At 71.6% G+C, this 47,736-nt stretch carries 48 protein-coding genes (1 of these 48 only partly in view); 27 read left to right on the top strand and 21 right to left on the bottom strand.

Features of this window, described 5'->3' with window-relative positions:
* Nucleotides 1-243 precede the first annotated feature (243 nt).
* The 5 genes from AB0B50_RS17565 (at nucleotide 244) to hutH (ending at nucleotide 6,266) form a co-directional block, all read left to right on the top strand.
* Nucleotides 244-1,335 carry an adenylate/guanylate cyclase domain-containing protein gene (locus AB0B50_RS17565; protein WP_362332781.1) on the top strand — a complete coding sequence of 364 codons (1,092 nt, stop codon included), beginning with the start codon at nucleotides 244-246 and terminating at the stop codon, nucleotides 1,333-1,335.
* Between the two features lie 88 nt (nucleotides 1,336-1,423).
* Nucleotides 1,424-2,221: an enoyl-CoA hydratase-related protein gene (locus AB0B50_RS17560; RefSeq protein ID WP_362331981.1), complete on the top strand. Its 798-nt coding sequence runs from the start codon at nucleotides 1,424-1,426 to the stop codon at nucleotides 2,219-2,221.
* A gap of 139 nt (nucleotides 2,222-2,360) precedes the next feature.
* Nucleotides 2,361-3,530, top strand: a complete 1,170-nt coding sequence (locus tag AB0B50_RS17555) for a GGDEF domain-containing protein (protein WP_362331978.1) — start codon at nucleotides 2,361-2,363, stop codon at nucleotides 3,528-3,530.
* 117 nt (nucleotides 3,531-3,647) lie between these two features.
* Complete coding sequence (locus tag AB0B50_RS17550) at nucleotides 3,648-4,631, top strand: hypothetical protein (protein ID WP_362331975.1); 984 nt, start codon at nucleotides 3,648-3,650, stop codon at nucleotides 4,629-4,631.
* 87 nt (nucleotides 4,632-4,718) lie between these two features.
* Nucleotides 4,719-6,266, top strand: coding sequence for a histidine ammonia-lyase (gene hutH, locus AB0B50_RS17545; protein WP_362332778.1), 1,548 nt, complete (start codon nucleotides 4,719-4,721; stop codon nucleotides 6,264-6,266).
* A gap of 34 nt (nucleotides 6,267-6,300) precedes the next feature.
* Here the strand turns inward: hutH and AB0B50_RS17540 are convergent, their stop codons facing one another.
* On the bottom strand, nucleotides 6,301-6,948 hold the full coding sequence (locus tag AB0B50_RS17540) for an AAA family ATPase (protein ID WP_362331972.1): 648 nt from the start codon (nucleotides 6,946-6,948) through the stop codon (nucleotides 6,301-6,303).
* Nucleotides 6,945-7,706 (bottom strand): TetR/AcrR family transcriptional regulator C-terminal domain-containing protein, encoded by a 762-nt coding sequence (locus tag AB0B50_RS17535; RefSeq protein ID WP_362331969.1) that lies wholly within the window; start codon nucleotides 7,704-7,706, stop codon nucleotides 6,945-6,947. The genes AB0B50_RS17540 and AB0B50_RS17535 overlap by 4 nt, the downstream gene beginning before the upstream one ends.
* A gap of 165 nt (nucleotides 7,707-7,871) precedes the next feature.
* On the opposite strand from AB0B50_RS17535, the gene AB0B50_RS17530 reads away from it, so the two are divergent.
* On the top strand, nucleotides 7,872-9,230 hold the full coding sequence (locus AB0B50_RS17530) for an MFS transporter (RefSeq protein ID WP_362331966.1): 1,359 nt from the start codon (nucleotides 7,872-7,874) through the stop codon (nucleotides 9,228-9,230).
* Here the strand turns inward: AB0B50_RS17530 and AB0B50_RS17525 are convergent.
* Nucleotides 9,224-9,523, bottom strand: coding sequence for an LPXTG cell wall anchor domain-containing protein (locus tag AB0B50_RS17525; protein WP_362331963.1), 300 nt, complete (start codon nucleotides 9,521-9,523; stop codon nucleotides 9,224-9,226). The genes AB0B50_RS17530 and AB0B50_RS17525 overlap by 7 nt on opposite strands.
* Nucleotides 9,524-9,633: 110 nt before the next feature.
* Here AB0B50_RS17525 and AB0B50_RS17520 point away from each other — a divergent pair, with 110 nt between their 5' ends.
* The 5 genes from AB0B50_RS17520 (at nucleotide 9,634) to AB0B50_RS17500 (ending at nucleotide 16,591) form a co-directional block, all read left to right on the top strand.
* Nucleotides 9,634-9,972 carry a hypothetical protein gene (locus AB0B50_RS17520; RefSeq protein WP_362331960.1) on the top strand — a complete coding sequence of 113 codons (339 nt, stop codon included), beginning with the start codon at nucleotides 9,634-9,636 and terminating at the stop codon, nucleotides 9,970-9,972.
* A 277-nt stretch (nucleotides 9,973-10,249) separates the two neighbouring features.
* Nucleotides 10,250-11,506, top strand: a complete 1,257-nt coding sequence (locus tag AB0B50_RS17515; RefSeq protein WP_362331957.1) for an Ig-like domain-containing protein — start codon at nucleotides 10,250-10,252, stop codon at nucleotides 11,504-11,506.
* A 131-nt stretch (nucleotides 11,507-11,637) separates the two neighbouring features.
* On the top strand, nucleotides 11,638-12,348 hold the full coding sequence (locus tag AB0B50_RS17510) for an ATP-binding cassette domain-containing protein (protein WP_362331954.1): 711 nt from the start codon (nucleotides 11,638-11,640) through the stop codon (nucleotides 12,346-12,348).
* A gap of 267 nt (nucleotides 12,349-12,615) precedes the next feature.
* Nucleotides 12,616-15,954, top strand: a complete 3,339-nt coding sequence (locus AB0B50_RS17505; protein ID WP_362331951.1) for a S8 family serine peptidase — start codon at nucleotides 12,616-12,618, stop codon at nucleotides 15,952-15,954.
* Nucleotides 15,955-16,156: 202 nt separating this feature from the next.
* Nucleotides 16,157-16,591: a hypothetical protein gene (locus tag AB0B50_RS17500; protein ID WP_362331948.1), complete on the top strand. Its 435-nt coding sequence runs from the start codon at nucleotides 16,157-16,159 to the stop codon at nucleotides 16,589-16,591.
* Here AB0B50_RS17500 and AB0B50_RS17495 read toward each other — a convergent pair.
* Entirely contained in the window at nucleotides 16,583-16,978 is a 396-nt protein-coding gene (locus AB0B50_RS17495; protein ID WP_362331945.1) for a nuclear transport factor 2 family protein, read from the bottom strand. The genes AB0B50_RS17500 and AB0B50_RS17495 overlap by 9 nt on opposite strands.
* A 24-nt stretch (nucleotides 16,979-17,002) precedes the next feature.
* Between AB0B50_RS17495 and AB0B50_RS17490 the strand changes: the two genes are divergently transcribed.
* Genes AB0B50_RS17490 through AB0B50_RS17480 form a run of 3 tightly spaced genes read left to right on the top strand, consistent with a single transcriptional unit; the run spans nucleotide 17,003 to nucleotide 18,684 of the window.
* Nucleotides 17,003-17,383 (top strand): helix-turn-helix domain-containing protein, encoded by a 381-nt coding sequence (locus tag AB0B50_RS17490; protein ID WP_362331942.1) that lies wholly within the window; start codon nucleotides 17,003-17,005, stop codon nucleotides 17,381-17,383.
* Nucleotides 17,384-17,421: 38 nt separating this feature from the next.
* The gene (locus AB0B50_RS17485) at nucleotides 17,422-17,871 is read left to right on the top strand and encodes an ASCH domain-containing protein (protein ID WP_362331939.1); all 450 of its coding nucleotides are present in this window, start codon (nucleotides 17,422-17,424) and stop codon (nucleotides 17,869-17,871) included.
* Nucleotides 17,872-17,877: 6 nt separating this feature from the next.
* Entirely contained in the window at nucleotides 17,878-18,684 is an 807-nt protein-coding gene (locus AB0B50_RS17480) for an alpha/beta fold hydrolase (RefSeq protein WP_362331936.1), read from the top strand.
* Here the strand turns inward: AB0B50_RS17480 and AB0B50_RS17475 are convergent.
* Together AB0B50_RS17475 and AB0B50_RS17470 are read right to left on the bottom strand one after the other, a co-directional pair.
* Nucleotides 18,666-19,052, bottom strand: coding sequence for a VOC family protein (locus AB0B50_RS17475; RefSeq protein WP_362331933.1), 387 nt, complete (start codon nucleotides 19,050-19,052; stop codon nucleotides 18,666-18,668). The genes AB0B50_RS17480 and AB0B50_RS17475 overlap by 19 nt on opposite strands.
* A gap of 168 nt (nucleotides 19,053-19,220) precedes the next feature.
* A complete protein-coding gene (locus AB0B50_RS17470) occupies nucleotides 19,221-20,273 on the bottom strand; it encodes an NAD(P)-dependent alcohol dehydrogenase (RefSeq protein ID WP_362331930.1) in 1,053 nt (350 codons plus the stop codon).
* Between the two features lie 117 nt (nucleotides 20,274-20,390).
* Here AB0B50_RS17470 and AB0B50_RS17465 point away from each other — a divergent pair, with 117 nt between their 5' ends.
* Together AB0B50_RS17465 and AB0B50_RS17460 are read left to right on the top strand one after the other, a co-directional pair.
* A complete protein-coding gene (locus tag AB0B50_RS17465; protein WP_362331927.1) occupies nucleotides 20,391-21,377 on the top strand; it encodes a helix-turn-helix transcriptional regulator in 987 nt (328 codons plus the stop codon).
* A 92-nt stretch (nucleotides 21,378-21,469) separates the two neighbouring features.
* Nucleotides 21,470-21,916: a helix-turn-helix transcriptional regulator gene (locus AB0B50_RS17460; protein ID WP_362331924.1), complete on the top strand. Its 447-nt coding sequence runs from the start codon at nucleotides 21,470-21,472 to the stop codon at nucleotides 21,914-21,916.
* A gap of 22 nt (nucleotides 21,917-21,938) precedes the next feature.
* Here AB0B50_RS17460 and AB0B50_RS17455 read toward each other — a convergent pair whose 3' ends face one another.
* The 5 genes from AB0B50_RS17455 to AB0B50_RS17435 all read right to left on the bottom strand — a co-directional run bounded on the left by AB0B50_RS17455 (nucleotide 21,939) and on the right by AB0B50_RS17435 (nucleotide 25,764).
* Complete coding sequence (locus AB0B50_RS17455) at nucleotides 21,939-22,547, bottom strand: ATP-dependent Clp protease proteolytic subunit (protein ID WP_362331921.1); 609 nt, start codon at nucleotides 22,545-22,547, stop codon at nucleotides 21,939-21,941.
* A gap of 22 nt (nucleotides 22,548-22,569) precedes the next feature.
* Nucleotides 22,570-23,229 (bottom strand): ATP-dependent Clp protease proteolytic subunit, encoded by a 660-nt coding sequence (locus AB0B50_RS17450; protein ID WP_362331919.1) that lies wholly within the window; start codon nucleotides 23,227-23,229, stop codon nucleotides 22,570-22,572.
* Between the two features lie 152 nt (nucleotides 23,230-23,381).
* Nucleotides 23,382-23,816 (bottom strand): hypothetical protein, encoded by a 435-nt coding sequence (locus AB0B50_RS17445; RefSeq protein WP_362331916.1) that lies wholly within the window; start codon nucleotides 23,814-23,816, stop codon nucleotides 23,382-23,384.
* A 5-nt stretch (nucleotides 23,817-23,821) separates the two neighbouring features.
* Nucleotides 23,822-24,484 (bottom strand): peptide-methionine (S)-S-oxide reductase MsrA, encoded by a 663-nt coding sequence (gene msrA, locus AB0B50_RS17440; RefSeq protein ID WP_362331913.1) that lies wholly within the window; start codon nucleotides 24,482-24,484, stop codon nucleotides 23,822-23,824.
* 110 nt (nucleotides 24,485-24,594) lie between these two features.
* Nucleotides 24,595-25,764, bottom strand: a complete 1,170-nt coding sequence (locus tag AB0B50_RS17435; RefSeq protein ID WP_362331911.1) for a hypothetical protein — start codon at nucleotides 25,762-25,764, stop codon at nucleotides 24,595-24,597.
* Nucleotides 25,765-25,865: 101 nt separating this feature from the next.
* Between AB0B50_RS17435 and AB0B50_RS17430 the strand changes: the two genes are divergently transcribed.
* Nucleotides 25,866-27,020: a cystathionine gamma-synthase gene (locus tag AB0B50_RS17430; protein ID WP_362331909.1), complete on the top strand. Its 1,155-nt coding sequence runs from the start codon at nucleotides 25,866-25,868 to the stop codon at nucleotides 27,018-27,020.
* A 36-nt stretch (nucleotides 27,021-27,056) separates the two neighbouring features.
* Here AB0B50_RS17430 and AB0B50_RS17425 read toward each other — a convergent pair whose 3' ends face one another.
* The 3 genes from AB0B50_RS17425 to AB0B50_RS17415 form a co-directional block, all read right to left on the bottom strand.
* On the bottom strand, nucleotides 27,057-27,308 hold the full coding sequence (locus AB0B50_RS17425) for a hypothetical protein (protein ID WP_362331906.1): 252 nt from the start codon (nucleotides 27,306-27,308) through the stop codon (nucleotides 27,057-27,059).
* Nucleotides 27,305-27,787: a sigma factor-like helix-turn-helix DNA-binding protein gene (locus AB0B50_RS17420; protein WP_362331903.1), complete on the bottom strand. Its 483-nt coding sequence runs from the start codon at nucleotides 27,785-27,787 to the stop codon at nucleotides 27,305-27,307. The genes AB0B50_RS17425 and AB0B50_RS17420 overlap by 4 nt, the downstream gene beginning before the upstream one ends.
* Nucleotides 27,788-27,851: 64 nt before the next feature.
* Nucleotides 27,852-28,370 (bottom strand): MarR family transcriptional regulator, encoded by a 519-nt coding sequence (locus AB0B50_RS17415; protein ID WP_362331900.1) that lies wholly within the window; start codon nucleotides 28,368-28,370, stop codon nucleotides 27,852-27,854.
* A gap of 157 nt (nucleotides 28,371-28,527) precedes the next feature.
* Between AB0B50_RS17415 and ilvA the strand changes: the two genes are divergently transcribed.
* The 3 genes from ilvA to AB0B50_RS17400 all read left to right on the top strand — a co-directional run bounded on the left by ilvA (nucleotide 28,528) and on the right by AB0B50_RS17400 (nucleotide 31,808).
* Nucleotides 28,528-29,757 (top strand): threonine ammonia-lyase, encoded by a 1,230-nt coding sequence (gene ilvA / locus AB0B50_RS17410; protein WP_362331897.1) that lies wholly within the window; start codon nucleotides 28,528-28,530, stop codon nucleotides 29,755-29,757.
* A gap of 168 nt (nucleotides 29,758-29,925) precedes the next feature.
* Entirely contained in the window at nucleotides 29,926-30,951 is a 1,026-nt protein-coding gene (locus tag AB0B50_RS17405) for an ATP-binding cassette domain-containing protein (protein ID WP_362331894.1), read from the top strand.
* Entirely contained in the window at nucleotides 30,948-31,808 is an 861-nt protein-coding gene (locus tag AB0B50_RS17400; RefSeq protein WP_362331891.1) for an ABC transporter permease, read from the top strand. The genes AB0B50_RS17405 and AB0B50_RS17400 overlap by 4 nt, the downstream gene beginning before the upstream one ends.
* Before the next feature lie 108 nt (nucleotides 31,809-31,916).
* On the opposite strand, the gene greA is transcribed toward AB0B50_RS17400, so the two are convergent.
* Nucleotides 31,917-32,414: a transcription elongation factor GreA gene (greA, locus tag AB0B50_RS17395; protein ID WP_362331888.1), complete on the bottom strand. Its 498-nt coding sequence runs from the start codon at nucleotides 32,412-32,414 to the stop codon at nucleotides 31,917-31,919.
* A 179-nt stretch (nucleotides 32,415-32,593) separates the two neighbouring features.
* Nucleotides 32,594-33,025 carry a DUF4307 domain-containing protein gene (locus AB0B50_RS17390; protein WP_362331885.1) on the bottom strand — a complete coding sequence of 144 codons (432 nt, stop codon included), beginning with the start codon at nucleotides 33,023-33,025 and terminating at the stop codon, nucleotides 32,594-32,596.
* 113 nt (nucleotides 33,026-33,138) lie between these two features.
* Here AB0B50_RS17390 and mca point away from each other — a divergent pair, with 113 nt between their 5' ends.
* Together mca and AB0B50_RS17380 are read left to right on the top strand one after the other, a co-directional pair.
* Nucleotides 33,139-34,020, top strand: coding sequence for a mycothiol conjugate amidase Mca (mca, locus tag AB0B50_RS17385; RefSeq protein WP_362331882.1), 882 nt, complete (start codon nucleotides 33,139-33,141; stop codon nucleotides 34,018-34,020).
* Between the two features lie 19 nt (nucleotides 34,021-34,039).
* Nucleotides 34,040-34,258: a hypothetical protein gene (locus AB0B50_RS17380; RefSeq protein ID WP_362332776.1), complete on the top strand. Its 219-nt coding sequence runs from the start codon at nucleotides 34,040-34,042 to the stop codon at nucleotides 34,256-34,258.
* A 35-nt stretch (nucleotides 34,259-34,293) separates the two neighbouring features.
* On the opposite strand, the gene AB0B50_RS17375 is transcribed toward AB0B50_RS17380, so the two are convergent.
* Complete coding sequence (locus tag AB0B50_RS17375) at nucleotides 34,294-37,512, bottom strand: tetratricopeptide repeat protein (protein WP_362331879.1); 3,219 nt, start codon at nucleotides 37,510-37,512, stop codon at nucleotides 34,294-34,296.
* A gap of 265 nt (nucleotides 37,513-37,777) precedes the next feature.
* Here AB0B50_RS17375 and AB0B50_RS17370 point away from each other — a divergent pair, with 265 nt between their 5' ends.
* The 4 genes from AB0B50_RS17370 to AB0B50_RS17355 all read left to right on the top strand — a co-directional run bounded on the left by AB0B50_RS17370 (nucleotide 37,778) and on the right by AB0B50_RS17355 (nucleotide 42,379).
* Nucleotides 37,778-38,410 carry an ATP-binding cassette domain-containing protein gene (locus tag AB0B50_RS17370; protein WP_362331876.1) on the top strand — a complete coding sequence of 211 codons (633 nt, stop codon included), beginning with the start codon at nucleotides 37,778-37,780 and terminating at the stop codon, nucleotides 38,408-38,410.
* Entirely contained in the window at nucleotides 38,407-39,960 is a 1,554-nt protein-coding gene (locus AB0B50_RS17365) for a hypothetical protein (RefSeq protein ID WP_362331873.1), read from the top strand. The genes AB0B50_RS17370 and AB0B50_RS17365 overlap by 4 nt, the downstream gene beginning before the upstream one ends.
* 64 nt (nucleotides 39,961-40,024) lie before the next feature.
* Nucleotides 40,025-42,052: a thioredoxin domain-containing protein gene (locus tag AB0B50_RS17360; RefSeq protein WP_362331870.1), complete on the top strand. Its 2,028-nt coding sequence runs from the start codon at nucleotides 40,025-40,027 to the stop codon at nucleotides 42,050-42,052.
* A gap of 9 nt (nucleotides 42,053-42,061) precedes the next feature.
* On the top strand, nucleotides 42,062-42,379 hold the full coding sequence (locus AB0B50_RS17355) for a hypothetical protein (protein ID WP_362331867.1): 318 nt from the start codon (nucleotides 42,062-42,064) through the stop codon (nucleotides 42,377-42,379).
* Here AB0B50_RS17355 and AB0B50_RS17350 read toward each other — a convergent pair.
* The 4 genes from AB0B50_RS17350 to AB0B50_RS17335 all read right to left on the bottom strand — a co-directional run bounded on the left by AB0B50_RS17350 (nucleotide 42,348) and on the right by AB0B50_RS17335 (nucleotide 46,113).
* Nucleotides 42,348-43,115 carry a Mut7-C RNAse domain-containing protein gene (locus AB0B50_RS17350; protein WP_362331864.1) on the bottom strand — a complete coding sequence of 256 codons (768 nt, stop codon included), beginning with the start codon at nucleotides 43,113-43,115 and terminating at the stop codon, nucleotides 42,348-42,350. The two genes, AB0B50_RS17355 and AB0B50_RS17350, sit on opposite strands and share 32 nt — an antisense overlap.
* A 30-nt stretch (nucleotides 43,116-43,145) precedes the next feature.
* Nucleotides 43,146-43,781, bottom strand: coding sequence for a TetR family transcriptional regulator (locus tag AB0B50_RS17345; protein ID WP_362331861.1), 636 nt, complete (start codon nucleotides 43,779-43,781; stop codon nucleotides 43,146-43,148).
* Between the two features lie 5 nt (nucleotides 43,782-43,786).
* Nucleotides 43,787-45,349 (bottom strand): MFS transporter, encoded by a 1,563-nt coding sequence (locus AB0B50_RS17340; RefSeq protein WP_362331858.1) that lies wholly within the window; start codon nucleotides 45,347-45,349, stop codon nucleotides 43,787-43,789.
* Nucleotides 45,350-45,492: 143 nt separating this feature from the next.
* The gene (locus AB0B50_RS17335; RefSeq protein WP_362332773.1) at nucleotides 45,493-46,113 is read right to left on the bottom strand and encodes a hemolysin III family protein; all 621 of its coding nucleotides are present in this window, start codon (nucleotides 46,111-46,113) and stop codon (nucleotides 45,493-45,495) included.
* A gap of 351 nt (nucleotides 46,114-46,464) precedes the next feature.
* Between AB0B50_RS17335 and AB0B50_RS17330 the strand changes: the two genes are divergently transcribed.
* On the top strand, nucleotides 46,465-47,736 hold the 5' portion of the coding sequence (locus tag AB0B50_RS17330; protein ID WP_362331855.1) for a phosphoenolpyruvate carboxykinase (GTP). 561 nt of this gene lie beyond the right edge of the window; 1,272 of the gene's 1,833 nt are visible here — the first part of the coding sequence; its start codon is at nucleotides 46,465-46,467; its stop codon lies off the right edge, out of view.

The following is a 47,736-nucleotide window of genomic DNA, read 5'->3' as shown; positions in this document are numbered from 1 at the left end:
GCACGCCTGCCGTGCTGTGTTTTCCCGGGGGGGCGACCCCCGGACCCCCAGCCGTCAAGCGGCGGGTCGCGGGAGTCGGGAGTGAGCTGCGGCACACCTGCCGTAAAGTTGACGCCGGTCGATACCTGACCGCGGCAGATCGGAAGGGCAGCAGGCGTGACCGTCGACGACACGGGCTCCGGCACGGGTGCACACCCCGCCCCCGACGGCGGACCCGGCCGTACCGCTGGGTCTGTCGGGGAAGTGCCCGAAGTTCCCGAAGTGGACGAGAAGCCGGACGACGACCCGGAGAAGGATCCGCTCGCCCTCCGCCTGGAGCAGCTCATCCTCGGCGCGGACCGCAGATACACCCCGTTCCAGGCGGCGCGCAGCGCGGGCGTCTCCATGGAGCTGGCCTCGCGGTTCTGGCGGGCCATGGGGTTTCCTGACATCGGGCAGGCCAAGGCCCTGACCGAGGCCGACGTGCTCGCGCTGCGGCGGCTCGCGGGCCTCGTCGAGGCGGGGCTGCTGAGCGAGGCCATGGCCGTGCAGGTGGCGCGGTCGACGGGGCAGACCACCGCCCGGCTCGCCGAGTGGCAGATCGACTCCTTCCTGGAGGGGCTCACGGAGCCTCCCGAGCCGGGCATGACCCGTACCGAAGTCACGTATCCGCTCGTCGAGCTGCTCCTTCCCGAGCTTGAGGAGTTCCTCGTCTACGTGTGGCGCCGCCAGCTGGCCGCGGCCACGGGGCGCGTCGTGCAGGCCGCGGACGACGAGGAGATGGTCGACCGGCGGCTGGCCGTGGGGTTCGCCGATCTCGTCGGGTTCACGCGGCTGACCCGGAGGATGGAAGAGGAAGAGCTCGGCGAGCTCGTCGAGGCCTTCGAGACCACGGCCGCGGACCTCGTGGCCGCGCACGGCGGGCGGCTCATCAAGACGCTGGGCGACGAGGTCCTGTACGCCGCCGACGACGCGGGCGTCGCCGCGGAGATCGCGCTGCGGCTCATCGAGACGATGGCCAACGACGAGACCATGCCGGAGCTGCGCGTCGGCATCGCCTTCGGGACCGTGACCACGCGCATGGGCGATGTGTTCGGTACGACCGTGAACCTCGCTTCGAGGCTCACGTCGATAGCTCCCCGGGACGCCGTCCTCGTCGACGGGGCCTTCGCGGAGGAGCTGACGCGCACGGGCGAGGCACCGGCCTCCGAGGCGGAGGCCGCGGAGGCGGCCGCCGCGGCGGAGAAGGAGGGCGAGGAGCCCCCCTCGTACCGCTTCGCGCTCCAGCCGATGTGGCAGCGCCCCGTGCGCGGCCTCGGCGTCGTCGAGCCGTGGCTCCTGGCCCGCAGGGGCTGAGGGCGGGCCGAGGAGCCCCTTCCCGGGGCGGGGCCCGGCTGACATGATCCTGCGGTAACGGTCGTTAACCGGAGGTGGAGGAGGCGTCATGGGTGACGAGCAGCGGTACGGGGAGTACGTGGCGGTCAGGCGGCACGGCCACGTCGTCGAGCTCGTCCTCGACCGGCCCAAGGCCATGAACGCCGTCTCCTCGGAGATGGCCCGCTCCATCGCCGCCGCCTGCGCCGCACTGACCGACGACCGCGACGCCCGGGTCGTCGTCGTGACGTCCACCCACGAGCGGGCCTTCTGCGTCGGCGCCGACCTCAAGGAGCGGAACTCCTTCAGCGACGCCGAGTTGCTCCGCCAGCGCCCGACGTCGCGCGGCGCCTACACCGGCGTACTCGAACTGCCCATGCCGACCGTCGCCGCCGTGCACGGCTTCGCGCTCGGCGGCGGCTTCGAGCTCGCCCTCTCCTGCGACGTGATCGTCGCCGACCCGACCGCGGTCGTCGGGCTCCCCGAGGTGTCCGTCGGCGTCATCCCGGGCGGCGGCGGCACACAGCTGCTTCCGCGCCGCGTGGGGGCCGCCCGCGCCGCCGAGCTGATCTTCTCGGCGCGCCGCGTGGAGGCCGCGGAGGCGCGGGAGTTGGGCCTGGTCGATCTGCTGGTGGGTGAGGGCGAGGCCCGTACGGAGGCGCTCGCGCTCGGCGCCCGCATGGCCGCCAACTCGCCCGTGGGCCTGCGTGCCGCCAAGCGTGCCCTGCGTCTCGGGCACGGCCTCGACCTGCGGGCCGGCCTGGAGGTCGAGGACGCGGCGTGGCGGACGGTGGCGTTCTCGGGGGACCGCGCGGAGGGTGTCGCGGCGTTCAACGAGAAGCGGAAGCCGCAGTGGCCCGGGGAGTGAATCCCGGGTGGTGCGGGGAGTGAATCCCGGGTGGTGCGGAGAGTGAATCCCGGGTGGCCCGGGGAGTGATTGGACTCCCCCGCCCCTCCGTCGTGCGCCCCAAAGTTCCAAAATGCCCTAAACCTCCTAGCCTGGGTGGATGGGTGAGGATGTTCGGCTGCGGGCCGTGGTGGAGCTTGCGCAGGGAATGGCCGCCGCGCACACTCCGCGTGAGTCCTGGCGGGCGGCCGCTCTCGGCGCCTGTCGCGCGCTGAACGGGAGTTTCTCGGCGCTGTCCGTGTGGGAGCGGGACCTGGGCCGACTGCGGGTCCTGGTGAACGTGGGCCAACGCGTCCAGCACGAGGTCGAGTTCCCCGACGACGAGGCCTACCCCGTCAACCAGTTCCCGGAGATCACCGAGTTCCTGCACGAACGCTGGGCCGGGGGCGGCGAACCGCACGCGTGGGTCGAGACCGCCGAGGGGCCCGAGGGCGCCCGCGCGGCCGGCTACTGCCACCAGCGGGTGGCCGCCCTGCGCCGCAGGGGGCGCGGCTGCTGCGTGGTCGCGCCGATCGTGCTGCACGGGCGCGCGTGGGGCGAGCTGTATGTGGCGCGGCCGCCGGGCGATCCGGTCTTCGACCGGGCCGACGCCGACTTCGCGACGGTCCTCGCGGCGGTGGTCGCCGCGGGGATCGCGCAGACCGAGCGCCTTGAGGAGGCGCGCCGCCTCGCCTTCACGGACGCGCTGACCGGGCTCGCCAACCGCAGGGCGGTCGACCTGCGCCTGGACGAGGCGGTGGAGCGACACCGCGCCGAAGGGGCCGTGGTGAGCCTGGTCGTCTGCGACGTGAACGGGCTCAAGCGGGTCAACGACACCCACGGCCACGCGGTCGGCGACCGCCTCCTGGAACGGTTCGGCTCGGTGCTCTCGCTCTGCGGCGCGATGCTGCCCGGCACGCTCGCGGCGCGGCTCGGCGGCGACGAGTTCTGTCTGCTGTCCGTGGGGCCCACCGCCGACGAGGTGGTGCGGGTCGCCGACGAACTCTGCGTACGCGCTGCGGAGTTGGAGCTCGGCGACGGGGTCGCGTGCGGCGTCGCGTCGACCGGGGATCCGATCGGTCCCGTGCGCTCCGCCCGCCGCCTCTTCCGCCTCGCCGACGCGGCGCAGTACCGCGCGAAGGCCGCCCGCGCCGCCAAGCCGGTGGTCGCGGGGCGCGAGGGCGCGGACGACCCGGTGGTCCGCCTCGCCGACGCACCCGAGGGGGCGCCCCCGGCGGGGGAGCGGCGGAAGTTCCGCGGGCGCCTGGGCGAGGGCGCCGACCACCGGTGAGCGGAAGCGGCATGGGCATGGGCATGGGCATGGGCATGATCAGTTAGGGTGTGCCGCGCCCGGAAGGCGGGCCGCGCGGTATGCGGGGCCGCACAAGCCCGCGCGGGGGAGCGGGCGTTGAGCGATCAGCAGTACGGGTACGGAGGTCCGGCGCAGGGCGGTCAGGCGTACGGCGGCGGGCAGGGGCAGTACGGGACGCACGGCGGCGGACCGTACGGAACGTACGACGGGAACTCTCCCGCGTACCCCACCCCCGCACCGACACCCATCCCCGTGCCGACACCCGCACCCCCGCCGCACCCCGCACCCCCCACAACCCCCTCCACCCGCACCGTCCGCGGCGCCGCCGACCGCCCCCTCAACCTCGCCCGCCGCTTCGGTACCCCCGACCGTCCCGGCGCCGTCGAGGACCGCACCATCACCGCCCTGCAGACAGGGCGCACGCTCCTCGGGCTCGGCGCGACCGTGTGGCTCGTCTTCGCCTATCCGCTGCGCCAGGGGCGGGAGGAGTTCGTCCTCGGGAAGGTCGAGGACCTGGTGGTCGCCGCGGGCTTCGCGGTCGTCGCGATCCTCGTCGCCACCGTCGTCTTCATCGGCCTCGCCGACGCCTCGCTGCGCGGGATCTATCTGCGCCGCGCCGTCCAGCCGCTCGGCACGCTGGCCGCGCTCGCGGCGGGCGCGGGCGTGGTCTGGCTCTGCTGGTACGTGCTGCGCGAGGGCCTCGGACTCACCGACAACCAGGGCTCGTTCCTGGTCGTCCTGTTCTACTACCTCCTCTCCTTCGCGGCCTGGGTCGCGGCCCTCCTCGGCCTCCTGGCGGGCCTCGTCTACACGATCGCCCTCCTCGTGTACGCGGTGAACAGCTGCTTCCGCGCCGGGGCGATCCACGAGCTCCTGCCGCCGGTCCTCTCGCCCGTGCTGCTGTGGGGCCTCGCGGTCCTGCAGTTCTTCGACGACGCCGTGGTGGCCGCGCCTCCCGCCGTGCTCTACGCGTTCACGCTCGGGGCACCGGTCTCGGTGACCGCGCTGTCCGTGTGGGAGATCCGCAGGCTGCGCGGCCGCCACGGGATCACCTTCAGGGGGGCGCTGGGGCGCGGCTGACCGGCGTGCGGCGAGCGATGTAAGTGGTCCGGTCCGAACCCACCCGTGACACCTGGCGATTCAATCCGTACGCTGCTGAATATGGATATGCACAGCGTGGGCACCGTGGCCCTTGGGACGTCCGGGACGACCGCCGACGACGTCATCGCCGTCGCGCGCGGGAACGCGCGGATCGAACTGACCGCCGAAGCGCTGGACGCGCTCGCCGCCTCGCGCGAGATCGTCGACGCGCTCGCGGCCAAGCCCGACCCCGTCTACGGCGTCTCGACCGGCTTCGGCGCCCTCGCCAGCCGCCATATCGGCCCCGACCTCCGCGCCCAGCTGCAGCGCAACATCGTCCGCTCGCACGCGGCCGGCATGGGCCCGCGGGTGGAGCGCGAGGTGGTCCGCGCGCTGATGTTCCTGCGTCTGAAGACGGTCTGCTCGGGCCACACGGGCGTGCGCCCCGAGGTCGCGCAGACCATGGCCGACGTCCTGAACGCGGGCATCACGCCGGTCGTCCACGAGTACGGCTCGCTCGGCTGCTCCGGCGACCTCGCCCCGCTCAGCCACTGCGCGCTGACGCTCATGGGCGAGGGCGACGCCGAGGGCCCCGACGGCCAGGTGAGGCCCGCGGGCGAGCTGCTCGCCGCGCACGGCATCACGCCGGTCGAGCTGCGCGAGAAGGAGGGCCTCGCCCTTCTCAACGGCACCGACGGCATGCTCGGCATGCTGGTGATGGCCCTCGCCGACCTGGAGACCCTCTACAAGTCGGCGGACGTCACGGCGGCCCTGACGCTGGAGGCCCTGCTCGGCACGGACAAGGTCCTCGCGCCCGAGCTGCACGCCATCCGCCCGCACCCGGGCCAGGCCGCTGCCGCCGCCAACATGCTTGCCGTGCTTGCCGGTTCTGGCCTCACGGGCCACCACCAGGACGACGCGCCGCGCGTCCAGGACGCGTACTCGGTGCGCTGCGCCCCGCAGGTCGCGGGCGCGGGCCGGGACACGATGGCGCACGCCCGCCTGGTCGCCGAGCGCGAGCTGGCCGCCGCCGTCGACAACCCCGTCGTCCTGCCCGACGGCCGTGTCGAGTCGAACGGCAACTTCCACGGCGCCCCGGTCGCGTACGTCCTGGACTTCCTCGCCGTCGCCGCCGCCGACCTCGGCTCGATCGCCGAGCGCCGCACGGACCGCCTCCTCGACAAGAACCGCTCGCACGGCCTGCCGCCGTTCCTCGCGGACGACGCGGGCGTCGACTCGGGCCTGATGATCGCGCAGTACACGCAGGCCGCCCTGGTCAGCGAGATGAAGCGGCTCGCCGTCCCGGCGTCCGCCGACTCGATCCCGTCCTCGGCCATGCAGGAGGACCACGTCTCCATGGGCTGGTCGGCCGCCCGCAAGCTCCGTACGGCCGTCGACAATCTGACCCGCATCGTGGCGATCGAGCTGTACGCGGCCACGCGCGCCGTCGAGCTGCGCGAGGGCCTGACCCCGGCGCCCGCGACGCAGGCCGTCATCGCGGCGGTCCGCAAGGCGGGCGTCGAGGGTCCGGGCCCGGACCGCTTCCTCGCCCCGGACCTGGCGGCGGCGGACGAGTTCGTGCGCACGGGTGCGCTCGTGGCCGCGGTCGAGCCGGTGACGGGGGCGCTGGCCTAGCGTTCGCCGCCTCCGGGCGGGTACGGGGGCGCGGTCACCATGGAGTGGCGGCGCCCCCTTCGTCGTACTGCCCTTCGTCGTACTCCCCGCCGAGGGCCTGCCGGATGCGGGGGACGAGGGTGCTCCAGGGGCGGGACGCGACCACGGGCAGGGCGTGCAGGGCGGCCTCGCGGCCGAGCCAGCGTCCGTACGCGGCGCTGACCTCGGCGCGTTCCGCCTGGACGCCGCTGTCCGGCTCCCGCGAGGTGTAGTTGGCGGTGATCTGTTCCGGGTCGTCCTCGTGCAGGAAGACGGCCCGCACGTCGCGTCCTGCCGCCGCGCCCTCGGCCACGGCCCGCGCGGCGGCGGCAGGGGTGAGGTAGTCGCCCTCGATCACGGCGGGCACGTCGACGGTCAGGCGGTTGCGTACGACGCCGAGGACCGCGGGCTCCAGGGCGCGGGCGGTGGCGATCTGGAGGTCGAGGACGCGCTCGGCGGACAGGTCCGAGTCCGGGACGCCGTCGAAGAGGTGGAGGTCCGGGTGGTGCGCGGCCGTGGTGATCGCATGCACCGCCTCGACGACGTCGTCGAACTCGACCACGAACGCCTTCGACTCCTCGGCCAGTTGCGCGGCGGCCCGGCTCTTGCCGATGCCGGACGCGCCGCCGATCAGCACGATGCCGTCCCGGGGTTGTTCCTTCACCGTGCGGCCTCCACCCGTGCGGCGATGCCCTCCACCAGGAGGTCCAGGGTGAACTCGAAGAGGGCGTCCGGGGGTTCGGGGCGCAGCTCCCGCGCGGCCCGGTGGAGATGCGGGAGGTCTTCGGGGCTCTGCCCGTCGTCCCGCAGCCAGGGCGGGGGCGTGCGGCGCAGGTCGACGGGGTCGAGGTGCGGCGGCGGGCGGTCGTGCAGGCGGTCCTGGAACTCCACGAAGCCGACGACCTGGCGGAGCGAGTCCATGCAGGCGAGGTAGGCGTCGCGCAGCGGCAGGCCGGTCCCTTCGAGCTCGGTGAAGAAGCCGATGACGGCGTCCACGTTCCTGAGCATCGCGGGATGGCGGGCCGTGGTGATGTTCTCGTTCAGGGCCAGGGTGGTCATGCCGGGGTGGCGGCGGTAGTGCGCGCGCAGGTCGCGGCAGTACGCGCGCAGGGAGTCCCGCCAGCGTTCCGGTGACGGATCGAGCGCCGGCGGCTGCCACCGCGCCTCGAAAATCTCGGCGGCGACGGTGAGCAAGTCCCGTCTGTCCTCCACGTAGTTGTAGAGCGCGCGCGGCGAGACGCCGAGGTCGGCCGCGAGGGACCGCATGGTCAGCTCGGCGGGCCCGTGCCGCCCGAGGTGGTCGAGAGCGGCCTCGCCCACGGACTCACGGGTGAGGGTGGCACGGCCCTTGCGGTGGGTGGGGCGGGCGCGGGACCTGGTGGGGGCCGCCGGGGTGTCGGGGGCCGGGGGCTTGCTGGTCACCGGATCAGCGTACGGGGCGGGAGGCGGCCGGGCGGCGGAGGGAGCGGGCGGTCCGGCGCTAGAACTTCACACCTGTTGACTTTAAGGCGGAGGGTGGGCAGAGTGATCCAAGTAAGGCTGCCCTAATCCCTCTTGGGGCTGCCCCGACCCTTCTTGGAGCCGCCCATGTCCCGCGTGTCCGGCCTCGCCATGGACCTCACCCCGCTCCGCGAGAGCCGCGACTTCCGGCTGCTGTACGCCGGATTCCTCGGCGCGCTGCTCGGCACCCTGATGACGAGCGTCGCGGTGGCCGTCCAGGTCTACGACCTCACGGGCTCGCCCCTGCAGATCGGTCTGGTCAGCCTGGCGCGGGCGCTGCCGCTGGTCGTGGGCGTGCTGATCGGCGGCGTCCTGGCCGACCGGCGCGACCGGCGCCTTCTGATGCTGGTGACCCGGCTGCCGCTGACGCTCGTCGCGCTGGGGCTCGCGGTCAACGCCCTGCTGCCCGAGCCGCAGTTGTGGGTCATCTACACGGCCACCGGCCTCACCGGGCTCTTCGCGGGGCTCGGCGGTCCCGCGATGATGGCGTCCATACCGGCCCTCGTCGGCACCGAACGCCTCGCGGCGGCGGGCGCGTTGACGGCGGCGTCCACGCAGCTTGCCGCGCTCCTCGGGCCCGCGCTCGGCGGCGTGCTCATCGCGGGGCCGGGCCTCGCGGCGTGCTTCGCGGTCGACGCGGCGGGCTTCCTCGTCTTCTCCGTCGCGCTGCTCTTCGTACGCCCGCTGCCGCCGGCGACGTCCGCTTCCGGCGCTTCAGGCCCTTCCGCCGCTTCCGGCAAGGGAGTTCGGCAGGCCTTCGCCGCGGTCGCGGACGGGGTGCGGTTCGTGCGGGGGCACCGGCTCGTCGTCGGGCTGCTGCTCGTCGACGCGGCGGCGATGGTCTTCACGATGCCGCAGGCCCTGTATCCGGTCCTCGCGGACGAGCAGTTCGGGGGCGGTCCCGGGGTGGTCGGGCTGCTCTACGCCGCGCCCGCGCTCGGCGCGCTCGTCGGAGCCGCGACCAGCGGCTGGACGGCGCGCGCCGGCGGCCACGCGCTGATCGGGGCGGTGCTGCTGTGGGGCCTCTCGCTGGCGGGCTTCGGCCTCACCTCGTACCTGCCCGCGGCCCTGGTCCTGCTCGCGCTCGCGGGCCTCGGCGACCTCGTCTCGGAGACGCTCCGCTCGGCCCTGCTCCAGCACGGCACGCCGGACGCGCTGCGGGGCAGGGTGAGCGGCCTCTGGATGGTCCAGGCCACGGTCTCCCCGGCCCTCGGCAACGCGGCGGTCGGCTTCCTCGCGGAGCTGAACGGCGCACGGGCGGCCGTGGTGACGGGCGGCGTGGTCTGCGTGACCGCGACGCTGCTGGTGGCGTGGGCGTTCCCGGCGCTGCGGGAGGCCCGGCTGGGAGCGCAAACGCAAACGGAAACGGGACCGGAAGCAGAACCGGAACCGGAACCGGAATCGGAGGCGGAGGCAGGGGCGGAGGTCGCCCCCCGCTCTCAGTGAACCGCCCCGCCCGTCCTCTCCCTGCGTACCGAGTAGGCCACGAAGCCCGCGCCGAGGCCCAGGAAGGCCGTGCCGCCGATGACGTACGGGGTCGAGTCGAAGGCGCCCGTCTCGGCCAGGCGGGGCTGGTCGGAGGGGGTCGCGGAAGAAGAGGTCGAGGTCTGTTCGGTGCGCTCGCCGGGGTTGGTCTCGTGGGAGGAAGAGGACGTCGCGTTGGCTGAGGGGACGAACCACAGGGCGCCGAGGAGGGCTCCTGCGGCAGTGGCGGTCAGCAACGATCGGCGTGCGGACACGGAATCGGATCCCCCTTGTGGTGCTGGCGAATTGGCCGTGTGGCGCGATGGTAATGAAAGGCGCGGGTCGCGGGAAAGTCGCGGGGGTCAGGGGCCGTACGCTCCGACGTATGAGCGGAGACGAGACATCACGGTTTGTGCGGCTGCGGGTCGAAATGGTGGTCGAGGTCGGCGACGCGGAGAAGCTGACCGGCGCCGCGCTGACCCGCATCGCCGAGGACGAACAGATGCCCGGCGAGGAGCGCGCGCACGCCGAGGCCGCGGTCAGGGAGGACGAGGCCGAGGCGCTCGCCTATCTCGTGGACCCCTTCGACCTGGTCAGCCAGGTGCCCGGCACCGAGCTGACCCAGGCCTCCTGGAGCAGCGAGAAGATCGACTACGACCCCGATTCGCCGGACTGGGACCCGGACGAGGATGATGACGAAGAGGACGGCGACGAGCCGAGGTAGTCGGAAGCACGGTCCGGATTGAAATATCCGGAATCGGGGACCCCGGACAGCAACCGCCGTCCGGGGTTCTGTCGTCTCATCGGGCACAGTGGACGGCCGACCCCTCCGCTGTCCCGTACAGCGCAGTGGTGACCGGGCTCGGATCCAGCACCGCGGACGTGGTGTTCCCCACATTTCCCGCGGCAATGGAACGGGACGAACCGGGCAGGACGTTATGCGGGGTTGCAGGGACGCTCGGGGTTGATTTGGGGATTCGGCAACTATGGAGATGCGTGTGATGACGGACAGTATGCGTCGCAGGCGTGGGCGCAAGGGCCTCGCGGCCGTGTCCGCCCTCGTGGGCGGCGTGCTCGTGCTCTCGGCGTGCAGCAGCGACGACGGCGACAAGGCTTCGGGCGGCAAGGAGTCGCAGAACCAGGTCGACGAGGCGGCCGCCAAGAAGACCTCCGCCGCCCAGATCGAGATCGCGCCGAAGAACGGCTCCGACAACGCGAGCATCAACAGCGCGGCCAAGGTGACGGTCAGCAAGGGCACGCTCACCGACGTGACGATGAAGACCGACGCCGGCAAGGCCGTCGCCGGGAAGATATCCGCGGACAAGAAGTCGTGGAAGCCCAGCGCCCAGCTGGAGCGCGCCACGAAGTACGAGATCTCGGCCACCGCCAAGGACTCCGAGGGCCGCAAGGCGCACGAGAACTCGACGTTCACGACGGTCTCCCAGGCCAACAGCTTCATCGGGAACTTCACGCCCGAGGACGGCTCCAAGGTCGGCGTCGGCATGCCCGTCTCGATCAACTTCGACAAGGCGATCACCAACAAGAAGGACGTCCAGTCCGCGATCAAGGTGTCGTCGAGCAGTGGCCAGGAGGTCGTCGGGCACTGGTTCGGCAACAACCGCCTGGACTTCCGCCCCGAGGACTACTGGAAGGGCAACTCCACCGTCACGCTGAAGCTCGCCCTGGACGGCGTCGAGGGCTCCGACGGGGTGTACGGCGTCCAGGACAAGACCGTCCGGTTCACCATCGGCCGCAACCAGGTCTCCATCGTCGACGCCAAGACCAAGACGATGAAGGTGACCCGGGACGGCAAGGTCGTGAAGACCATCCCGATCTCCGCGGGCTCGCCCGAGAACAAGACGTACAACGGCAAGATGGTCGTCTCCGAGATGTTCAAGGAGACCCGCATGGACGGCGCGACCGTCGGCTTCACCGACGGCGACGGCAAGGGCGAGTACGACATCAAGGACGTGCCGCACGCCATGCGCCTCTCCAGCTCCGGCACGTTCATCCACGGCAACTACTGGGGCTCGCCGTCGATCTTCGGCAGCGCCAACACCAGCCACGGCTGCATCGGCCTGCAGGACGCCAAGGGCGCGGGCGACAAGAGCACCCCGGGCTCCTGGTTCTACGAGAACACGATCACCGGTGACGTCGTCGACGTCCGCAACACCGGCGACAAGACCATCGCCCCGGACAACGGCCTCAACGGCTGGAACATGGACTGGGCGCAGTGGAAGGCCGGCTCCGCCGTCTGATCCCGCCCCCTCGTCGCGTACGACATCGGCCCGCACCCCTCTCGGGGGGTGCGGGCCTTTCATGTCGCCTTTCATGTTCCTCTCACGGCCGCCTCAGTCCCTCATCACGGCGTACGCCTACCGTCTCGCCCATGTACCAGCTCAGCGGCGTCACCAAGCGGTACTTCCGCGGCGCGGAGACGATCGACGCGCTCGCCGGGGTCGATCTGGTCATCGGCGAGGGCGAACGGCTCGTCGTCCACGGGCCCTCCGGCGGCGGCAAGTCCACGCTGCTGCGGATGCTCGGCGGCCTGGACCGGCCCACCCGCGGCAGCGTCGTGCTCGACGGCACGGATCTGGCCGCGCTGCCCCAGGCCCGGCTCACCGGCGTCCGCGCCGAGTCGATCGGCTTCGTCTCCCGCGCCTGCGACCTCCTGCCCGCGCTCAGCGCCCAGCAGAACGTCGAGACGGCGCTCGTGCCGCTGGGCCTCGGCCCGGAGGCCCGCGCCGAACGCGCCGCCGCCGCGCTGGAATCGGTGGGCCTGGGAAAGCGCCGGGGAAGGCTGCCCGCCGAGCTCTCCGCGGGCCAGCGGCGGCGCGTCGCCATCGCCCGCGCTCTGGTCAAGCGGCCCAAGGTGCTGCTCGCCGACGAACCCGCGGGCGACTCCGCGGGCGAACCCGCGGGCGGTCTCGACGCGGCCGCGCGCGGTGAGATCTCGGAGCTGCTCGAAGCGCTCTGGAGGGCGCACGGCCTGACCTGCGTCCTGGTCACCCACGACTGCGCCGTCGCGCGCCGGGCCCCGCGCCTCGCGACGATCCGGGGCGGCCGCGTCACGGTCACCGTGCATTCGGGCGTCGTATAGCCGGGAGGACCGGGAGGACCGGGAGGACCGGGAGGACCGGGAGGACCCGAAGGGCCGGGAGGACCCGAAGGGCCGGAAGGAATAGTCGGTCGGCCCTGCAGTCGATTGGCCTGATATGGGCCAACCGTCGTAACGGAGTCATGAATTTCCCCGTGCACCAACTCTGCACTTCTGTCTCGCTATTGAGCAGATGTTCGCCTCTCGGCATACTTCGCTTTCCGAGGGGCGGCAGCCCCTTAACCTCCAGGGGGAGACTTGCACAGACAAGTGAAGAGAGCGTGCGGCGCCACCGTGGCCGCGGCGGTCGCCGTGGCCCTCGCGGCGGGCATGACCAGCCCGGCGGCCGCGCAGCCGCAGTCCGCGGGGCACACGATCGGGGCGGAGGGCGCCGCGGCGAAGACCGCGGGCGCGAGCCGGGTCACGCTCATCACCGGAGACCGTGCCGTCCTCGACGCCAGGGGCCGCGTGATCGGCCTGGAGCGCGCCAAGGGCCGGGAGCACATACCCGTCCAGGTGCGCCGCAGCGGCGGGCACACGCTGCTGATACCCGCCGACGCGCAGCGCCTGATATCCGAGGGCCGGATCGACCAACGGCTCTTCGACGTCACGGAGTTGAACAAGAAGCGCAACCGCGCGGCCCAGAAGAAGGGCCTGAAGGTCATCGTCGGCTACAAGGGGGCCGCCGCGGCCGCCAAGGCCGACGTCCGCGCCGCCGGTGACACGACCGTCCGCAGGACCCTCAAGGCCCTGAACGCCGACGCCATCACCACGCCCAAGCAGGACGCGCCCGACCTGTGGGCCGCGCTCACCAGCGGCAAGGGCACCGCCCGTGCGGCGTCCGGCGTGAGCCACGTCTGGCTGGACGGCGTACGCAAGGTGCGCCTGGACAAGAGCGTCAAGCAGATCGGCGCCGACAAGGCCTGGGCCGCCGGGTACGACGGCAAGGGCACCAAGATCGCCGTCCTGGACACGGGTGTCGACGCGACCCACCCGGACCTCAAGGACCAGGTGATCGCCGAGAAGAACTTCACGGAATCGGCCGACGCCAAGGACCGCTACGGCCACGGCACCCATGTCGCCTCCATCGCGGCGGGCACCGGCGCCAAGTCCGGCGGGAAGTTCAAGGGCGTCGCGCCGGGGGCCAAGCTCCTGAACGGCAAGGTCCTGGGCGACGACGGCTACGGCGAGGACTCCGGCATCATCGCCGCCATGGACTGGGCGGCGGCCGAGGGCGTCGACGTCGTCAACCTCAGCCTCGGCGGCGGCGACACCCCCGGTGTCGACCCGCTCGAAGCCCAGGTCAACAAGCTCTCCGCGGAGAAGGGCATCCTCTTCGCGATCGCCGCGGGCAACGCGGGCGAGCCCGGCTCGGTGGACTCGCCGGGCAGCGCGGACGCCGCCCTGACCGTCGGCGCGGTCGACGACAACGACAAGCTGGCGGACTTCTCCAGCCAGGGCCCGCGGGTCGGCGACGGCGCGATCAAGCCCGACGTCACCGGTCCGGGCGTGGACATCACGGCCGCCGCCGCGCCGGGCAGCATCATCGAGAAGGAGGTCGGCCAGAACCCCGAGGGCTATCTGACGATCTCCGGTACGTCGATGGCGACCCCGCACGTCGCGGGCGCCGCGGCGCTGCTCAAGCAGCAGCACCCCGACTGGAAGTACACCGAGCTGAAGGGCGCCCTGACCGCGTCCACGAAGGGCGGCGCGTACACGCCGTTCCAGCAGGGTTCGGGCCGTATCGCCGTCGACAAGGCCATCAAGCAGTCCGTGATCGCCGACCCGGTGTCGGTGGGCTTCCCCGCGCAGCAGTGGCCGCACACCGACGACAAGCCCGTCACCAAGAAGGTGACGTACAAGAACCTCGGCAAGGACGACGTCACCCTCGACCTGACGGTGACCGCGACCGACCCGAAGGGCCGTCCGGCCCCGGCCGGCTTCTTCGCGCTCGGTGCGAAGAAGGTGACCGTCCCCGCGGGCGGCACCGCCTCGGTCGACCTGACCGCCGACTCCAAGCGGGGCGCGGCCCTGGACGGCACGTACTCCGCGTACGTCGTCGCGAACGGCGGCGGCCAGTCCGTGCGCACCGCGGCCGCGATCGAGAACGAGGTCGAGTCCTACGACCTGACGCTGAAGTTCATCGGTCGTGACGGCAACCCCGCCAAGACCTACGACGGTGACCTGGAGGGCCTGACCGGGCTCGCCACCGGCAAGTCGTACAACCCGTACGACGAGTCCGGGACCGTCAAGGTCCGTGTCCCCAAGGGCGGTTACGTCCTGAACTCGGGGATCTTCGTCGACCCGGCCGACTTCACCAAGGGCGCCGACTGGATCGCGCAGCCGAAGCTGAACGTCACCAAGGACGCGACGGTCACGCTGGACGCGCGGACGACGAAGCCCGTCGACATCACGGTGCCCGAGGCCGGGGCCAAGATGGAGTTCGCCGCCCCGGACTTCTCCGTCGACACCCCGAACGCGGGTTACAGCTTCGGCTGGTTCCTCGACTCGTACGCGAACTTCCGCTCCAGGCACCTGGGTCCGCAGGTCACCGACGGCTCGCTGTTCCAGCAGTGGGACGGGCACTGGACCAAGGGTGACAGCACCGAGTACAACGTCGTCACCGGCGGCAAGGTCAAGCAGGTCGCGTCCGGCTACACCCGGCACTTCAAGGCGAGCGAGCTCGCCACGGTGAAGGTGGGCCTCGGCGCGTCGGCGTCGGGCAAGACGGGTGCGCTCAACGCCATGGGCCACGTCCCCGGCTCCTCGAGCGGCTCCTCGATCGGCATCCCGCAGCCGCTGCCGACCACCCGGACGCTGCACCTGTCCACGGTCGACAAGGTGAAGTGGGGCCTGGACTTCGAGCAGCAGGCCGGGCGCGACCCGGAGGGCTGGCCCATCGTCGACGCCGGCTACACGCTCGGCGCCGCGCAGACCTTCAAGGCGGGCCAGACGTACGAGAAGACGTTCAACACGGCGGTGTTCGGGCCGCGCGTCGGCGGCGACTTCGGTGTCTTCCGCGAGGGCAACGAGATCACGGGCTACCTGCCGCTGTTCGCCGACGGCAAGACGCACGTGGGTTCCTCGCTGTACTCGTCGGTGAAGACGACGCTGTACCGCAACGGCACCAGGATCGGCGAGAACGAGGACCCGCTGGCCGGTGGGGCTCCGCCGTTCAAGGTGCCCTCGGGCGACGCCGCGTACAAGCTGTCGACGTCCGTGAAGCGCAGCGTCAAGGTGGCCGCGGCCTCCACGCGCATCGACGCGAGCTTCTCCTTCCGCTCCAAGAAGGTGGACAGCGCCAAGCTGCCGGTCTCCACGGTGCGGTTCAGCCCGAAGGTCGACCTGAGCAGCAAGGCGAAGGCCGACGAGAAGCAGTCCGTGCCGGTCACGGTCCAGGGCTCGGCGGCGGGCGCCAACCTCAAGTCCCTTTCCGTGTACGTCTCCTACGACTACGGCCAGACCTGGAAGAAGGCCACGGTCACCGGCGGAAAGATCTCCGTGAAGAACCCGGCGAAGGGCAAGGGCATCTCCTTCCACGCCAAGATCGCGGACAAGAAGGGCAACAAGTCGACGCTGTCGATCTACAACGCGTACTACGGCAAGTGAATGCGTAGCACTCGTGGCTGAGGAGGTGCTCGGGTCGCACCCCCGGCCGCCCGGGCCGGTCCGAGGTATTCGGATCGGCCCGGCTGGGGTGCCGCTGCTTCTCGCCGCACTTGCGCTGGCCTTCTGCTCGTCGAGCATCCGGGCGGATCACCCGGGACCGGGAACCGCTCTTGCGACCGACGGTGCCCAGTCGAGCGGCGTCGTGGGCAGCGAGCACGCCCGGGTCGGGGAGGTCTGGTACTTCGCGCTTCCGGTGCCGCGCAACACCTCCACGGAGCCCATCGAGATCACGGAAGTCTCCGTCGAGCACGTCCCGGCCGGGCTCAAGACGCTGGGATACGGCGCCTACGACCTGGAGGACACCGAAGGGCTTCCGCTCCTCGCCAAGAAGAACGGGCCGCACATGCCCGACTTCGGGAAGCTGAAGAACCACGCGACGAAGCCGGTGAAGGTCGCGGCCGGGACGGAGAGCGACATCTTCTACCTGGCCGAGGTGCGGATCACCGCGCCACCGAAGGACACCGCCCGGCAATGCCGCTTCGCCTACCGGCAGGGCGGCAGGTCCTACACCCAGACGCTGGACTGCGAGGTCGAACTGAAGGTGGCCGAGCAGCTCTCGCCGACTCGCTCACGATGACCGCGGCGCGGCGCCGAAGGGGCTGTCGATCACGTATCGCCAGAACCCGTCGGCGCCGCGCCGTACCACGTCCGTGGCCGTGGCGCGGGCCTCGCCCGTGCCGATCTCCCAGTCGACGACGAGCAGTGCGACGTCCCCCGCGATGTGTACGTGCCGGGGGCGCACGGAGATCGGGAGGCCGAGGGCGAGGAAAGGGGCGTTCGCGGCGGCGATCTCCGCGTCGCCGTGCACGGCGTCCCCCGACTCGGGCACGAAGGCGGCCCGCTCCTCGTAGAGCTCGCGCACGGCTTGTGCGTTGCCGCTGTTGAACCGCGCGGCGAAGGCGGCGGGGACGTCCTCGGGGCGGGTGGGCAGAGCGGGTGTGTCCGTATTCTTCGTGGTGGTCATGGACGCACCGTAGGAGGCCCTGTCGTGACTCACCGAACGGTAAGCGGCGTACGCCCGGGGCTGCCCGACGACGCCCTGGCCGAGATCGCGGCGCCGAGCCCCGACTGCCCCGTGGAGATCACACTCGCCGCGCTGCGCGGCCGCTGGACCACACTCGTCGTCCGCGAACTGCTGCGCCGCGAGACCCATACGTACGGTGAACTGGCCGCGGCGCTCCCGCAGTTGTCGGACAAGGTCCTGACCGAGCGCCTCGCCCAGCTCATCGCCGCGGGCGCGGTCCACCGCACCCGCACCCCTGGCTGGCCCTCCACGGTCACCTACGGGCTCACCCCGCACGGCCGGGGGCTGGGGCCCGTCCTGCAAGCGATGTGGGACTGGGGCTCGACGGCGCCCCGCCAGGGCTGAACCGGCGGTGCCCGCCAGGGCTGAACTACTGTGACCGCATGACGGAAGATTCACTTCCCAAAGGTTCACTTCCCAAGGCCGAGTTCGCCTTCCCCGGCCCGCTGCGCGACCAGCTCGTGGCGGCCGTCCTCGACGGCTCCAAGACCTCGACGACGGGTCTGGTCGTCGACTACGAGCACGACGGCGACCCGCTGCCCGTCGCGGGGGAGCGCTCCGTCGTCGTCGACTCCGACGACCGGCCCGTGGCCGTCATCGAGGTGACGGACGTCCGCGTCGTACCGCTCGCCGACGTGGACCTCGCCCACGCCGTGGACGAGGGCGAGGGGGACGAGACCGTCGCCCAATGGCGGGCGGGGCACGAGGAGTTCTGGCACAGCGCCGAGATGCGCGAAGCGCTCGACGACCCGGACTTCACCGTCGACGACACCACGCTGTGCGTCCTCGAACGCTTCAGGGTCGTGACCGACCTGCGCTCGCGGGAGAAGTGACCCGGCGTGCCCTTCGCGAAGGCGGCCGACGGCGCCGCGATCCACTATCAACTGCACGGCTCGGGCGCCCCGTTGGTGCTGCTCGCCGGGCAGGCCAACAACCACCACTGGTGGGACCCGGTGCGCGCCGAGTTCGCGGCCTGCTTCACCGTCGTCGACCTCGACCACCGGGGGACGGGGGAGAGCGACCGGCCCGACACCGACACGTACAGCACGCCGAACTTCGCCCGTGACGTGCTCGCCGTCCTCGACCACGCGGGCATCGACCGCGCCCATGTGTACGGGACGTCCATGGGCGGTCGTATCGCGCAGTGGATGGCCGCCGACCATCCCGAGCGCGTCGACCGCCTCGTCCTGGGCTGCACCTCGCCCGGCGGGAAGCACGGCGTCGAGCGCGGTCCCGAGGTCCGGGCGGCCCTGACCCGGACCGATCCGGACGCGGTGCGCCGCGCTCTGCTGGAGCTCATGTACACCCCGGTCTGGCTGGCCGATCAGGAACTCGCCCGCCCGGGGCGGGAGTTCCACACGCTGGGCGACGCCACCATGCCCGCGTACGCCCGCCGTCGCCATCTGCGGGCCAGCGCCCGGCACGACGCCTGGGACGCGCTGGTGCGGATCAAGGCGCCGACACTCGTCGTCCACGGCACGGACGACGCGTTCAACCCGACCGCCAACGCCCCGCTGCTCGCCGCCCGCATCCCGGACGCCAGGACCCTGCTGGTCCCCGGCGCCCGGCACGCGTACTTCGAGGAGTTCGCGGACGTCGCCACCGAGCCGGTGCTCGCGTTCCTGGATCAGCCCGCGGAGCCGTAGGGCCGGGTGATGATCTCCAGGTTGTGGCCGTTCGGGTCCTCCCAGTAGAGGCCCCGGCCGCCGTCGTTCGTGTTGATCTCGTTGACCCGCGTGTGGTGCGGGTCGGCCCAGTAGGTCAGGCTCCGCTCCTTGATGCGTCCGAAGATCGCGTCGAACTCGTCGTCGGAGACCAGGAAGGCGTAGTGCTGCGGCGCGAACGGGACGCCGTCGCCCTCGTAGTAGTCGAGGGTCACGCCGTTGGGGATCTCCACCGGGAAGAACGGGCCGTACTGCGGGCCGACTTCGAGCCCCAGGATGTCCGCGAGGAATTGCGCGGACGCCTTCTTGTCCTCGGCGACGACGATCGTGTGGTTCAGTTCGATGGACATCGAGCGACCTCCTGGTCTGTCCGAACTCCTGTTGTCCTGCGCTGACATGGACAACGTTAGGTTCGGACGCACGATCCCTGTATCGGTCACGGGGCCCGGCCCGCTGAGCATTGCGGACTAGGCCCCGTGACCGAGATGGGTTCAGGCCACACGGAGTGGCGCGGTGGCTCAGATCGTCGCGGTGTCGATCACGAAGCGGTAGCGCACGTCGCTGGCGAGGACCCGCTCGTACGCCTCGTTGATCTGGTCGGCGCGGATCAGCTCGATCTCCGCGCCGAGCCCGTGCGCCGCGCAGAAGTCCAGCATCTCCTGGGTCTCCTGGATGCCGCCGATGCCGGAGCCCGCGAGGGTCTTGCGGCCGCCGATCACGGAGAACAGGTTGAGGGAGACCGGCTCCTCGGGGGCGCCGACGTTCACGAAGGCGCCGTCCGTGCGCAGCAGGCCCAGGTACTTGTCCAGCGGCAGCGGCGCCGAGACCGTCGAGACGATCAGGTCGAAGCTGCCGGCGAGCTCCTCGAAGGTGGCCTCGTCGCTGGTCGCGTAGTAGTGGTCGGCGCCCAGCTTCAGGCCGTCGTCCTTCTTGCGCAGGGACTGCGACAGGACGGTCACCTCGGCGCCCATGGCGTGCGCGATCTTGACGCCCATGTGGCCGAGACCGCCGAGGCCGACGATCGCGACCTTCTTGCCGGGGCCCGCGTTCCAGTGCGCGAGCGGGGAGTACGTGGTGATGCCGGCGCACAGCAGCGGCGCGGCCACGTCCAGCGAGATCCCGTCGGGGATGCGGAGGGTGAACGCCTCGTCCACGACGATGTGCGTGGAGTAGCCGCCGTAGGTCGGCTCGCCGTCCTTGCCGAGCGCGTTGTACGTCTGGATGTTGCCGTTCAGGCAGTACTGCTCCAGGCCGTTCTTGCAGTTCTCGCACTCGCGGCAGGAGTCGACCATGCAGCCGACGCCGACGCGGTCACCGACGGTGAACTTGGTGACACCGGGACCGACCTCGGCCACGACACCGGCGATCTCGTGGCCGGGGACCATCGGGTAGATGCCCTCGCCCCAGCCGTCACGGGCCTGGTGGATGTCCGAGTGGCAGATACCGGCGTACTTGATGTCGATCAGGACGTCGAACTCGCCGACGGCCCGGCGCGGCACGGTGGTGCGCTCCAGGGGCGCCTCGGGGGCGGGAGCGGCGTAGGCGGAAACGGTGGTGATCTGCTCAGTCATGTCATCGAGGCTGCCAGTGACCTGCGAGGTCACCCAGACACCCGGTTTGCCTACGACCACTGTGCCTACCACTGGCGGGGTCAGGCTCACGGTCGTGCGACCCGGGATACTGGACGCATGGACGAGAACCCGCAGGCGGCCGAGAATCCGGAGGCGGCCGAGAACCCCGTGGCGGCCGAGCGCCCGCACGGCTCGGTGGGGCACCCGCACGGCACTCCGGGCGCCGAGGGCCTGCCCCTGGACAGCAGGGCCGAGCTCAGCGAGTTCCTGCGCACCCGCAGGGCGCGGCTGCAGCCCCAGGACGTCGGCCTGCCGAACTACGGACGGCACCGCAGGGTGCCCGGTCTGCGCCGCGAGGAGCTGGCGCAGCTCGCGGGGGTCTCCGTCGCGTACTACACCCGGCTCGAGCAGGGCAACGGCCGCAACGTCTCCGCCGAGGTGCTCGACGCCATCGCGCGCGCCCTGCGGCTGACCGACGCCGAGCAGGCCCACCTGACGCGCCTGGCCAAGCCGAAGGCCCTCAAGAAGAAGAAGGCCGCGCGCCCCCAGGCCATGCGGCCCGCCCTGCAGCAGCTCCTGGACTCCATCCACGACGTGCCCGCCTACGTGGTCGGCCGCCGCACGGACATCCTCGGTTGGAACGCGCTGGCGGCGGCGCTCTTCGGCGACTGGGCCGAGCTCGCGCCCAAGGATCGGAACTGGGCGCGGATCTGCTTCCTCGACGAGCGCTCGCGCGACCTCTTCGTGGACTGGGACCAGAAGGCGTCGGACATCGTCAGCTATCTGCGCATGGACGCGGGCTGCTATCCGAACGACCCGCAGCTGTCCTCGCTGGTCGGCGAACTCTCCGTGAAGAGCGAGGAGTTCAGGGGGCTGTGGGCCACGCACGACGTCCGCGAGAAGGGCCACGGCGTCAAGCGCATGCGCCACCCGCTGGTGGGCGACCTGACGCTCTCCTTCGAGACGCTGCGGCTGCCGGACGACTGCGACCAGTCGCTGATGATGTACCACGCGGAGCCGCACTCGGCGTCGGCGGAGGGCCTGCGGCTGCTCGCCAGCTGGGGGCGGGACGCGTCGTCGGTGGGCTCGGCGTCGAAGAAGTAGCGGCTGGTGACGGCCTTACGGGGTACGGGATTTCGCGGGCGGCGGAACGCTTCGCGCTGCGCCGACGGCGGTCCCGCTCCTAGGCTGAGGGAGTGAGCAGCCAAGAGTCGAACGTAGCCCGCGTCATCCCGCTGAGCCCCGTCCGCGACCGGGAAGAGAGCCGGGGAGAGAGCCGGGGAGAGGCCAAGGAACCGCTCTGGCGGGACGTCGTCGGAGACGTCCTGCGCCGTGAGCGACTCGCCCAGGAGCGCACGCTCAAGGATGTGGCGGACGCCGCCCGGATCTCCATGCCCTACCTCTCCGAGCTGGAGCGGGGCCGCAAGGAGGCCTCCTCCGAGGTCCTCGCGGCCGCCGCCCACGCGCTCGGCCTGCGCCTGACGGATCTGCTGTCCCTGGCCCAGGGCCAGTTGGCCGGCCTCCCCCGTGCGAGGCCGGTCGGGGCATCCAGGATGTCCGGGGCTTCTGGGACCTCCAGGACCTCCAGGACCTCCAGGGTTTCCAGGGCTTCGTACCAGGGTGAGGTGCGCCTGGCCGCGTGAGTGCCGGACCCCGTCGTCGCCCTCAGGCGGCGACGGGCATCGCCCGCCTGCTCAGGACCTGGTCGGCCAGTCCGTACGCGACGGCCTCCTGGGCGGTGAACACCTTGTCGCGGTCCATGTCGGCGCGGAGCGTGGCGACATCGTGGTGGGTGTGCCGTGACAGCACCTCCTCGACCTGTGAGCGGATCCGGAGCATCTCCTTGGCCTGCAGGCTGAGATCGGACACCGTGCCCTGCTGACCGCGGCTCGCGGGCTGCCCGAGCAGCACGCGCGCGTGGTCGAGCACGAACCGCCGCCCCGGGTCGCCCCCGGCGAGCAGCACGGCGGCGGTGGAGGCGGCCTGCCCGACGCAGAAGGTCGAGATCGGCGCGGTGATGAAGCTCATGGTGTCGTAGATGGCCATGAGTGAAGTGAAGGATCCGCCGGGGGAGTTGATGTAGATGGCGACTTCGCGCTCGGGTGCGGAGGACTCAAGGTGAAGCAGTTGCGCGATGACAACATTGGCAACACCATCATCAATCTCGGTCCCGAGGAAGATGATGCGCTCGGAGAGCAGCCTGCTGTAGATGTCATAGGCGCGCTCGCCCTGCGGGGTGCGCTCGACGACGGTGGGAATGGTGTACTGGCTCATTTCCGACAACCCCTCAGATTCCTCAGATGCCAAGCCCGATACGCCGCTTCGACCCCGCGGGCCGCACGTCCTCCAGCGACTCGACCACGCGGTCGACCATCCCGTACTCCTTGGCCTGCTCGGCGGTGAACCACCGGTCGCGGTCGCCGTCGCGGGAGATGGTCTCCTGGCTCTGGCCGGTGTGCTCGGCGGTGATCCGCTCGATGGCCTGCTTCGTGTACTCCAGGTTCTCGGCCTGGATGGCGATGTCGGCGGTGGTGCCGCCGATTCCGGCGGACGGCTGGTGCATCATGATCCGCGCGTTGGGCAGCGCGAACCGCTTGCCGTGCGTGCCGACGCTCAGCAGGAACTGGCCCATGCTGGCGGCGAATCCCATGGCGAGGGTGGCCACGTCGTTCGGGATGAGCCGCATGGTGTCGTAGATGGCGAGCCCGGCGGTGACGGAGCCTCCGGGGCTGTTGATGTAGAGACCGATGTCGGTCTTCGGATCCTCCGCGGACAGCAACAGCATCTGCGCGCAGACGCGGTTGGCGGACACCTCGTCGACCTGCGTCCCCAGGAACACGATCCGCTGGTTGAGCAGCTGCGCGGCGAGATGGTCGTCGAACCGCGACGGAGGAGTTTCCCCGTCCTCAGCGCGCGGCCGTGCTGCCGCGTCCCACCCACTGCCGACCCGTGTCATGGCACCTCCAGAAAGTCCCGCGGCTCCGAACACCGCGCTGTGACTTCACTGTTGCCCGACGCCACGGGCTCTGTCAGAAATCTTGGCCCGCAGCAGATTAGCCAGCAGCAGAGCAGCCGCCCACCAGGCACAACAGCCACCGCGCGGGGCTGCTACCAGACGTAGACGTACCGGTTGGAAGGCCGGTCGAACGTGGCGTCGGCCGGGTGCGGGGCGAGCTCGAACTCCTCCTCCAGCCACTTCAGGAGCGCTGCCGCGAGGCCCTCGGGCTGGTGGTCAGTGAGCGGGAACAGGGCCCGGTGGACCGTGACCGTGGTGTGCCGCGGGGCATGGCGGGCCTCGACGGCGGGGGCGGCCAGGGCCGGCCCGTGCCGCAGCCACGCCGCCTCGTCCGGGGTGATCCGCCAGCCCGTCCGGTCGGTGGGCGGGTGGGTGAGGGCGGGGGAGGCGTCCAGCCACACGTGCGTACTGACCGGCTCGGCGTCGGCCGGCGCCTTCGTGCCGAGCGCGACCGAGGCGGTGAGGTCGACGGCGATGCCCCAGGCGCCGTACCGCAGGCGGTACTTGGTCGTCCGGGGCTCGGCCACCCCGCTCAGCCCTCCGCCCGCGCCACCCCGATCGGGCAGGAGACGCCCGTGCCGCCGATGCCGCAGTACCCGTCCGGGTTCTTGTCCAGGTACTGCTGGTGGTAGGCCTCGGCCGGCCAGAAGGTGCGGTCGTCCGCGGGGAGCACCGTCGTCGTGATCGTGCCGTGGCCCGAGGCCGTCAGGACCTTCTGGTAGGCGTCGCGGGACGCCTCGGCCGTGGCCTGCTGCGCGGGGGAGTGGGTGTAGAGCGCCGAGCGGTACTGCGTGCCGACGTCGTTGCCCTGGCGGAAGCCCTGCGTGGGGTCGTGGGACTCCCAGAAGAGCTTCAGGAGCTGCGCGTACGTGACCTTCGTCGGGTCGAAGACGACGCGGACCGCCTCCGTGTGGCCCGTCAGGCCGGAGCAGACCTCTTCGTAGGAGGGGTTCTCCGTGTAGCCGCCCTGGTAGCCGACGTACGTCGTCCAGACGCCGTCCGCCTGCCAGAACTTCCGCTCGGCACCCCAGAAGCAGCCGAGGGCGAAGTCCGCGACCTCCAGGCCCTCGGGGTAGGGGCCGAGCAGGGCGTTGCCGAGGACCGTGTGCCGGGAGGGGACCTCGAATTCCGGGGTCGCCCGGCCCTTGAGCGCCTGCTCGGGGGTGGGGAGCACGGGCGTGCGGCCGAAGATCATGGGGTCTCTCCTCGTGCGTGACAGGGGTCTGTCACGTGAACGCATGACGGCGGCGTGGCATTCCGGAGCGGCATTCCTGAGCCGCGCCGGAGGCTTCAGGACCGGAGGCCTCAGTGCGGCAGCGTCGCCGGGCTGCCGCCGTTCGCCTCGTACCCCGCGACGGCCAGCGCGCGGTACAGCGCGTACCCCTCGGCGGGGTCCGCGGACAGGGTCCAGGGCAGTGCGCCGACGTGACCGTCCACGTGCACCAGCTGATGCATGGCCTCGGCCCAGCGCTCGCAGCGGACCAGGAAGAAGACGAGGAGATGGCGCACGTGCGCCAGCATCGGGTCGTCCGCGCGCGCGGAGTGCACCGCGAACAGCGCGCCCTCGACGGCCTTGGTGACGACCTCGCTCTCGTAGAACCCACGGACCAGATTGACCTCGGGCAGGTGCTCGTAGACGGCGAAGAGCGGAAGCGCCGCGAGCAGCGAGCCGCGGGGCGCGCGGGCGGCTGCGGCCTCCGCGAAGTTGTACGCGAGGTCGCGCGAGCCGTGCCACTTCTCGCACCAGTAGTGCAGCGCCGCCAGATGGGCGCCCATGTGCGCGGGCGCGCGGTCCAGGATCTTCAGCCACAGCTGCTCGAACTCCTCGCGGGGGTAAGCGAGTCCGCGCGCGATGGAGAGCTCGATGATGTACGGGACGGGGTCACCGGGGGAGAGCAGCGCCGCCTGCACGCACGCCTCCTTGGCCTCCTCCAGGATGATCCGGAACTCGTCCGTCCCCTGCGTGGAGGTGCGCCACGCCTGCTGGACGAGGAACTCCGCGTGCACCGCGGCGCCGCCCGCGTCCTTGGGCGCCTCGGCACGCCACACCCGCAGCCACTGCCCGCCGGGGCTGTCTCCCGCCCGTCGCCCGACCACCACCCCTGGCCGAAGCGCTTCGCGCTGCTCCTCTTGTTGGCCCGGCCGCTGCTGCAGCTCCAGCGAGGCCGCGCCCGCGAAGGCCTGCATGCGCTGCCAGCGCCGCTCGCCGTGCGTCTCGGTGCCCGCGAGGAGCTGGGACGCGGCCTTCCACTCCTGCGTGCGCTGCACGAGGTCGAGCACTTCGAGGAGGTCGTTGTCCGGTCCCGGCATGCGGATGTCCAGCTCCTCCTGGCGCAGGAAGCCGTAGTTCGCGGGGTCCGCGGCGTCCGGGGAGCCGGGGGCGACCTGCCGGATCCCGCCGCGCCTGCGCAGCAGTACGGGCCCGAGCACCGCACCGATCATGATCACCGCGAACAGGAACCAGAGAATCTCCATGACACAAGCGAACCAGACGCGTCCGACAATTGGCCAACCTGCCCGGACGTACCCGGACCGACCCGGCGGAAGAACCCCTGTGCGCACTACGCTCAGGCCGCATGAGTGACTCGCACAGCACGCAGAACTTCGAGACCTTGGCGATCCACGCGGGCAACACCGCCGACCCCCTCACCGGCGCCGTGGTCCCGCCCATCTATCAGGTGTCGACCTACAAGCAGGACGGCGTCGGCGGACTGCGCGGCGGCTATGAGTACAGCCGCAGCGCGAACCCGACGAGGACCGCCCTCGAAGAGAACCTGGCCGCACTGGAGGGCGGCCGCCGAGGGCTCGCCTTCGCCTCCGGCCTCGCGGCCGAGGACTGCCTTCTCCGTACGCTGCTCGGTCCCGGCGACCACGTGGTCATCCCCAATGACGCGTACGGCGGCACGTTCCGCCTGTTCGCCAAGGTCGTGTCCCGGTGGGGCGTGGAGTGGTCGGTGGCCGACACCTCCGACCCCGAGTCGGTGCGGGCCGCGCTGACCGACCGTACGAAGGCGATCTGGGTGGAGACCCCCTCCAACCCGCTGCTCGGCATCACCGACATCGCGGCGGTCGCGCAGATCGCCCGCGAGGCGGGCGCGCGCCTCGTCGTCGACAACACCTTCGCCAGCCCCTACCTGCAGCAGCCGCTCGCGCTCGGCGCGGACGTCGTCGTGCACTCCATGACGAAGTACATGGGCGGCCACTCGGACGTCGTCGGCGGCGCCCTCGTCGTCAACGACCCCGAGCTGGGCGAGGAGTTGGCGTTCCACCAGAACGCGATGGGCGCCGTCGCCGGTCCCTTCGACGCCTGGCTGGTGCTGCGCGGCATCAAGACCCTCGCCGTGCGCATGGACCGGCACAGCGAGAACGCCGGCAAGGTCACCGAGATGCTCACCCGGCACGCGCGCGTGACGCGCGTCCTGTACCCGGGCCTTCCGGAGCACCCCGGTCACGAGATCGCCGCCAAGCAGATGAAGGCGTTCGGCGGCATGGTCTCCTTCCAGGTCGAGGGCGGCGAGGAGGCGGCGGTCGAGGTCTGCAACCGCGCCAAGCTGTTCACCCTGGGTGAGTCCCTGGGCGGCGTCGAGTCGCTCATCGAGCACCCGGGCCGCATGACGCACGCCTCGGTGGCGGGCTCGGCCCTGGAGGTCCCGGCGGACCTCGTGCGCCTCTCGGTGGGCATCGAGTCGGCGGACGACCTCGTCGCCGACCTGCAGCAGGCGCTGGGCTAGGCCTCATCGGCGCGCCAGGGGTCCTCTCCGCGAGGCCTACCAGCGCGTCAGGGGTGGAGTCGTGTTCGACGGCGGCTCCACCCACGGCCGGGCCATGGAGGCCCACACGGAGAAGGCCACGACGGCGGCGAACAGCAGTAGCCAGCACGCCCGCCGCAGCGCCCTGCGCCGCCGCAGCATCCGGCCGCCCCGGCGCACGGCGTCGTCGAAGAGCTCGGGCGGCACCGCGCTCGGCGTGCCGTCCAGCAGGCGCCGGACCGCGCTCTCCTTGCGCTCGTACTGGCTCATGAGGGCGCCGTCCCGCTCAGCGCGCGGGCCGGCGCAGGTCCGCGCGGCGGGTGCAGGACCGTCGCCATCGCGCGGGCGCAGATCGACGAGACCCGCTCGGCGGGCAGACCGAGGAGCGCCGCCGTCTGTTCCTCGGCCACGCCCTCGTACATCCGAAGCACCAGAATCAGCCGCTCCTGGGGGCGCAGCCGCTCCAGGACCCCGCCGTGCCCGCGGCGGCGGCGCCAGGCGGCGCGCGCGAAGCGCAGGGCGAGCCGCTGGCGCGCACGGTCGTAGGGGTCCTCGCCGCGCAGCCGGTCCCACGTCGCGTACGTGTGCGCGAGGGCCGCGGTCAGCAGGGCACGCGCGCGTGGGTTGTCGTCGGGGGGCTCGGCGGTCAGCAGGGTGGCGGCATGGAGCAGCCGCCCTGCCGCGCCCGCGACGAATGCCTCGAACTCCCGGGCACGGCGGGCGTCCTGGTACGCCTGCCGCTCTCGCACCGCGCCTCCCGGCCGGAGAGAAGGGGGATCCCGATCTCATATGAGGCCAGAGGCGGGGCCGGGGTCAAGACTCCGGAGTGGCCGGAACTTCACCACCGGGTGCCGTCTGTGACGTCTGCCGTGCGGAGAGGGCGGAATTGAAGCGTGTGAGGAGCGCACAGAAGCTCTCGCGCTCCTCCGGGGCCCAGTCCTGCGTCAACTCGGCCATGAGCTCGCGGCGCGAGGAGCGCACCTCGTCGAGCCTGGCCTGGCCGCGCGGCGAGAGCTGGAGCACCACGGCACGGCCGTCCTCGGGGTGCGAGGTGCGCTTGACGAGCCCGGTGTCGACCAGCGGGGCGACCTGCCGGGTGACTGTCGAGGAGTCGATTCCCATGCTCGCGGCGAGCGCCTTGACGCCCATGGGGCCTTCCTTGTCGAGGCGGTTGAGCAGCAGATACGCGGCGCGGTCCATGGAGTTGCGGACCTGGCCTACGCCGCCGAGGCGGGTCTGCTCCGCGCGGCGGGCGAAGACCGCCACCTGGTGCTGCAGGCTGTCGAGAAGGCCGGGTTCACTGGCGGTCGTCATGTCCGGAGTTGTGGGCATGGCCGGGGGCTCACTTCATGCGAGGGCGGTGGGTTGGGGGACAGGGTACGCGGACAAGGCCCGTACCGTACCTGCGCTGCGCAAACCTACGGGCAGAACGGTCCCGCCCCTCGGCCTGCCCAGGAGGACTCGAGCGCCTGCTGCAAGACTTGCCGTCATGAGCTATCGCACGCGTGACTCCTTGCCCTCGGTGACCCTCGACGACGTGCGCGGCGCACAGAAGATGCTCTCCGGAGTGGCCAGGACGACGGCGATGGAGGGCAGCAGGCACCTGTCCCAGCTGGTCGGAGCCCCGGTGCACCTCAAGTGCGAGAACCTCCAGCGGACCGGCTCCTTCAAGCTCCGCGGCGCCTACGTACGGATCGCGGGACTGCTCCCCGAGGAGCGCGCGGCCGGTGTGGTGGCCGCAAGCGCGGGCAACCACGCGCAGGGCGTCGCGCTCGCCTCGACCCTGCTGGGCGTCCGCTCGACGGTGTTCATGCCGGCCGGGGCGCCGCTGCCCAAGGTCGCGGCCACCCGGGACTACGGCGCGGAGGTGCGCCTGCAGGGCCAGGTCGTCGACGAGACGCTGGCCGCCGCGCAGCAGTACGCGCGCGACACGGGCGCGGTGTTCATCCACCCCTTCGACCACGCGGACATCATCGCGGGGCAGGGCACGGTCGGCCTGGAGATCCTGGAGCAGTGCCCCGAGGTGCGCACCCTCGTCGTCGGCGTCGGGGGCGGCGGTCTCGCGGCGGGCATCGCGGTCGCGGTCAAGGCGCTGCGCCCGGACGTCAGGGTGGTGGGCGTGCAGGCGGCGGGCGCCGCGGCCTACCCGCCCTCGCTGGCCGCCGGGCACCCGGTGTCGATCGTGAACCCGGCGACGATGGCCGACGGCATCAAGGTCGGGCGCCCCGGCGACGTGCCGTTCCAACTGGTCGACGAGTTGGTCGACGACGTCGTCACGGTCTCCGAGGACGAGCTCTCCAGCGCGCTGCTGCTCTGCCTGGAGCGGGCCAAGATGGTCGTCGAGCCCGCGGGCGCGAGCCCGGTCGCGGCCTTGCTGGGCAACCCGAAGGCGTTCGAGGGCCCGGTGGTGGCGGTGCTCTCGGGCGGGAACGTGGACCCGCTCCTGATGCAGCGGATCCTGCGCCACGGCATGGCGGCGGCGGGCCGCTACCTCTCGCTGCGGCTGCGCCTTACCGACCGCCCCGGCGCGTTGGCCACGCTCCTCGGCGTGCTCTCGGAGGCCGACGCCAACGTCCTGGACGTGAGCCATGTGCGGACCGATCCGCGGCTCGGGCTCACGGAGGCGGAGGTCGAGCTGCACCTGGAGACGAAGGGGACCGCGCACTGCGCGGAGGTGGGGGCGGCCCTGCGCGAGGCGGGCTACACGGTCATCGGCTGAACGTTCGCGGGCTAACACGTTCGAGGGTCAACGACTTCTGAAAAACAGCTGAGGCAACGCGATGTATCGCGTTATGGTGTGTGGCAGGTCACTGGTCGCCGGGCGGGTGAAGTCCGGCAAATCTAAGCTTTTGCCTAGGAAGTAACCCAAACAACGGGGAGAACCCACATGCCAGGCGCCATTTACGCCGAAGGTCTGGTGAAGACCTTCGGCGAGGTAAGGGCTCTGGACGGCGTCGATCTGGATGTCCCGGAAGGCACCGTGCTCGGCCTCCTCGGGCCGAACGGCGCGGGGAAGACCACCGCGGTCCGCTGCCTGACGACCCTCCTGACACCGGACAGCGGCAAGGCCGTCGTCGCGGGCGTCGACGTACTCAAGCATCCGAACGAGGTCCGGCGTTCCATCGGCCTCTCCGGTCAATTCGCCGCGGTGGACGAGTATCTGACGGGCCGTGAGAACCTCCAGATGGTCGGCCAGCTCTATCAGATGCGGGCCAAGGAGGCGAAGGCCAGGGCGGGCGAGCTGCTCGACCGGTTCAACCTCGCCGACGCCGCCGACCGCCCCTCCAAGACGTACTCCGGCGGTATGCGCCGCCGGCTCGACCTCGCGGCCGCACTCGTCGTCTCGCCGCCCGTGATGTTCATGGACGAGCCGACCACGGGCCTCGACCCGCGCAACCGGCAGCAGCTGTGGGAGGTCATCCAGGAGCTGGTCGCGGGCGGCACGACGCTGCTCCTGACCACCCAGTACCTCGAAGAGGCCGACCACCTGGCGCACGACATCTGCGTCGTCGACCACGGCCGCGTCATCGCCCGCGGCACCTCCGACCAGCTCAAGGCCCAGACCGGCGGCGAGCGCGTCGAGGTCGTCGTCCACGAGCGCGAGCACATCGCCACCGCGTCGGACGTGCTGGGCGGCTTCGGCAAGGGCGAGGTGGCCGTCGCCGAGCACACCCGCAAGCTGACCGTGCCCGTCACCGGCGGCGCCAAGCTGCTCGCCGAGGTCATCCGCGAGCTGGACGCCCGCGGCATCGAGATCGACGACATCGGCCTGCGCCGCCCGACCCTCGACGACGTCTTCATCTCCCTCACCGGCCACGTCGCCGAGCTGACGGACGAGGGCAGTGGCGAAGGGGCCGACGGCAAGGCCGACGACAAGGCCAAGGCCAAGCGCAAGAAGGAGGCGGACAAGTGAGCGCCGTATCCACCACCGGGCGGCTCGCGGCGCCACAGCCCGCGGGCGGCATCGGGCAGTCGGTCAGGGACTCCCTGGTCGTCGCCAAGCGCAACCTCATCCGCATGACCCGCATCCCCGAGATGGTGCTGTTCGGCCTGATCCAGCCGGTCATGTTCGTGGTCCTGTTCAGCTACGTCTTCGGCGGTTCGATCAACGTCCCGGGGGCGGGCCTCAGCTCCTCCGGGTACCGCGAGTTCCTGATGGCCGGCATCTTCGCGCAGACCGTCACCTTCGCCACCGCGGGCGCGGGCGCCGGCATCGCCGACGACATGCACAAGGGCCTCATCGACCGCTTCCGCTCGCTGCCGATGGCGCGCGGCGCGGTCCTCACCGGGCGCACCCTGGCCGACCTCGTGCAGACCGCGCTGACCCTGGTCGTCCTCGCCGTCGTCGCGATCCTCGTCGGCTGGCGTACGCACGAGAACTTCGGCAAGGTGCTCGCCGGATTCGGCCTGCTGCTCCTGCTCGGGTACGCCTTCTCCTGGATCGGCGCCCTGATCGGCCTGTCCGTGCGCACCCCGGAGGCGGCCACCTCGGGCGGCCTGATCTGGCTGTTCCCGCTGACGTTCATCTCCAACGCCTTCGTCCCGGCCGAGAACATGCCCTCGTTCCTGCAGACCATCGCGAACTGGAATCCGTTCAGCGCGACGGTGCAGGCCTGCCGCGAACTGTTCGGCAACCTCCCGCCGAACTACCCCGTCCCGAACGACTGGCCCATGCAACACCCGGTCTGGGCCTCGCTGATCTGGTCCGTGCTGATCATCGTGGTGTTCCGGACGCTCGCGGTGCGCAAGTACCGCTCTGCGACGGCCTGACGGACTGGGACAAGCCTGACGTACGTGGGGCGAGCCTGACGGACATGCGAAAGGGCCCCGGCACGGTGCGTGCCGGGGCCCTTTCGCGGCCGAAGCGGAAAGCGGGCGTCAGCCCGTGTACGGCTTGGCCTCGAGGATCTTGACGGAGGCGAACTTGCCGTTGGGCAGTTCGTACTCCGCGTTCTCGCCGATCTTCTTGCCGTTCACGCCGGTGCCCAGCGGGGACTGCGGCGAGTACGTCTCGATGTCGCTGCTCGCGTACTCACGGGAGGCGAGCAGGAAGGTCACCGTGTCGTCCTCGTCGCCGTCGAAGGCGATGGTGACGACCATGCCCGGCTCCACGACGCCGTCGTCGGCCGGGGCCTCGCCGACGCGGGCGGTCTCCAGGAGCTGGGTCAGCTGTCGGACGCGGAGCTCCTGCTTGCCCTGCTCCTCCTTGGCCGCGTGGTACCCGCCGTTCTCGCGCAGGTCGCCCTCCTCGCGCGCCGCCGCGATCTTGGCCGCGATCTCGGTGCGCGCAGGACCAGACAGGTACTCCAGCTCGGCCTTGAGCTGGTTGTACGCCTCCTGGGTCAGCCAGGTGACGTTCTCGCTGGTCTGGGTCACAGGTGCTCCTCGTAGGTACTGGGAATACAAAGCATCGCCCTACCCAGAAGGATGTTCCCTCACGGGTGGGCGAAACCACGAGCCTAACAATTCAGGCGCAGAAGGGGGAGGACATAAGCCATCAGATTTGCGTCAACGCAGGTGAGCGAGGTAAAGCCACCCGGCGCCGGTCGGCGGCGTCAGTCGGAGTGGCAGCCGAGGAGCTCGACGCTGGTCGCCTTCGACGTCGTACGCAGCGTGACGGTCTTGTCGATGCGGTCCGTGCGCTGGTCGAAGCGGAAGTCCGCGCGGCCCACCTCGGCGCCCGACCTGGCCTGCGAACGCAGGGTGCAGTAGCCGCGGGCGTCGGTGTCCTTACGGACCTCCAGGTGCGCCTCGACGGTGGTGTCCGAGAGGATGTCGAACTTGATGACCTCGGCGCTGACCTTCTGGTTGTCGATGTAGTCGTAGCCGAACCAGCCGACGAGGCCCAGCAGGAGCACGCCGAGCACGGAGCCGATGATCTTCAGCTTGCGGTCGGCGGCCGCGTCGGCGGTGCGGGAACGGCCGTACCGCCCCTCGGGAAGACCCTCGGGAAGCCCTTCAGGGAGCTTCGAGCCCACCGCCGCCATGATCGTCCTCCAGGAACAGGGGTTGCCGGAATTTTCCGCCCCCCGGTTCCGTCACTATAGAAGCCGCATGTTGCGCCGGAACCACGAGGGCGCCCAATTACTGAGGATCGATCTTGACTGAGCAGCTGCGACTGATGGCCGTTCACGCCCACCCCGACGACGAGTCGAGCAAGGGCGCGGCCACCATGGCCAAGTACGTGTCCGAGGGGGTGGACGTACTCGTCGTGACCTGCACGGGCGGGGAGCGCGGCGACATCCTCAACCCCAAGCTCCAGGGTGACGCGTACATCCAGGAGCACATCCACGAGGTCCGCAAGAAGGAGATGGACGAGGCGCGCGAGATCCTCGGCGTCAAGCAGGAGTGGCTCGGCTTCGTCGACTCGGGGCTGCCCGAGGGCGACCCGCTGCCGCCGCTGCCCGAGGGCTGCTTCGCCCTCGAGGACGTCGACAAGGCGGCCGGCGAGCTGGTGCGCCAGATCCGCTCCTTCCGTCCGCAGGTCATCACGACGTACGACGAGAACGGCGGATACCCGCACCCCGACCACATCATGACCCACAAGATCACGATGGTGGCCTTCGAGGGCGCGGCCGACGCCGAGAAGTACCCCGAGAGCGAGTTCGGGCCGGTCTTCCAGCCGCAGAAGCTCTACTACAACCAGGGCTTCAACCGCCCGCGCACCGAGGCCCTGCACCAGGCGATGCTCGACCGCGGCCTGGAGTCCCCGTACGGGGACTGGCTCAAGCGCTGGGACGAGTTCGAGCGCGTCGAGCGCACCCTGACCACGCACGTCCCCTGCGCCGACTTCTACGAGATCCGCGACAAGGCCCTGATCGCGCACGCCACGCAGATCGACCCCGACGGTGGCTGGTTCCGGGTCCCGATGGAGGTCCAGAAGGAGGTCTGGCCCACGGAGGAGTACGAGCTCGCGAAGTCGCTCGTCGATACTTCCCTCCCCGAGGACGACCTCTTTGCGGGCATCCGCGACAATGCCTAGCGTGAACGTACATCTGGCAATGACGCATCTCGTCCCTCTTGCCAAGGAGGTCGACGACGACAAGGTGACCCCCGGCGTTCTGGGCTTCATCGTCTTCGCGGTGATGGCCCTCGCCGTCTGGGGTCTGATGAAGTCGATGAACCGCCACATGGGGAAGGTCGACTTCAAGGAGCCGGAGGACTCCTCCGCGAAGGCGGAGGCGAAGGCGTCCTCCGACGCCGGACCGCAGCGGGGCTGACGCCCGGCGCGGGTGGATCTCGGCTCGGCTGGGCCTCAGCTCGGCTGGGTCACCTCCACCCCCATCACCTCGCGCGCATGCCGGCTCGGCACCATGCCGAGCCGCCATGCCTGCCATCCCGTTTCCAGGTCGGCGCCCCGCTCCAGGAGCAGGCCGAACGCCTGGACGTAGTCGGCGAGCTTGCCGTCACGGGTCGGGTGGTCCTCGCGGGACAGCTGCTCCAGCTCCTCCTGGGCGACGGCCGTGCCGATCTCCCAGCCGCCCGGTGAGGCGTACGGCAGCAGGGTGCAGCGCAGGAAGCGGGCCCAGTCGCCGCCCCGGCGGTCGCCGTACGAGGCGAAGAGCCCGATGGCCTCGTCGCACAGGGCAAGCGCCTGCTGGGTGCGGTTGTTGCCCGCGTCCACGACCACCAGCTCCAGGCACGTCCAGGCCTCGCCGTGCGCGACGCCGATCCGCTGGAAGTCGGCGCGGGCGTCCACCAGGAGCTGCCGGGCGAAGCCGGAGTTGCGCAGCGAGCCCGTCTGGGCGGCGCGCTGGTCGCGAGTGACGCGTGCCGAGTGGTGGCGCGCGCACGCCAGGCCGTACACGTCCCGCATCCGGGAGAACATCGTCCGCGCCCGCTCCAGGTCCCGCACCGCCTGGTCGAGGCTGCCGGTCTCCTCGAGGGCCTGGCCGAGGTAGTACAGGGACCAGGCCTCGCCGCGCGCGTCCTCGTTGTCGCGGTGCCGGGACACCGCCTGGCGCAGCCCGTCGACCGCGGGCGAGGGGTCGCCGTCCACCAGACGGGCCCGCGCCAGCTGTGTCATGGCCCAGGCCTCGCCACGCGGGTCGCGGGTGCGGCCGTACAGATCGAGGGCGTCGCGCAGCTCGCCCTCCGCGCGCGGTACGTCGCCCATGCGCAGGCAGAGCTGGCCGAGCTGGAAGTGCGTCCATGCCTCGCCGTGCACGGAGCCGCTCCTGCGGTGCAGCGTGAGCGCCGTCTCCAGCATGCCGAGGGCGTGCTGGAGGTGGGCGCGGTCCCGCTCCACCGCGGCGAGCGCGTGCAGCGTCCAGGCGCGGTCGCCCGCCAGCTCGTCGGCGGCCTGCAGCTCCAGCGCCTCCGTGAGCCGGGCCGCGGCCTCCGTCAGATTGCCCTGGTGGTGCAGCGTGATGCCGAGCGAGCCGAGCGCACGGGCGGCCGCCGCGTCCTGGTGGGCCTCGAAGTAGAGGTCGACCACCGAGTTCAGCGTCGTACGCGACTGGTCGAGCTCGCCGAGCTGGCGGGCCGCGATGCCCGTGCGCCACTGCACGCTGCGGCCGAGCAGGCCCTGGTCGATGGCCTGGGTGAGTTCGTTGATCTCGCCCAGGCGGTAGAGGTCGCCGCGCAGCAGGCAGTAGTCGCACAGGGCGCCGAGCAGATTGAGGACGGTCCGCTGGTCGACGCCCTCCGCGTGCCGCAGGGCGGCGGTGATGAACGTCGACTCGTCGTCCAGCCAGCGCAGCGCCGCGTCCAGCGAGGCGAAGCCGTGCTGCCCGAACTGGTCGGCGCGGGTGGAGGTCTTGCCGTCGACCAGGCGGATCACCGTGTCGGCCAGCTCTCCATAGCTGGTGATGAGGCGCTCCTGCGCGGCGGTGCGCTCGGCGGGCTCCTCCTCGTCCAGGAGCCGGGCGAGCGCGAAGGAACGGACGAGGTCGTGCAGGCGGTGGCGGCCGCCCTGGAGCCGGTCGACCAGGCCTGCACGGGAGAGCGCGGTCAGCTGCCGGTCCGCCTCCTGCTCGTCGGTCGCGAGCAGCGCGGCGGCCGCGGCCGGGCCCAGCGAGGCACGTCCGGCGAGCGCGAGACGGCGCAGCAGCCGCCGGGCCGACTCGGACTGGTCGGTGTAGCGCAGCCACAGGACGCGCTCGACGGGGCCCACCTTCTCGGCGGGGCCGTACGCCGACAGGTCCGAGGCCAGCTGGCGCGGCGTACGCGGACCGAGCGAGGAGCCCGCGGCGCGCAGGGCCAGCGGCAGGCCGCCGCACAACTCCCTGACCGCGTCGGCCGATTCGGCGTCGTAGGGCCCCGATAGGTCCTCCGCGCACTCCCGGAGGAGTTCCTCGGCGCCGGCTTCGTCCAGTGCCTCGACCGGCAGCTGATGCACCCAGGCGGGCAGGTCCGCAGCCAGTTCCAGGGGCTCGCGGGCGGTGACGAGGACCAGGCTGTCGGAGCGCTCCGGTATCAGCGTGCGGACCTGCTCGGCGTCGCTCGCGTCGTCGAGGACGACCGTCACGGCGAGGCCCGTCAGATACTGGTGGTAGAGCTCGCTGAGCCGCTTGACCTGCTGTTCCTGCGAGGAACGCTCCCGGAAGAGCAACTGCTCGCGCGGGGCGCCCAATCGATTCAGCAGATGCAGCAGGGCGTCGCGCGTGGACAGCGGGGTCTCCTGCGGATCGCCGCCGCGCAGGTCCACCACGCACGCGCCGCGGAACTGGTCCCGCAGGTCGTGAGCGGCCCGCACCGCGAGTGAGGTCCGCCCCGAGCCGGGCGCACCGTGCAGCATGACGACCGTGGGCCGGGTGTCGGTGCTGGCGCGCGCCGCGTGCACCCACTGCGCGATCCGCGCGAGCTCGGCCCTGCGGCCCGCGAACGGGCCGGTGTTCTGCGGGAGTTGAGCGAAGGACTGCTGGAGCACGGAGCGCCTGCGCGCGGCCGCGCTCTTGTCGGTGCCGCGCAGTTGGGGCGCGGTCTTCTTCGCCGTCCGCGTGCCGGTCGACGCGGCGAGGACCCGCTGTTGGTCGAGGAAGGGCCGGATGCCGCGCACTTCGAGCGCAGTCAGCCACTGCAGCCGCAGCTGCTCGGGCCCGCCGGGTCGGCTGAGCTCGCCCGCGCGGCGGCTGGCCGCGGGCAGGTGGGATGCCGTCACCTTCACCACGGTGGCCGCCGCGCCCGCCACGGCGACGACCGCTCCGGTGCCGAGGGCGGTGCCGACGCTCGTGCCGAAGGAGAGGTCGGAGACGCCGGCGGCGACCGCAGCAACCACCGCCACCAGCAAGGGAGTTCCCGCACCCTCGCGTGCGTAGCGCTGCGCGAAGGTGAGCTGTCCCGCGTGCGCCTCGTCGAGCGCGCGCGTGTACGTGCCGTACTCCTCGGCGGCCGTCTGCGCCATGGCGTCCAGGGCGCCGCGGGACCGCGAGAGCAGCACGGCCCCGTCGACGCGCCCGCCCGAACGGCGCACTTCCTCCTCCACGGCCCGTGCCAACAGCCGCTCGGCCTCGGCCCGATGGCTGTCCCGCATATGGGTTCCCCCTCCGAGAGCAACAGTTGCCTGCAATTCACAAGTGTCCTGCGTACGGGGCCAGGAAGCGAGGGTGTCAGAGGATCGGTGACCTTCCGCGGCCGGACGCGATCCGCCGATGCGCGGCCGGACGCGATCCTCCCATCCGCGGCCGGACGCGATCCTCCAACGCCGCCCAGTCGTACGGCGCCTGGCCGCTGCGCCGCACAGCAGCTGGGCTACGCTCGTGGGAGATGCCGGTGGTCATGGAGCGCATGGAGCGGTAGTGAGTGCAGTGCCCGCGATCGAGGCGGAGGGCGCCACGGTCGTCCTGGACGGGACCACGCTCCTCGCGCCTACGACGTTCGCGGTGATGCCGGGCGAGTTCTGGTGTCTCACCGGCGGCAACGGCTCCGGCAAGACGACCCTCCTGCGGGCCTTCCTGGGCAGTCGGCGGCTGACGGACGGCACCGTGCGCGTGCAGGGCGAGACCGTCGATCTGGCCAGGCCCCGGCACCGGCGGATCGTGGCCTCGCTCGTCGAACCGGTGCCCGTCGCACGGGACATGACGCTGCGCGAGCAGGTGACCCTGGTCGCCGCGTCCTGGTACGGCAACACCACGGCGACCGCCGAGCGCGCCGAGGAGGTCATCGGGCGACTGGGCCTGACCGGCCTGGGGGAGCGGTTCCCCTCGCAGCTCTCCTCCGGTCAGCTGCAGCTCTTCAGCCTCGCGCTGACCCTGGTCCGCCCCGCCGACGTCGTCCTGCTCGACGAGCCCGAGCGGCATCTCGACACCGACCGCGTCGACCTCGTCGCCGAACTGCTCACCGAGCGCGCGGAGGACGGAACCGCGTTCCTCGTCGCCACCCACGAGTCCACCGTCGTGGACGCCTGCGACGGCGTCGTGGAGCTGGGATGACGACGACGGACGGCATCACCGCGGTGGAGGCCGACCCCAGGGCCCGCGTCCACGCCGTACGCCGGCGGTACGCCCGCCGCGGCGACCGCGCCACGGTGCACGACCGGGCGTACACGATCTACCTCACCGCCACCCTCGGCTTCGTCTACGTGGTGCCGGTCGTCCACCTGGTGAGGACCTCGCGGGCGCTCGTCTCCCTGGACTCCTCCGGGGCCGCGACGTCCGTGGCGTGTCTGGTCGCGGCGGCGGTGGTCTGGGGGGCGCAGATGGCCGGCCGGTTCTGGGGGCCGCTGGTCCTCAAGCCGTTCCTGCTGTACGTGTTCATGTCCACGGACCTGTCCCCGACGCACTACCTCGGCACGATCGCCCGCCGCCGCCTCGCGTACGCGGGACTCGGCACGCTGCTCGCGATGTGCACGGCGGCGTTCCTGCTGACCGACCTCTTCGACCACTCCGAAGCCGTGCTCGTGGCGCAGGGCGTGGCCGTCGCGGTGGGCCTCGGCGCCGTCGCCCCCGTGGCGTGGCTGTGGGGCCAGGTCCGGACGGTGCGCGAGAACCTCCTGCTCGCCTCCGGCGTGGCCGCCGCGGCCGTCGTCGTGGCGCTGCTGGGCGGGGGCGGCCTGTTGGGCGGGTCCGGCCTGTGGCTCGCCGCCGGTGTCCTCGTCATCTCGGCGGCGGTGCTCGGCAGGGTCGCCTTCCGGTCCGTCCGCACGGTCGACCTCGCCCGGCTCGCCCGTGAGTCGGCGCGTGCCGCCGAGGCCCAGACCTTCGCCTGGACCGGCACGCTCCACCACGCGCTCGACCTGTACCGCCCCGAGCCGCGCGGGCACACCTCGGCCCTGGTGCGCCCCGACGGGCGCCTGCGCGGATACCTCGCGCAGGGGGCGGTGCGCGCGCTGCGCACCCGGGGCCGCGCGATCGCCGCCGCGGTGTTCCTGACGGCAGGCGGCGCCGTCCTGACGCTCGGCCTCGTGGAGCCGGACGCCAGGCTCGCGACGTTCTCCTGGGCGGCCGGCGCGGCCGCCGTGTACTGGGGGTCGGGCTGGGTCGGCGAGACCTGGCGCGGTCTGCGTGACGAGCTGACCCTGGCCCCGCTGTTCGGCGAGTGGTGGGGCGGGACGCTCGCGCGCACCCTGGTCTGGCCGGTCGTCGCGGTGGCGGTCACGGTGGGGGCGGCGGGCGGCGTCGCGGCCCTGACGCGGTGGCCGCTCCAGGACGGCAGGGCGGCCGACGCGCTGCTGCTCGGCGCGGCGTCGGTGGTGCTCGTGCTCGGGGCCAGGTTCCTGCGCGAGATGAAGACGAACCTGCCGATCGAACTGCTGCTCCCCGTCATCACGCCCCTGGGCGACCTCTCCGGACTCCGGGTCTTCGTGTGGCAGTTCGACGGACTCGTCGTCGTACTGATCGGCGTCCTCGTGATGAACGAGATGCCGACCGCGACCGGTGCGGCGCTGGTCGCGCTGGGCATGGCCGCCTGGTCGGTCCGGGCGGGCCTGCGCCGGACCGGGTGGGCCCGGCGGGGACTGTTCACCCGCCTCGGCCGGGTCTGAGCGCGGCCCCGCCTCCGGGGACCGGCTCCCGTGTGGGTGCGCGGTGGCAGGGCAAGATGGGGCCATGCCGAACCGACTGGCCCATGAGACGTCCCCCTACCTGCTCCAGCACGCCGACAACCCGGTCGACTGGTGGCCCTGGTCGGCCGAGGCCTTCGAGGAGGCGCGCAAGCGCGGGGTGCCGGTGCTGCTCAGCGTCGGGTACAGCAGCTGTCACTGGTGCCACGTCATGGCGCACGAGTCGTTCGAGGACGACGCGACGGCCGCGCTCATGAACGAGAAGTTCGTGAACATCAAGGTCGACCGCGAGGAGCGGCCCGACGTCGACGCCGTCTACATGGAGGCCGTGCAGGCCGCGACCGGCCAGGGCGGCTGGCCCATGACCGTCTTCCTCACCCCCGACGCCGAACCCTTCTACTTCGGTACGTACTTCCCGCCGGAGCCCCGCCACGGCATGCCGTCCTTCCCGCAGGTCCTCGACGGTGTCCACCGGGCGTGGACGGACCGGCGCGGCGAGGTCGCGGAGGTCGCGGCGAAGGTCGTGCGCGACCTCGGCGAGCGGCAGCTCACGCACAGCGCCGACGAGCAGCCCGGCGAGGACGAGCTGGCGCAGGCGCTGCTCGGCCTGACCCGCGACTACGACGCCGCGCACGGCGGCTTCGGCGGCGCGCCCAAGTTCCCGCCGTCCATGACCGTCGAGTTCCTCCTGCGGCACTACGCCCGCACGGGCGCCGAGGGCGCGCTGCAGATGGCCGCCGACACCTGCGAGCGGATGGCGCGCGGCGGCATCTACGACCAGCTCGGCGGCGGCTTCGCCCGCTACTCCGTCGACCGCGAGTGGATCGTGCCGCACTTCGAGAAGATGCTGTACGACAACGCCCTGCTGTGCCGTGCGTACGCCCATCTGTGGCGCGCCACGGGCTCGGAGCTCGCGCGCCGGGTCGCCCTGGAGACCGCGGAGTTCATGGTCCGTGAACTGCGCACGAACGAGGGCGGGTTCGCCTCCGCGCTCGACGCGGACAGCGAGGACCCGGCGACGGGGCAGCACGTCGAAGGCGCGTACTACGTCTGGACGGCCGCCCAGTTGAGGGAGGTCCTCGGCGAGGCCGACGCGGAGCTGGCGATGACCTGCTTCGGGGTGACCGAGGAGGGCACCTTCGAGAAGGGCGCATCCGTCCTCCAACTGCCGGTGGCCGAGGGCCCGTTGGCGGACACGGCGCGGATCGAGTCCGTGCGGGAGCGGCTGCTCGCGGCGCGCGCGGAGCGGCCCGCGCCAGGGCGTGACGACAAGGTGGTCGCCGCCTGGAACGGCCTCGCGATCGCCGCGCTCGCCGAGGTCGGCGCGTACTTCGACCGGCCGGACCTGATCGCGGCCGCCGTCGGTGCGGGAGATCTTCTCGTACGTCTGCACATGGACGCCCGCGCGCGTCTCGCCCGCACCTCCAAGGACGGCCAAGTCGGCGCCAATGCGGGCGTGTTGGAGGACTATGCCGATGTGGCGGAGGGCTTCCTCGCGCTGGCCTCGGTCACGGGGGAGGGGGTGTGGCTGGAGTTCGCCGGCTTCCTGCTCGACCACGTCCTCGCGCAGTTCGTGGACGCGGAGAGCGGGGCGCTGTACGACACGGCGGCGGACGCGGAGCGGCTCATCCGCCGCCCGCAGGACCCCACGGACAACGCGGCGCCCTCCGGGTGGACGGCGGCCGCGGGCGCGCTCCTCTCGTACGCGGCGCACACGGGCGCCGAGCCGCACCGCACCGCCGCGGAGCGGGCGCTCGGCATCGTCAAGGCGCTCGGTCCCCGCGTCCCGCGCTTCATCGGCCACGGGCTCGCGGTGGCGGAGGCGGCGCTGGACGGCCCGCGCGAGGTGGCGGTCGTCGGCGATGTCCTGGGCGACCTGCACCGCACCGCGCTGCTCGGCACGGCGCCGGGCGCGGTGGTCGCGGCGGGGGAGCCGGGCTCCGGTGAACTCCCGCTCCTGGCCGACCGGCCGCTGGTCGACGGGCACCCCGCCGCGTACGTCTGCCGGGGCTTCGTCTGCGCCGCCCCGACCACGGACCCGGCCGAGCTCGCGGAGCAGCTCTCGCGGGCCTAGGGTCCGGGCATGGCACGTCTGAAGATCGAGATATCCGTCCCCGAGAGCCACGTGGAGCAGGTGATCGACGCTCTCCACGCGGCCGGCGCGGGGCAGGTCGGCGACTACGCCCGGTGCGCGAGCGTCTGGCCCGTCACCGGTACCTGGCTGTCGCTGCCGGGCGCGCGGCCCTTCGACGGCGAGGTCGGCGCGGTGCGGCACGGCAAGGAGTGCCGCGTCGAGTCCGTCTGCGACGAGGAACAGGCACGCGCCGTCAAGGAGGCGGTGCGCGCGGCCCATCCCTACGAGGAGGCGGTCATCCACTTCCTGCCGCTGTACGAGCCGTGAGCGGCCCGGGGGAGTCGCCGAACTCCTCCAACGCCCCCTCCACGATCGCCTCCAGGCGGTCGTGGTGGGCGCCGCGCCAGTAGACGCGGGCGCAGTCGCCGCACTGTGCGAAGACGTCGTACGTGCCGCGCGTCCCGCCCTCCAGGAGGTCCGCCACCTCGTCCTTCGTGGCCGCGCGGAGCGTGCCGTTGCAGGCCGTGCAGCGGGTCCAGGGGGCGAGCTCGGGGGCGAAGCGGCCGAGGACGTCGCGGAGTTGGTCGTCGGGGCGGTCGCTGTAGACGTAGGCGCCCGCCCACAGCTCGCGGCGGCGCAGCAGACCCCGGTCGCGGCTGAGCAGGACGCGCCGCTCGTCCGCCGAGCGCGTGGCGAGGGCGGGGTCGCCGATGTCCGTGCTCTCGTACGCCGCGTCGACGCCGAGGAGGCGCAACCGCCGGGCCAGCGTGCCCAGATGGACGTCGAGGAGGAAGCGGAGCGGGGCGCCGGGGACCGGCTGAGGGCGCGTCACCGCGCGGACGGCGACGTTCTCCCCGGCCGCCGGGACATGTCCTGCGGTGACCTCGCGGCCGTCCACCACGAGCGCGCCGACCTCCGTCAGCGGAACGCCGAGGGACTCGACGACGTGCCCGAGCGTGGACGCGCCGTCCGTAACTGCCGTGGTGGCGCCGTCCCTTCGCCCGTGCGGGACGAACAGGGCGAGCTCGGGGGCGAAGCTGACGAGGATCTCCGGACCGTTCATGCGGTCAGGATGACATGGCCAGGCCGGACGTCACCGAGGATTTTCCGCCCCGGCGAAGCCACTGGTGAGCATGTCGAGGGTGCGGTCCACCAGCGTCGGCAGGTCGTCCTCGTGGTCGTGCTCGGCCCAGTACGCGGCGGTCTCGGTGAGCGCGCCGATCAGCCCCATGGAGAAGGTCCGCACCTCCAGGTCGCCGGGCTCGCGGCCGGTGCGCTCGGCGATGATCCGGCACAGGATGGCGCCGGTGACCGACATGCTCTCCAGCATCCGCGAGCGCACGGCGGGCACCTCGGTCATCAGCTTCGTGCGGAGCCTGGTGACCTCGGGCTCCTCCGCGAAGCCGAGGCTCATGGCCCGGCGCAGCACGATCCGCAGCGATTCCACGATCGGTTCGTCGACGGGCCGCTCCCGCAACTCGCTCTCCAGGAGCGGGTCGTACTCGTCGGTGAGGACGATGTCCTCCTTGGTCGGGAAGTAGCGGAAGACGGTGGAGGGGGAGACCTCCGCCGCCTCCGCGATCTGCTCGACCGTCGTCGCCTCGTACCCCTGCTCGCGGATCAGCCGGTATGTCGCGTCCCGGATCGCGAGGCGGGTCTTGAGCTTCTTCCGTTCGCGCAACCCCAGCGGGGGCGCGGTCTCGGGGGTGGGGGTCCGTGCGGCCGTCATGGGCTTCATTGTCGGGCATGCGCCGAGGCCTTGCCCAGGTCAGGCGTGTCGGCCACCGCGCCGTCGGCCCTCGGCAGGAGCGCGGCCACGAGCAGGGACGTCACCAGGGCGGCGACACCGCTGACCAGGAGGACGAGGTCCATGCCGTGGACGTACGCGGAGTTCGCGGCGTCGACGAGGCCGCCGTCGCCGAGCCGGTCGGCCACTCCGTGCGCGGCGACCACCGAGTCGCTCGCGGCGTCGGCCGCGGGGCCCGGCAGGCCGTCGGTGTCGAGGCGGTCGGTGTACGCCCCGGCGAGGAGCGAGCCGAGCAGCGCGATCCCGAGGGCGCTGCCCACCTGCCGTACGGTCATCAGCAGCCCCGAGCCGGATCCCGCGCGCTCCACGGGCAGCGCGCCGAGCGCGGCGTCCATGGACGGCACGATGGCGAAGCCGAAGCCGAGCCCGGCCACCGAGAGCCACAGCGCGGTGAGGCCGTAGCCGCTGCCGACGTCCGTGCGGCTGCCGAGGATCGCGGCGAAGGCGAGGACCGCGAGCCCGCCGCTGATCACCGCGCGCGCCCCGAAGCGGCGTACGACGGGCTCCGCGCCCTTCGCGGCGATCAGCAGCCCGCCCATCATCGGCAGGATCCGCACACCGGTGCCGAACGCGTCGTGCCCGAGGACGGCCTGGAGGTACGGCGGCAGCACGAACATCAGGCCCGACAGCACGAACATGACGAGCGTCGCCGCCATGGTGTTGAGGAAGAACGCGCGGTCACGCAGCAGCGTCATGTCGAGCATGGGCCGCGCCGTCCGCCGCTCGCGCAGGACGAGTGCGGCGAGCAGCAGGGCCGCTCCGGCGAGCATGCCGATGACCAGGGGGTCGCCCCAGCCGCGTACGGGCGCCTCGATGATGCCGTAGATGAGCGTGCCGAGTCCGGCGACGGTCAGCGCGGTGGAGACGATGTCGACCGCGGGCGAGGCGGGGTCGCGGGTCTCGGGCAGCAGGAACAGACAGGCGGTGAGGCCTATCGCGACCATGGGGACGTTGATCAGGAAGATCGAGCCCCACCAGAAGTGGTCGAGCAGCCAGCCGCCGACGATCGGCCCGAGCGGCGCGCCGAGCGCACCGGCCGCCGACACGATGCCGATGGCCTTGGTCCGCTCGCCGGGCCCGAAGAGCGCAGGCAGCACGGCCATCGCGAGCGGCATGACGAGGGCGGCGCCGATGCCCATGACGGCGCGGGCCACGACGACGAGGGAGACGTCGTCGACGAGGGTGCCGATCAGCGACCCGGCCAGGAAGATCCCGAGCCCGCTCATCAGTATCCTGCGCCGCCCGAACCGGTCGCCGAGCAGCCCGGCGGGGAGCATCAGCGCGGCGAAGACGACGACGTACGCGTCCGCCATCCACTGCTGTTCCCCGGTGCTCGCGCCGAGCTGCTCGGCCATCGTCGGCAGCGCGACGTTGAGGATCGTCATGTCGAAGCCGAGCACGAGCATGCTCGCGACCAGGGCGGCGAGCGCCCACCAGCGGCGGGGGTCCTGCCGCACGGCGGCGGCGGAGTCATCAGTGACAGTGGCCATGAAATGAGAGTAACTCTCAAGTGGGAGTGGCTGTCAATATCTCTCGTGCTCGCACGGCTATGCCCACGCGCACGCACAGCGCGCACGAAAAAAGTGGCCGCGGCTGGAGAGCCGCGGCCACCGGGGTGGAAGAGGGGAGGGTGTCAGGCGTGCTGGTAGGCCACCAGGGAGATGCCGACGTAGTGCACGGCGAAGGCCGCCAGGGTCAGCGAGTGGAAGACCTCGTGGAAGCCGAAGAAGCGGGGCGAGGGGTTGGGGCGCTTGATGCCGTAGATCACGCCGCCCGCGCTGTAGAGCAGCCCGCCGACGATGACCAGGACGAGCACCGCGATGCCGCCCTTGCGCATGAAGTCCGGCAGGAAGAAGACCGCGGCCCAGCCCATCGCGATGTAGCACGGGGTGTAGAGCCAGCGGGGCGCGCCGACCCACAGGACGCGGAAGGCGATGCCCGCGACGGCCGCTCCCCAGACGCCCCAGAGCAGCCACTGCCCCTTCGCCTCGGGGAGCAGCAGCAGGGTCAGCGGGGTGTAGGTGCCCGCGATGATCAGGAAGATGTTGGAGTGGTCGAGCCTGCGCAGGATTCCGTCGGCTCTCGGGCCCCAGTTGCCCCGGTGGTAGAGCGCGCTCACTCCGAAGAGGAGACAGGCGGTCAGCGCGAAGATGCCGCAGGCGATCCGGCCGCGGGTGGAGTCCGCGAGCGCGGTGAGCACGAGGCCTGCGACCAGCACCGCGGGGAACATGCCGGCGTGCAGCCAGCCGCGCATCTTCGGTTTCGCGGGGAGCGGCAGGGAGGACTGCTGCGGGATGAGTGGGGTGGTACCCGCGGGCTCCGGGATCACTTCGGGGACAGGGGCGGTCATGGGCCGCATCGTACCTACGGGCCCGTAAGTCGTACGTCAAACGGACGGATCATCGCTCTCGCGCCCGTACCCGCACAAGTGGCGATGCTCACGCCGCTCAGGTGTGAGGCCCTCTGGACAGATGGGCGTGCACGTCGGATGATCAAATGAGTGCGGTCGGCACCGGATGAGCGCCAGAGGGAAATCAAGTGAAGCATCCGGGTCGCGGCCCCCACGGGGCATACATCCTCAAAACCCCTCCGATTAGGAGCAATCGTGGCGCGCGACATCGCGGCTCCCCTGTCCTTGGGCACTGCCCCGACCAACCACCAGGAGCTGGTCTCCTGGGTCGGCGAGATCGCCGAGCTGACGCAGCCGGACCGCGTGGTCTGGTGCGACGGTTCCGAGGCCGAGTACGAGCGCCTGTGCGAGGAGCTCGTCGCGAAGGGCACCTTCAAGAAGCTCGACCCGATCAAGCGTCCCAACTCGTACTACGCGGCCTCCGACCCGACCGATGTCGCGCGCGTCGAGGACCGCACCTTCATCTGCTCCGAGAAGGAGGAGGACGCGGGGCCGACCAACCACTGGAAGGCCCCCGCCGAGATGCGGGAGATCTTCGCGGGGGAGAAGGGCGTCTTCCGCGGCTCCATGCGCGGCCGCACGATGTACGTCGTGCCCTTCTGCATGGGCCCGGTCGGCTCGCCGCTGTCCGCGATCGGCGTCGAGATCACCGACTCCGCGTACGTCGCCGTCTCCATGCGCACCATGACCCGCATGGGCCAGGCGGTCCTGGACGAGCTCGGTGAGGACGGCTTCTTCGTCAAGGCCGTGCACACGCTGGGCGCGCCGCTCGCGGAGGGCGAGGCCGACGTGCCGTGGCCCTGCAACTCCACCAAGTACATCTCGCACTTCCCCGAGGACCGCGAGATCTGGTCGTACGGCTCGGGCTACGGCGGCAACGCCCTGCTCGGCAAGAAGTGCTACGCGCTGCGCATCGCCTCCGTCATGGCGCGTGACGAGGGTTGGCTCGCCGAGCACATGCTGATCCTCAAGCTGACGCCGCCGCAGGGCGAGTCGAAGTACGTCGCCGCCGCGTTCCCCTCCGCCTGCGGCAAGACGAACCTCGCCATGCTGGAGCCCACGATCTCCGGCTGGACCGTCGAGACCATCGGTGACGACATCGCATGGATGCGGTTCGGTGAGGACGGCCGCCTCTACGCGATCAACCCCGAGGCCGGCTTCTTCGGCGTCGCGCCCGGCACCGGCGAGCACACCAACGCCAACGCCATGAAGACGCTGTGGGGCAACTCCGTCTTCACGAACGTCGCGCTGACGGATGACGGCGACGTCTGGTGGGAGGGTATGACGGAGGAGACTCCGGCGCACCTCACCGACTGGAAGGGCAACGACTGGACCCCGGAGTCGGGCGTCCCCGCCGCGCACCCCAACGCCCGCTTCACCACGCCCGCCTCGCAGTGCCCGATCATCGCGCCGGAGTGGGAGGACCCCAAGGGCGTGCCGATCTCGGCGATCCTCTTCGGTGGCCGC

The sequence above is a fragment of the Streptomyces sp. NPDC041068 genome, from assembly GCF_040647455.1.
GTDB lineage: Bacteria > Actinomycetota > Actinomycetes > Streptomycetales > Streptomycetaceae > Streptomyces.
Note: the sequence above shows the minus strand (reverse complement) of the source record. Positions and strands in the feature narration are given on the sequence as shown.

Coding starts and splice junctions, on each gene's coding strand:
- AB0B50_RS17485 (WP_362331939.1), top strand. CDS start 17,422: ATGACGGAAGATTCACTTCCCAAAGGTTCACTTCCCAAGGCCGAGTTC.
- AB0B50_RS17470 (WP_362331930.1), bottom strand. CDS start 20,273: ATGACTGAGCAGATCACCACCGTTTCCGCCTACGCCGCTCCCGCCCCC.
- AB0B50_RS17350 (WP_362331864.1), bottom strand. CDS start 43,115: ATGAACGGTCCGGAGATCCTCGTCAGCTTCGCCCCCGAGCTCGCCCTG.
- AB0B50_RS17530 (WP_362331966.1), top strand. CDS start 7,872: ATGTCCCGCGTGTCCGGCCTCGCCATGGACCTCACCCCGCTCCGCGAG.
- AB0B50_RS17380 (WP_362332776.1), top strand. CDS start 34,040: ATGACGCATCTCGTCCCTCTTGCCAAGGAGGTCGACGACGACAAGGTG.
- AB0B50_RS17520 (WP_362331960.1), top strand. CDS start 9,634: ATGAGCGGAGACGAGACATCACGGTTTGTGCGGCTGCGGGTCGAAATG.
- AB0B50_RS17355 (WP_362331867.1), top strand. CDS start 42,062: ATGGCACGTCTGAAGATCGAGATATCCGTCCCCGAGAGCCACGTGGAG.
- AB0B50_RS17340 (WP_362331858.1), bottom strand. CDS start 45,349: ATGGCCACTGTCACTGATGACTCCGCCGCCGCCGTGCGGCAGGACCCC.
- ilvA (WP_362331897.1), top strand. CDS start 28,528: ATGAGCTATCGCACGCGTGACTCCTTGCCCTCGGTGACCCTCGACGAC.
- AB0B50_RS17335 (WP_362332773.1), bottom strand. CDS start 46,113: ATGCGCGGCTGGCTGCACGCCGGCATGTTCCCCGCGGTGCTGGTCGCA.
- AB0B50_RS17455 (WP_362331921.1), bottom strand. CDS start 22,547: ATGAGCCAGTACACCATTCCCACCGTCGTCGAGCGCACCCCGCAGGGC.
- AB0B50_RS17425 (WP_362331906.1), bottom strand. CDS start 27,308: ATGAGCCAGTACGAGCGCAAGGAGAGCGCGGTCCGGCGCCTGCTGGAC.
- AB0B50_RS17450 (WP_362331919.1), bottom strand. CDS start 23,229: ATGACACGGGTCGGCAGTGGGTGGGACGCGGCAGCACGGCCGCGCGCT.
- AB0B50_RS17435 (WP_362331911.1), bottom strand. CDS start 25,764: ATGGAGATTCTCTGGTTCCTGTTCGCGGTGATCATGATCGGTGCGGTG.
- AB0B50_RS17365 (WP_362331873.1), top strand. CDS start 38,407: ATGACGACGACGGACGGCATCACCGCGGTGGAGGCCGACCCCAGGGCC.
- AB0B50_RS17560 (WP_362331981.1), top strand. CDS start 1,424: ATGGGTGACGAGCAGCGGTACGGGGAGTACGTGGCGGTCAGGCGGCAC.
- AB0B50_RS17360 (WP_362331870.1), top strand. CDS start 40,025: ATGCCGAACCGACTGGCCCATGAGACGTCCCCCTACCTGCTCCAGCAC.
- hutH (WP_362332778.1), top strand. CDS start 4,719: ATGCACAGCGTGGGCACCGTGGCCCTTGGGACGTCCGGGACGACCGCC.
- msrA (WP_362331913.1), bottom strand. CDS start 24,484: ATGATCTTCGGCCGCACGCCCGTGCTCCCCACCCCCGAGCAGGCGCTC.
- AB0B50_RS17405 (WP_362331894.1), top strand. CDS start 29,926: ATGCCAGGCGCCATTTACGCCGAAGGTCTGGTGAAGACCTTCGGCGAG.
- AB0B50_RS17430 (WP_362331909.1), top strand. CDS start 25,866: ATGAGTGACTCGCACAGCACGCAGAACTTCGAGACCTTGGCGATCCAC.
- AB0B50_RS17390 (WP_362331885.1), bottom strand. CDS start 33,025: ATGGCGGCGGTGGGCTCGAAGCTCCCTGAAGGGCTTCCCGAGGGTCTT.
- AB0B50_RS17465 (WP_362331927.1), top strand. CDS start 20,391: ATGGACGAGAACCCGCAGGCGGCCGAGAATCCGGAGGCGGCCGAGAAC.
- AB0B50_RS17475 (WP_362331933.1), bottom strand. CDS start 19,052: ATGTCCATCGAACTGAACCACACGATCGTCGTCGCCGAGGACAAGAAG.
- AB0B50_RS17345 (WP_362331861.1), bottom strand. CDS start 43,781: ATGACGGCCGCACGGACCCCCACCCCCGAGACCGCGCCCCCGCTGGGG.
- AB0B50_RS17515 (WP_362331957.1), top strand. CDS start 10,250: ATGACGGACAGTATGCGTCGCAGGCGTGGGCGCAAGGGCCTCGCGGCC.
- AB0B50_RS17510 (WP_362331954.1), top strand. CDS start 11,638: ATGTACCAGCTCAGCGGCGTCACCAAGCGGTACTTCCGCGGCGCGGAG.
- AB0B50_RS17375 (WP_362331879.1), bottom strand. CDS start 37,512: ATGCGGGACAGCCATCGGGCCGAGGCCGAGCGGCTGTTGGCACGGGCC.
- AB0B50_RS17555 (WP_362331978.1), top strand. CDS start 2,361: ATGGGTGAGGATGTTCGGCTGCGGGCCGTGGTGGAGCTTGCGCAGGGA.
- AB0B50_RS17415 (WP_362331900.1), bottom strand. CDS start 28,370: ATGCCCACAACTCCGGACATGACGACCGCCAGTGAACCCGGCCTTCTC.
- AB0B50_RS17495 (WP_362331945.1), bottom strand. CDS start 16,978: ATGACCACCACGAAGAATACGGACACACCCGCTCTGCCCACCCGCCCC.